Below are 57,671 nucleotides of genomic sequence, written 5' to 3' on the forward strand. Positions count from 1 at the left end.
TTGGCAATTCACCGCCCAGGACGACGAATATCTCGAACCGGCCCGTTATCAATATCGCGAGGCGTTTGTCCTGGTTGACGCAATGTATCGCGACGTGCCCGTCATGTGGTGCCCTTACATTTATGTCGATAACGACGCTGCGCTGGCGCGCGGCTGGACGCAGGGGTTTCCGAAGAAGATGGGCAGCATTTTCCAGACGCGCTCCTTTGCAGCATCAGGCCCCGCGGCGGCGCCCGTCACGTCCGGGAGCCGGTTTGGCGCCAGCCTCTCGGCGCACGGCCAGCGTCTTGCGGAAGCCTGTGTCACCTTGGACAAGCCGGTCGAAAACGGAATGTCGCTCCTCAGTCGACCCACGGTCTTGCTGCGATACTTCCCGAGATTGGCGGCCGGCTACCAGGACAAGCCTGCGGTCAACGAACTGGCGATGTCGATTACCGATCATCTCACCGTTGCCGGCGCATGGATCGGCACCGGCGAGCTCAATTTTGGGGAAGCGAGCGGTGAGGAGCTCCGTGCCCTCGCGCCGAACCGGATCGAATCGGGATTCCGTTACTCACTTTCCTATTCGGTCAGCGACTTGAAGATACTCGAGGACTAGGGCTCGTAAGCAAAGACTGCCGCCGTCACGGTGACGTGCACGGGCATTTGGTTCGCCAACAGTCTCGCGCGGGCGACGGGGAGATTTTCGAGCGATGGGTGGGGAGCCCTGGGTAAAGTTGCATCTGATTGCTTGCTTTTGGCGCCATCTGCCTGGCGATCTGATTGGGATTAAACGGTTTTCTTCCTCGATTGAGTGTTTGCCCAGAAAAAGAGTGTTTGCCCACTTTTAACTGTTCAGAACGTTACTTAACAAGCCAAAGGGGTTTCCTTGCTGCACTCTCTCGTCGATCCGCCGCGTCGGATGGATCGTCGAGGGAATGAGTATGGCAGCACTTCAAACCACCGCACCAGAATCTTCCTTCGCAGCCGACCGGCAGTTCAACCTGGTTGCGAACAGCCTGGCCAAGCTGCTTGAAACCGCAAGGCGGGAGTTGGAGCGGGATCGCGAGGTGGCCAGGGCGTCGCTCGTCACGGCATCGCACATCCTGCAAGCGGAGATTGAGCGTTGCTCGGGCGCCAGCGTCTGCACAAGGGGCGGTCTGGCGGCCTGGCAGATCCTTCGGGTACGCGCTTATATTGACGGAAATCTACACCGCACCATTCACATTCGCGATCTCAGTGTGGTCGCGCGTCGAAGCCCGGCGCACTTCTCCCGGAAATTCAAGCTGGCAGTTGGCGAGTCGCCACATGCCTATGTGGTGAGAAGGCGCCTGGAACGATCCTGCCACCTGATGATGACCAGTGCGGCATCCCTGAGTGAGATAGCCTTGAGCGTTGGATTTTCGGATCAAGCCCATCTGTGCCGTCTCTTCAGACAGGCCTTCGGGCAAAGCCCGGCCAATTGGCGTCGCGAGCGCGGAATTCCCGGTGAGCTCACCTCGAGAACCGACATGGACGAGAATATCCCATGAGCGGTCAGCAGGGGACAGTCCTCAGCTTCGGCCCCTTCGAACTGTCGATCGCAAACAGACTTCTGACGAATGACGCGAAAGTCGTGCCGCTCGGCGCGCGCGCCATGGATCTCCTCATCGTCCTGGTGGAGCAGGCAGGCAAGGTCGTCGGCAGGAGGACTCTGATCGAACGCGTTTGGCCGGAGAGGGGAGCGGAGCAAGTCAGCCTGCGCGTCCATATTTCGGCGCTGCGGAAGGCTCTCGATCAGAGCGACCCTGGCAGGCGGTACATCGCGAATATACCCGGGCGCGGGTACAGCTTCGTCGTACCAGTTACCTCACGCGCCTCAGAAAAGTCGGACAATCCCAAGCCGGCTCCGAGGCCTCGAGTGCCTGCGCGCTTGATGCGCATGCTCGGACGAGAACACGCCGTGGCCGAGATTCAGGCGAAGCTGGCCGAGCAGAAATTTGTCACGATCGTCGGGCCTGGCGGCGTCGGCAAGACCACGGTGGCGGTCGCGGTTGCCCATGAAATGGGCGCCGTTTTCGACGGCCAGGTTCTTTTCATCGACCTCAGTGCGCTCGGCGACGCTTCACTCGTCGCACCAGCCATTGCCACGTCACTCGGTATGTCGGTGCAAACAACCAATGTCGTACCTGCCTTGATTGATCGTTTGCAGGAAACGCCAGTGCTCATCGTTCTCGACTGTTGCGAGCATCTGATCAATGCAGCCTCGGCCGTCGCCGAGGAACTGATTCGCCGTGTTCCGACATTGCATTTGCTCGCGACTAGCCGGGAGGCCATGCGCGTCGAGGGTGAGCATGTCTACGAACTCGATGGGCTTGAATGCCCTCCCGAAGACAGCAACCTGTCAGCGCGCGATGCGCTGCAATACCCCTCTGTTCAGCTGCTGGTCGACCGTGTGCGGGCCGTGCGAAGTGACTTCGCGCTGACGGATGCAGATGCGCCGATTGCCGCGGAAATCTGCCGGCGGCTTGATGGCATTCCCTTGGCAGTCGAACTCGCGGCCTGCAGGGTCGACATATTTGGCCTTGGCAAGACCGCAAGCCTGCTCGACGAGCGACTGAACCTGTCATGGGTGGGGCGCAGAACCGCCCCGTCGAGGCACCAGACGTTAAACGCCACGTTGGAGTGGAGCTACGACCTGCTCGGCGAGGCAGAGAAGCGCATATTGAATCGGCTCAGCGCATTTGCTGGCGGATTTACGTTCGAAGCGGCGGTCGCCGTTGTCGCCGATGAGACGGTGGATGAAGCGAGTGTATCGGATTGCGTCTGGGAGCTTCGTTCGAAATCGATGATTGCTGCTCAGGGCCAGGAGGGCCGGCTGCGCTTGCTTGACCCCACCCGCGCCTTTGCCTTGCAACGACTGGCGAAGAGCGACGAGCAGGACCTTTTTCGCCGCCGTCACGCCCTGTATTTCACTGACCTGTTCAGGCAGGGCGCCGCGATGGACGTATCGGGCTGGTCCAAGGCGCTCGGGATCGAGGTCGATAATCTCAGAGCCGCCCTGAACTGGGCGTTTTCTGCTACGGGCGATGCGAAAATCGGCGTTGAACTCGCTGCGGCATCGGCAAGCGCCTGGATGGGCATGGCGCTTCTCACCGAATGCGTGCAATGGATGAGAAAGGCCATAAGCCATCTCGACGACATGAATTCGGGCACACGACAGGAGATGGTCCTTCAGTCGGCCCTGGCGAGTTGCGTGATGTTCACGGGGGGCATGACGGAAAACTCATACACGACGTGGGCCAAGGCGCTGCTCCTTGCCGAGGGGCTGAAGGATATCGACTATCAGCTGGACGCCCTGCTGGTGCTGTGGGCTCACGAATTGCGCGTTCCGCACTATGCGGAAGCGATCAGGCTGGCGGACCGCGGCGGCGAGGTTTCGGAAGGAACGGGTCGGATCGGCACCATCGCAACGGCCAATTATATGCGGGGCATAACGTACTACCATGTCGGCCGGATTGCGGAAGCTCAAGGCCTGCTGGAATTGTCCCTGCATCGTGATGATGAGGCTTCGCGGCAATTGCTGATCAAGCGGTTTGGCTATGATCGCAAGGTTGACAATTTGGCCGGTCTTGCGACCCTGGCGTGGTTGCGTGGCTCTCCGGATCAGGCCCGCAGGTTCAACCAGATGGCCGTCGCCGAGGCGCGCCAATCCAATCTGACCGTGAACCTTTGCGGGGCGCTGACCTTTGCAGGCTTCATCGCATATTTGACCAATCCGGATGACGGCGAAGCCGAGGCGCTCGTGGACGAACTGGCCACCCGTGCCGGGAAACACGCTCTGCACAACTATCAGGGTCTTGGTCTCGGCATGCAGGCCATCCACGAAATCAGGCGGGGAGGGCAGATCAACGCAGCCTCCGCAATGCTCTACTCGGGTCTCGAGAAGCTGTTCGCGGCACGCTACGGAATTTTCAACTGGATTTTGCAGGCAGAGTTTGCGATGTGCATGGCCCATGCGGGCCGGCCGAGAGAAGGGCTTGATGTCTTCGAGCGTGCGAAGATCGATCTCGACGAAAGCCGATGGTATGGTCCGGAACTGCACCGCATCAGGGGCGAACTCGCGCTGAGCAGCGGCGAGGGATTGGCGGCCGGCAGACAATACTTTCAGCGCGCGTTCGATCTCGCAAACAGGCAGGCAAGCCTGTCGTGGGCGCTGAGGGCCGCGACCAGCCTCGCCATTGCCGAAGATTCGGCCGGGCGAAAGGAGGCCGCGTGGCGGACCCTGCAAGCCACTTACGCCAAGTTTCGGGAAGATTTTGAGACCCGCGATCTACAGCTGGCCAAGCAGGTGCTGAACGGTTCACACCGGCGTGATGGCGCCGTCAATTCGATGCTGTGACAGGCTTGTTGCCAAAGGAGGTTTTGTCTAACACTTGATCGGTTGGCGTGCGTTTGCGCAAGACTGACGGCGAATGGTGCGATAACCAGATCGTCGACGGTCTTGACGGGATAATTGATGTCGGTCCAACCAATTGGCTCACCGAGTGCCGTCCGGCTCCTCTTCGGCCCATTCGAGCTGAATGTCGCCGAGCGCTCTCTCTGCAAGGCGAACCGGGTCATTCCACTGGGTGGCAGGGCCTACGACATCCTGATAGCCCTGCTCGAACACGCCGGCGAGATCGTCCCGAAGTCCGAACTGATCGCGAAGGCTTGGCCTGACGTAACGGTCGAGGAGGGCAGTCTTCGCGTCCATCTGTCGGCGCTGCGCAAGGCACTGGGCGACGGCCAGTTCGGCAGCAAGTACATCGCGAACATTCAGGGCCGCGGCTATAGCTTCATTGCGCCGATCACGCGACTTTCTGCGGACCGCGACAGGGGGAACGCGTCTTCGCGATTGTCCAACCTGCCGCCCGCACTGGGCCGCATGGTTGGTCGCAGCAAGGTCGTCGTCGAGATTCAGCGTCTGCTCCAGACGGAACAGCGCCTGATTACAATTTTAGGTACCGGAGGCATAGGCAAGACGACGGTTGCCCTGTCGGTCGGGCACGGCGCGCTGGCCGATTTCTCCGGGGCGGTATTCTTTGTCGACCTTTCAACAGCAAGCGACAACGAACAGGTCATCAGTGCTGTCGCTTCCGCGGTCGGGCTCGCCCCGCAATTGGTTGATCCAAGGGAGGCGTTGCTCAATTTTTTGCGCGCGCGCAGGGCGCTTGTCATTTTTGATAGTTGCGAGCACCTCATCGAGAGAACCGCGGAAATCGCCGACGAGATCTTCCGGAATGCCCCCGAAACCTACATACTCGCGACCAGCAGGGAGATCTTGCGCGTTCCTGGCGAACGCGTACTTCGTCTTTGTCCACTGGACTGCCCGCCAGAGCAGCCGCGGCCGACCGCGTCAGAGGTACTTGCCTATCCGGCGGCACGGTTGTTCGCCGAGCGCGTCAGTGCTCGCCGTGGCAGCTTTTCGCTCAGTGACGACGAAGCTCCCCTGGTTGCCGAGATTTGCCGCAAGCTCGACGGCATTGCGCTCGCCATCGAGCTCGCCGCCGGAAGAGCCGCGGTCTTCGGCGTCGGGAATACCGTGGCACGGCTGGGTTCGCGCCTCGATCTTCTGAAGTTCGGCCGCCGGACGGCGAATCCGCGGCATCAGACCCTCAAGGCTACGCTGGACTGGAGCCACGATCACCTGACCGAGGTCGAACGAATTGTGCTGCGACGTGTCGCCATCTTCATTGGGCACTTTTCGTTGGAAGCGGCGTGTGCGGTTGCAGAGCAGGGAGGAACTGACCGGTCCGAGATCGAGGGCGCGGTCGAAAGCCTTGTCAACAAATCGCTGATCGTGGCGTGGCCCAGCTACCGGCGGATGCTTTACCGATTGCTTGACACCACGCGCTCCTATGCCTGGGAGAAATTGGCGGAGAGCGGTGAACATCATTCCATGGCGGCGCGCCACGCCAGCCATCTGAGCCGATCGTTGCAAGACAACCGGGGCAATCTCTTCGATCTGGAGCCCGGACAATCTCTGGCAGACGCGACACAGCACAATCTTGGAGATATCCGTGCCGCGCTCGAATGGAGCTTTGGTCCCGATGGAAACGATGGCGCGGCCACGCGGATGGCCGCGGCCGCCTCGCAGTTGCTTCTGGCCAAGTCGCTTTTCGTGGAGTGCCGGGATTGGATGGAGAAGGCGATCGATCGGATTGCTGCGGACGGCGACCCGCGGGACCAGATCGAAATCCACGCTTCGCTCGCCTTGTCGCTGATGTTCACCGCCGGGAACAGTGAAAGGGTTCGCGATGCCTTCAATACGGCGTTGACGTTCGCGGAGCGGCGCGAGGATGCCTACCAGCAGCTGCGTCTTCTCAGCGGGCTGTCGATGTATCTTCATCGTACGATCGATGCGGCGGGCAGCCTTCAAGTTGCTCTACGCGCCGAGATTGTCGCGAACAAGACCGGAAATCCAGAAGATGCGGCGCTTGCGGATTCGATGCTGGGAGCAGCGTACTACATGCTTGCGGACCACGTCCGCGCGCCAAAATACCTCGAACGGGCCCTGCGCGGGGCGCCGGCTTCCCGACGGTTCAACGCAACTCAATATCTGTTTGATCTGCGTACCACGTCCCTGTTCAACCTGACCCGATCGAATTGGTTTGCCGGCAATCTCGATAGGGCCGTCGGTTGTGCTGAAAGAACCATCGAGGAAGCAGAGAGAGCCAACCATCCGATCGCTCTGTGTCGAGCCTTGATTCTGACGATGCCTCTCTATTTCTGGATCGAGGACTTGGGCCAGGTCGAACAGAACCTCTCTGCGCTCGAGTTCACCGCAGAGAAGTACTCGTTGGAGCCATTTCGCGCTGTGGCTGCGGGACTTAGGGGACGCTTTCTGGTCCGCGTCGGCCGGACGGAGGATGGCATGTGTCATCTGCGGGACAGCTTGGAAAAGCTACGAATCCTGCGCTACGACATGCTTGTAACGGATTTTGTCTCCGAACTAGCCGTCGGCCTGGCAAAACAAAATGAGCGTGCGGAAGCGCTGGCTCTCATTGATGGTTCGATCGCTACGCAGCTTGGATCGAAGCGGCCTCTTCACCTCCCGGCGCTGTTCCTGGCGAAAGGCCTGACCCTTGTGTGCGGGGAATCCCAGCAGCGTGATCTGGCTGTCGAGTGTTTCGAGGAGGCAATGACCCTGGCAGGGCAACAATCGGCGCTTTCGTTCGAACTGCGGGCAGGATTGGAGCTTGCGCGGATTTGGATGGGTCGGGGTCAAATCCGAACGGCCCATGAGCTCATTGGAGCCACCTACGGCCGGTTTACCGAGGGCTTCGAAACGCCGGATCTCGTGTTGGCGCGGCAAATCCTCGAGCAGACGAGCGTTCGTGCGCGGCAAGCCGGATGAAGGGCGCAAAAGCGTCACTGCGTGGTGACGATGCCCAGGGTCTGTGCGCGTGATACGGCCTGTGCGCGCTTCTCCACACCCAGCTTGGTGAAAACGCTCTTGAGGTGCGACTTCACGGTCTCAGGACCGATGTCGAGGCTTCGGGCGATTTCCTTGTTGGATAATCCGTCTGCGATCAGCGTGAGAATGTCAGTCTCGCGGCGGCTCAATGCGCCGATAATCCGCGCGCTTGAGCTCGGCGCCGAACGATCCTGTCGGGCTTGCTGTAGACCCGCCGCGAGCCGATCGACGTAGGGGATCATATCAGCTTTGACGTTTCCTCCCTCCCGGGTCGCCCGGAGAAGCTCCGAAATGACTGGCCCCTCGTCCAGCACGGTCTGATAAAGTCCGCCCGCCGCACACGCGGCAAGCACGCGGCGAAAGCGGCTCACCGCCTCCGCGGCCTTGCCCGCGCTGAGCTGAACTGCCGACTGGCGGATCGCAATGCAGATCAGGAACTGACGGTGCTCCATTGCTTCGGCTTCGTGCTGCAATTGTTGCAGGATTGAAATGGCCTCGTCCGGGCGAGCTTGCTGGCCCAGCAAATGAGCACGGGCCAACTTGTGGTACCACCCTATCTCCGACCAGGCGCTAGGCCTCGGCGCGCGGTATTTCCGTGCAAGGCGTTCCAGGCGATCGACGCATGCGGCGGCTTCATCCAGCCGGCCATCGTTCAGGTAGAGCCGCGCCTGCTCCGCGATCACGCCGGCCGAGAGCCTCCCCCAATCCCGCGCGACGCCCAGATTTTCAGCTCGCTCCAAAAGAGTGCGGGCCCGCTCGAAGTTCATCCGCGCAGCGGCGACCCGGGAGATCACGAAATAGGTGCTCCACACGCAGTCGAGCATTGTTCCCGAGTTGATCAGCGGGACGCGATCGATGACCCAGGCTTCCGCCTCATCGAGCAGGCCTTGCTCGTACTTAATTCGCGCGATCAGACTTGCAGGCAAGGCCGCTGCAATCGAATTCGGCCCGACATCCTGCTCGGCGATCCGAAAGCCCTCGCGGTAGTGCTCATCTGCCGCCGCGAGACGTATCTGCCGCTCTTCTGTAAGCCCGTTCAGGCAGTGGCGATACACCGAGGCAAATACGTTCCTGCGATCCTCCTCGACCGAATAGGGTATCCATGGCGTCGCATGGAATTGCTTGAGGTTGCCCGTCTTCATATGGCTGAAGCGAACGACGTTTGAGGCAACGTTCGCGGTCCAGGAATCGGATGACCGGTCCACACAATCCTGTGCGAGAGGCAGCGCGCTTTCGCTGTCATCCTTCAGCGCGATAGCAACAGAGCGGATCGCCTGGCATTCGCACAGCAGGTTGCCATCCGGCAGGGGCGTTGCAGAGATATCGCCTTCGATGTCGATTGCAAGCTTCAGGGCCTCATCAAAACGAAGCGCGAGCGCCAATCCCCAGGCGATCGCCAATCGGACCTCGCACTGACCTCGCATGAGCTCGTCGGGAAACTGGCGCTGCCATTCCAGCAAGGTGAAGAGATCGCCTCTCTTTATCAAAGCCATCGCGCAATTGTTGATCCAGCCGATCGCTCGGTCAGGAGCGCCGGCAGCAATCGCGTGCTGGACCGCCTCGGTCCATAATTCGTGGGAGGCATACCAAAGGGCAGCACGCCCGTGCAGTTCAGGAACTTCAATGCCGCGGTCCGCCTCCAGCCGCTGCCTCAGATATTCGGCAAGCAGCGTGTGATAGCGAAACCAGACGCCATCATTGTCGAGCGGCGTGAGCAGCATCTGGCGCTGGGCAAGCGATGCCAGGATTGCGCGGCTCGCACTCAATCCCGTTACGGCTTCGCAGAGAGGGCCGGAGAGCCGATCAAGCACGGCCGTTCGCAGCATGAAGTCGACCAGTTCGACCGGAAGCCCATCCAGCATCTCCGCCAGGTAGGCGGCAATTGGACGCTGCGAACCCGAGAGATTATGGACATACTCCCTCAGGCCGGACCCGGACTGTAAAGGCATGGACGAGATAATTCGAAGCGCTGCGGGCCACCCTTCGGTCTTGCGCTGCAACAGTTGGACGTCCGGGCGTTCCAGAACGCCAGGCTTGGAGCCGTCCAGAAACGCCTGTGTCTCCTGCATGTCGAACCGCAGGGCTTCGGCATCGATCTCGATCAGCTGGTTCTGGGCGCGCAAGGTCGCGAGCGGCAGGGGAGGTTCGGTGCGCGTCGTCAGCACCACATGACAGTGGGACGGTGCGTGCTTCAGAAAATATGCGACGGTCTGATGGATGCGAGAAGCGCTGACCCAGTGATAGTCCTCGAGAAACAAGTAAACGTCATCCTCGATCTCCGCCAGATCGTTGATCAGGCTCGAGAGGATCGCTGTCGGGTCGATCAAATTGTTCTCGAGGATCAGTCCGATCGCGCCGGCGCCGACGTCCGGACAGGCCTGGTGCAGGGCTTGAGCAATGTAGAATAGAAATCGCGTGGCCTCGTCGTCGTCTGAATCGATTGTCAGCCATCCAACGGCATTGCCACCCTGCTCGAGCGCCTCGGCCCAGGTGGCTGCCAGTGAGCTCTTGCCGAAGCCCGCCGGCGCCTTGATGACGCCAAGTCGCTTGGCCGGTAGCTCGGACAAGATGGTGAGCAGCCGGGGACGTTTAACCAGCCCGCCGAATCGTGCCGGCAAGATTTTGGTCGCAAGGAATGGCAGCTGTGCTCCGCCGGGCAAGTTGCCCGTTCCAGGTGTCGGATGGCTGGAGCGCGGTTGGATCAAGAGCTCCCCCCTATCCACGTCGGTCCTCCCCCATTCGGGGGATGCAAACAATGGTGAAAGTGTACGATCTCTGTCAGCGAGAGGGAAGCGCCGGGCATCGTCGGTTGTATGCAGTCCGTATGCCGGTCACCGCGTGCTGATTCCTTCAGGTCCGCGCGCGTGAAGCCGAAAGCAAGCTGATGTCTATCAAGAACGCACGCTTGGGTTTCGCGCGGATCATTGAATATCCAGAAAAGGCACCCTAACCCCGTGCCAAAAGCCATGGCTGACGATGATCTTCGTGGAAATCTGCTGTTTGGCCCCTTTGAGCTTTCGAGCAGGGAGAGGGTGCTTCGGCGCGACGGCGTGGCGCTGCCCCTCGGCAGCAGGGCCCTCGACATCCTGATCTACCTTGCCGAGCGTCCGGGTGAGGTGGTCGCAAAGCAGGAGTTGATCGACCACGTCTGGCCAGACGTGATCGTCGAAGAGGGGAGCATCCGCGTCCACGTGGCCGCGATCCGCAAGGCGCTTGGTGACGGCCAATTCGGCAACCGCTACATCGCAAACATCAAGGGACGGGGCTACTCGTTCGTCGGCATGGTGGTCCCCCTCGGAGGCGCCACTGAGGGCAGGAACGCCAGGTCTCCGTACCAAGGCACGCTTCCGGTGCGACCGATCACGATGATCGGGCGCGAGGCGTTCGTCAGGGAGGTCAGCGACAAGCTTCGAAATGACCGGTTCGTAACACTGCTCGGTCCCGGCGGCATCGGCAAGACGACCATTGCCTTGGCCGTCGGCCGCGCCGCAGCCGAAGCGTTTGGCAGCGAGATCTATTTCGTCGATCTGGAAAGCCTCGCCGATCCGCACCATGTTGCTCCGGCCGTCGCGACCACCCTGGGGCTTGCACTCAAAACGAAAGATCCCTGCCTTGAGTTGGTCGACCTCGTTCGGTCGCGCAAACTGCTCATCATACTCGATAGCTGCGAGCATGTGATCGAGGCGGTCGCCTCGCTTGCCGAACAACTCTACCAGCAAACCGAAGAGATTCATGTTCTGACCACGAGTCGAGAATTGTTGAAGGTCGAGGGTGAGCATTGCTGCCGGGTTCTTCCTCTTGATTTTCCGCCAGAAGGCTCAGAGCAAACGGCAAATGCAGTGCTGCGATATCCGGCAGCGCAACTGTTCGTACGGCGTGTCGCCACGAGAGCAGGCAGCGTCGTTCTCACCGACAAGGAGGCGCCATTCGTCGCGGAAATATGCCAAAAGCTGGATGGGATTCCGTTGGCAATCGAATTGGCGGCGGGTCAGGTGACCGCCCTTGGCCTCAAGAACACGGTTGACCTCCTGGTGTCCCGGCTGGAATTGCTGAAACTGAGCCATCGGACGGCAGTTGCCAGACATCGGACGCTCAAGGCGACGTTGGACTGGAGCTACGATCTGCTGTCCGACGCAGAGAGGATCGTCATTCGTCGCATCGCTCCTTTCGTCGGACATTTCACCCTGGATGGCGCGCGGTCTGTCACAGGTGAACTTGGCGTGGGAGCCGAGGAAATTTTCGACGCGGTCGCAGGTCTGGTCGAGAAGTCATTGATAGCAACTCGGATCGATGCCGCGCAGGCACAGTATCGGTTGCCGAACACGACCCGGGCGTACGCACTCGCGAAACTGGAGGAGCATGCCGAAGTCGACATGGTCTTCGGCCGGCATGCAGAATACCTCGCGGGACACCTCGAAACGCTGAGGGAGGATCTTTCAGCCCTGCCAGGCGCTGAAAGAGCTGCGGCCTATTCCGACCAATTGAGTAATGTCCGTGCGGCGCTCGAATGGAGCTTTGGGCCGCACGGCGATGCCGAGATGGCAACGAGACTGGCCGCCGCATCCGCGCAGGTGTTTCTGGAGCTGTCACTGCTGATCGAATGCCAGGCATGGGCAGAACGCGCGATGGCAAGCCTGGGAAATCCGCATCGGGACTCACGCCGCGCAATGGAAATATCTGCATCAATACCGCTGGCCTTGATGCATACGGAGCGTAACGATCAGCGCGTCCGGGCCGCTTTCGCGAACGCGCTGGAGATTGCGATCGAGCAGGGAGATCTCACCTACGAGCTGAGGATTCTAAGCGGACTTTTCATGTATTCGCACTGGACCATGGACATTAGCGGTGCGACCGACATCGCCGTCCGGAGCAAGAAACTGGCGTTGAGAACAGGGGACCACGACGACATGGCGCTGGCGGAGGCAATGTTGGCGGCCTCCGAACATCTGTTGGGAAATCACCTCGCCGCGCAACTGCATTGCGAATCGGGCCTCAGGCACCTGGCGTCCGGACCACGATCTCGAACGGAGCCGCATCTTTTTCATTATACGAGCTTCCTGCTCGTCGGCATGGCACGTTCTCTCCTGTACAGAGGCTTGCTTGACCAATCGCTGGACTATGCAAGGCGCGCCAGAGAGGAAGGCAAGAGGTCAGGCAACCCCGCCACGTTTTGCCGATCCCTGGCTTTGGTCGTTCCGGTGTTTCTGGCCATGGCGGACCTGAGGCAATCGGACCGGTACATCGGCGAACTGAGTGAGCTCTCCGTCGCTCATTCTCTGATGCCGTATCGCGCCATAGCGACAGGTCTGAAGGGTCAATGGTTGCTCCTTCAAGACAACCGCATCGAAGCGATCCAATTGCTGAAGCGAGCCCTGGAAGAGCTCCACGTCCAGCGTCACGAGATGCTGAACATGGATTTCACCTGCGATCTGGCCGCGGCTCTCGTTGACCTTGGTGAGCATGACGAAGCGCTGACCCTCACGGTGAATGCAATCGCGCAGCAGCAGCGCGCCGGCAAATTCTTGCACATGCCCGCCCTGTTCAGGATGAAAGGTCTCATCCTGGCGTCTCGATCTGCGGAGGATCATTTCGCCGCCGAAGAAAGCCTGCTGTCGGCAATCGACTGGGCCAAACGCCAATCCGCCACCCTGTTCGAACTGACGGCCGCGACGGACCTAGCCGGGCTGTTGCTGAAACAGGATCGCTTGCCCGAAGCTTACGAATATCTCAGCGCGAGTCTTGATCGAATGCCGGCTGGAATTTCATTTCCTGCTCGCAATCGCGCGGTGCAAATGCTCGGCGAACTCCAATCCGGAACCGAGGACGTCGGCTGAAAGGTGCGCCATCTGCCGGCCGTGCTCCGTCTGCGCAGGCGGGTTCAAGTCCTCGCATTCCGATCCAAGCCCCCACAGTGCAGTTGGGTGCAGGCTGTGGCAGGAACGGTCACAGCCAGGGTTGAATGTCATGGGCAAGCTGGTCGCGGATATCATTGTTGAAACCTTGCAAAGTGCGGGGGTCAAGCATTGTTATGGCGTCGTCGGCGACACCCTCAATCTGATCGCGCGCTCGCTCGAAAAAAGCCAGATCGAGTGGATATCGATGCGACACGAAGAGGCCGGGGCGTTCGCAGCCCAGGCGGAGGCACAGCTCGCCGATCGCTTGACCGCTGTCGCCGGCAGCTGCGGGCCCGGAAGCCTGCACTTCATCAATGGAATATTCGAGGCCAATCGCAACCGTGCGCCCGTCATCCTGATCGCAAGTCAGATCATCCGCGACGAATTGGGTTTCGATTTCATCCAGGAGGTCGATTTCAATCAGTCGCATTACACGGCGCTCGGCCGGTTGCTGCCGGCGACAAGCCACCAATCGCAGTGAGGCGGAGCGTTCACGCCGGGCTCATTCTGAGGCCGGCGGGGCGACCCATACATCGCTCTGCTGGATCCGGCGGATCAGCGCCAGCGGATCGAACTTGCGCGCGCCCGCGGGAATCTCGAACGCTTGCGCCGGCTGGGTTTCGTCGCGGATGTGGTCGGCGGTGATTATCGTGCCGTCCTCTGTCTTGATCTGCACCGGGAATCTGCGTTCGCGGTCGACCCAGCCGATAAAGCCTGAACTGGACAGTGTCGCGACGCGGTAAACGTCGGTCTTTCGTCCCGCGACCGTTTCCTCGCCATAGCGTTGGCAACTCCATGTCGTGAGGTCTGTCGGAGCGGATAGCTGCGTCATCACCAGCCATTCCCGGCAGGGGTTGTCCGGATCGACCGGAATAAACATCCGGGTCAGTGGGCTCGATCGCCTTGCATCCATGAAAACCTGCGCGCCCGGGCGGACGAAATAGGCCGCGGGGGTGGCGGTATCAATCAGGAAAAAGCCATCGGGGAACGCTGCTGCTTCAATTTTTGCTTTTCGTTCCGAGACACGCAGGATACCCAACGCGGTCGTCGTCTCTGCCTTCCTGGCAACGAGATCAGCGGAGAATTGCTGCGCTATGGCTGACGTCGGCGTGGCTGCCAGATTGGAGGCGATGAGCAGACAAACTGCCAGGATCCTGCCTTCTGATGACACCTTCTCGCTGGACGTCATTTACGTATCCTCGGTCGGTTCGTTGCAGACATGACAACGCCGACCGAACCATCGGTTCGATCGGCGCCGGCATTAGGTCGATCAATGCCTCGTCCCGGGCGAGAGCTCGATCACTCGGTGTAGGACAACGTGACCGCTTTGCTGAAGTCGAACGCGTCGAACATGTCAGAAAGTGCAGGGCTGTTGGTCGGGACGTACTCGTTGTTCTTCGAGTAGTTCGGGTTGGGCAGGTTGTCGCGGCTGCGGTTCGTGAGCGGCTGGAGAGCCCAGTTGCGTTCGATGAACTTCAGCAGCGAAACGTGGTCGGCGTAGCTGTGGTTGATCTTGCCGCCCGTCGAGTAGGGCGAAAGAATGAGGGTCGGAATGCGCGGTCCATCGCCGAAGAAGTCGATCGACTGCTGGTAGCCGGAGTCCCAGTAGCCGCCGGCCTCGTCCCAGGTAACAAAGACAGCGGTTTCAGCCTTCAGCTCCGGATTGTTATCCAGGGCGTTGAGCACGTTCAAGGTATAGGCCTCGAACAAATCAACCTTGGAGCTCTGCGGATGACCGTCGAGTAGGCCGTCGGGCTTGCCGAACGACACCGCAGGCAGCGTGTTGTTCTGGATCGCCGTGATCAGATCGGCCGTGTCCTTCATATGAGCCTGACGCACGGCGGGGTTGGCCATGATCGAGGTCGCATACTGGAACGGATTGCAGATCTGGCAGTAGGCAACACCGAGCGCGTGCGCCGGATCGGCAACCGCAGCGGCGGTGAGGTTCGGGTTCGACGGATTGGCGGCAACCGCGGCGTTCGAAAGGGCCACGGCGTCGTTAAACGCGCCACCATAGAACGCCCAGGAAATGTTCTTCTCCATGAGCGCATCGCCAATCGTGCGGACCGACGACGGCGGGACGTTGTTGCCACCCGACAGCGCTCCATTCGGGAGATAGCCCGGATTGACGTTGTTGAGCATGTAGTAGTGGTTGGGCTTGCAGTTCGGCTCAGCCGCGTACGGCAGATTGTTGAGATAGGTGACGATCGGCTTCACGCCGGGCTGGAACACATCCGAGCAGTTGCTCCAATTGCCATCGACGGTGTAGCGGTTAACCGAACCCGCGACCGGGTTCGGGTTGGCGATCAAAGTGGCCGGCGGCGTGGTCGGGTTGCCCTTGCCGTCGCTCCAGAAGGCCGCGTCGCCGGTACCGAGCATGAAGTGGTTCGCACCCGTGCCGCCGTGGAACGACTGGTGGAAGTTGTCGCTCAGGGTGAAGCGATCGGCGAGCATCTTCAGAATCGGAGCCTGCCCCTGCTGGGCATTATAGAAGCCCATCGAGTTGGCCATGCTCTTGTTGGACGCCGCGTAGGTCGCCATCACGAATGGGAACAGGTCGTTTAAACAACCCGAATTGTTCTTCTTCGTGGCGCTGGCGGAGCTGCAGTCTTCCTGCTGCCAGTCCTGATAGAAGCGATGTGTCGAGTCGCCAGTGTAGTCATCGTCACTGATCTGCTCACCCTGCAGGGGGAACGGCCCGTTCAGGCCACCGGCACCGGGAATGCGGGTATCAAGCACGCCGGTCGGCAAGCCGCTGAAGCCGGTCGTGAGGATATCGAGATCGGTCGGATCCATGTCCTTTTCGACACTGGCTTCGGCGATCGTCTTGAACGGAGCCCCGGTGTCGCTTTGCGCGGTCGGCGTGCCATTGGTGTTCGGCTGCGGCATCTGGTTGGTCGCGTTGTAGGGCGACTTCGAGACCGTCGCCGCACCGATATAGAAGGACGGCTGGCCCGCAACCGAGTACTGCTGCGCTTGCGCAAAGTTCGGTCCCGGCGTTCCGTCCTCGTTGACGATCCCCTTCGACAACAGGTTGGAGATCGTCTGCCCCTTGCCCTTCGGCTTGTAGATACCGAAGGTGTGATCCAGGCCACGGTTTTCACCGATCAGGATGATGACGTGCTTGATCGGCGAAGCAGTCTTCATCTTGCCTTGATCCTTGTCGCCATGGTTCTCGTGCTTCGCCCGATCGCCCTCTTCCTGCATGTGGCGATTGTGATGCGAACGCTTGTCCCAATCGCTACGACCGCCAGGATAGTGAGCGGCATATGCGGCCGTTGCGACGAGCACCGTTGACGCGATGCAGAGTGCGGTGCTGGTTCGCCAGTGCTTTTTGTAGTTGAAAATCATTTTCGACCTCAGGGTGTTTGCGGTTAGCAACACGCTCTGCTTAGTGAGACAATGTGACGCACGCTTTTCGTTAACGTGAAAGCGAAAGGAAATTTCGAAACGTTCAAAGAGTTTCTGCGGAGACATCCGCTGCAGGGGGGCGCAGCCACACGATTCAGAACTTCAACGAGCGATCAGAAGCCCTTGAGAGATTCAAGCCAACAAGTAGATCGCAAATGCGCTTCAGCGCAGCCTGATCAATGCGAAACGTGCTTTGATTGCATCACCTGGCGCAACGCGGCGTAATGCTGATCATGAACGTTTTGATTGAATAGCGACCAAGGCTCGGCGTTGGCCAGCAATGCGGGAATTGCGGCTGTCATCAGATAGCGATAATTCCTGAGCTCGGTGGCCGCATCAGCGTTACGTCCTGCAGCAACGGCCATTTCGATCCGCCGCAGCGTGAGAACGAGCTCCTTGAGACTGTTGCGCGCGAGTACCCGCTGCTGCTCGCCGCCTGATACGCTGGTGTTCTTCCTATCTGGATATTGCTCGGTCAACTCGCGCAACTCGCGGCCGATCGTATCGACCGCGAGTGCAACCGTGTCCTTGTCGCCAGCGGGAACGGCAATCGCAAGCACGGAAGAGAAGTCGTTGATTTCCTTCAGCGTTGCGCCGGCACCATCGCGCTCATAAGGCTGCGTACCATCGCCGATCGCCGTCAGGTACGCGACGAGATCCCCCTTGTCCTGGATCGAAAGGCCGAGTTGGAAGGTGCTGTCGAAATAATCAACGACCTGATTGAAGTCGTCGAAGCGGCCGTCGTGAAAATACGGCGCGTTGAAATCCGCATTGCGCAGGGTCGGAGTCTTGAACAGACCGCCGGAGCCGATGTCGTGCTGCCGATGATCGACGAATCCTGATGATGGAACATGGCAGCCCGCGCAGCTCAGCGCGGGATCGTGTGGGAATGGCTTGGAGAAGAGTACTTCGCCGCGGCGTTCCGATTCGCTGATCTTGCCGACCAGTCGTCCCGCAGGACCGAGGCTCGGATTGGGCAGGAAGTCGATGTCCTGAATATAGGCGACAATCGCATCGAGCGTTACCGGGGACGGCTCCGGTCCGGCGAACTCGTTGGTGATGACATTGTGAACGAAATCACGCAGCGAGGCGAACCGTCCATCGGCGCCATAGGGCGCAAGAGAGCGCGCGCCGCGCAAGCTCGGAATCCTGACGGGGTCGAACGCCAGATTATTCGCTTTCGGATTGAACAGCGGGCCGGTGGTATCGAACGTGCCGGGTCGGCTCGACATCTTCGGCATGAAGAATTTCGAATTGTTGGCTCCGTTCACATGGCAGGTGCCGCAATTCACTCCGGCCTGCCGCGCCACCGCGCCGAGCAGCCCCGGCGAATTGAAGGCGAGATCGCCCAGGTTCACCAGGTACGACTTGCTGCCGGTGCGCTCGGACTGGAACACTTCGCGCGGCTTGTCGAGGGCATCCTCGTTCAACTCAGTCGATATCGGCAACACGGTTTTGTCGCCGTCGACTGGGAAAGCTACCGCGCGTCCGAACAGTGCAAGGACCGCTAGCCCGACAAACAGTGCACCCAGACGCAGGTGAAACAATGTCATCGCGCCTGGGCCTCCAGCGTCGGCCGTTGCAGGCCGAGCTTGGTCGATGCACTCTGCAACGCCACGACCAGTTCCTCGCTGGTCCGGCGCAGATCCGCGATATTGACATGCGGTAGATCGGGCGTCGCGACGATGGCCTCGATCTGCTCGATCCGGTTCGCGACCATCTCGTCGAGTTTGCCGTCCACCGTATTGAGTGCGGCGGAGAAAATCGTGTGATACGCGAAATCGATACCGGCAACGTTGTTGCGCATATCGTCAAGCGAGGTGCCGCTGATACGCGACTCGCCGCCGTCCGCCTTGCTCTCTCCGACTTCGTAGGCGAGCCGCACCGTACCATCCAACAGGCTCTGGGGCGTGAGCTTGATGTCCCTGATCCTGCCGTGCAAGTCATTCAGATGCTCGACAAGGCCTGCCGCGTCGGCGGCGACATCAGTGTTGGCTGCGCCGAACAATTTCGCTTCGATCGCGTGAAACCCGCTGTCCGTGTTCGGCCAGGCGTCGATCTGCGCATCGAGTTCGGGGACGAAGCCTGCGGTGAACACTTCCGAACGCTCCCAGCCCGCGCGCGCGGAAAGCCAGGCCTTCTTTGCGCCGGGCAAATCCGCTGCTGCGGCGCGCTCCTGCAAGGCACACGCGCCTGCCAGCGCACTGGCGACTCCGTCGATCAGATACGGTCGATAACGTTCGGCTCCCTCTTCGAGAGCACCGGCATTCGCGGCACGCATCCCGGTCAACGACGCCAGGAGAAGGCACGTTGCCACTCGCATCTTGTGCATAATCTAACCCACTCATCCGCCAAGAAGGCTCATGGCGCGTAATGAGGCGAACTATTGTCGGTATCCTATGCGGATTTGTGACAGCCCGGACTTTTTGTCGCATCTTTTTCTGTCTCGACGTCGTCGACAATAACAAATCTCGCAAACTCATCGCGCCGATGCCGATCGATCGAAAATGGGCTGTTCAGCGTACGCAAGTTGTTGCAGACACATTGTCTGCACTCGTCACACCCATCCGATCGCAATGCATATCGAGCAAGAATCTCTTTATTTTTTCGGTTTTTATGGCGCGCTTTACATGCTGTGCTGCGCGGTGGCCCTAATCGATCTTCGCCATGGAGTCATTCCCGATTGGCTCAATCTTGCGATCGCGGCCCTGGGTCTCGAAAACGTTATCGTCACCGAAGGAGCGACTGCTGCCCTCGGCGCGATGGCGACGGCCGGTCTCGTCGGTGTCTTGTTCTGGCTATTGCAGCGTCTTTACTTCAGGTTGCGGCATGTGGATGGTTTGGGACTTGGCGACGTCAAATTTCTTGCCGCTGCCGCGATCTGGGTTGGCGCTGCTGGAGTTCCGACCTTGCTTCTGATCGCGGCGCTCGCGGCACTTGGTGTGGCGGGTGGCTTGCAGCTCGCGGGGCACGAGATGAGACGCCAGAGCTCAATCCCGTTCGGCCCCTTTCTTGCACTAGGGCTTCTCGTGACGTCTGCTCTTCAGAGTTGGCTGGGGCTGAACTAGCAGCGGCAAACGCTTCTAGTGCCGCGCGGCCATAGGCTTCTTGTCTGCGCTGATTGGAATGAGGCGAGTGCCGCCGCTGTCCTCGCTCCCGGGCCCCGGCAGCGTGAGCAGCGCCCCCTGCTCGTCCTTCTCCATCGTCACTTCGCGTCCGTTGATGGCCCGCAGTTTCCATCCTTGGAAATCATCGCCGAGTTTCAGCCGTAGCGCGGCTTTGGATGATTGATCGAGAAAGATCCCAAAGCTTTCATCGTCTCCCGCGATCGTGCCGACGAGCGACAGCGGGGGAAGCTCGATCTCGGCCTTACGCGGGGGCGACGGTGGCAGCGGCCTGCTGTCTGCCGGTTCCGCAACGACTGCGGGCGGAGGTCGCCGCGACGGTGAGAACACAGGACGATCGCGCGTGTTGGACAGCGTCTTGAGCGGGATGCCCCACAATGGATTTGCGCTGAGTGGCCTAGGCGCAGGCTCTGGCGACGGAGCCACCCGAACCGACGTCACCGGTTCAGAAGGCGGCGGCGATGCCAGCACTCGGCCGCCCAACCGGGTATCGTCGAGCAGCCCGGCGTCGAGTGCATCGGCGGAGCGGTCAGGTACTGCGGCCAATCCGGTATGAACCGAGACGACCCACAGCATGATGATCGCTAGAAGGCATCGCATCATTTGGCGCCCTGCCATTGTCCGGATACGCCCAGCAGAACGCGCAGCTTGCCCGGATCGGTCTCCTTGGTTGGCCCGTCAGAGACGGGTTGCACGACCAATTGGTCGATGAACAGGAACGGCATGCCGGCTTCGAGATCGTAAAGCACCCGCTGCAATTGCGCCTGCTCGATCTCGCAGCTAGCGACCATGCTGATGAAACCGGCCTTGGCTGGGACGCTGGGGACATCGAGCTGGGTCGACAGGACACTGCCGCCGGACTTGGCCACTGCGCCCGACACCCGCTGCAGTAAGGTGGCTCCTGCAACCGTGACTGTCGCTCCCTCGAGAAAGGCCGAGCCGATCGGCATGGCTGGCTGGCCGGGCGCTGTATTGGCCCTCGATCTGCCCTCCAACTGCGCGAGCATTGCGGTCGACGCCGCAACATCGCTTTGCCGCCCCACAAGCTCGGATAGCGAGACTATCACGATAAAAAGCAGCAACACGAAAAGTCCGAGATAGCTCGCCGTCGCGACCAGTGGCGAGGTGCTGACAACCAGCAACGACCGCGATGCTGCGCTCATGAGCCGGATCCGAAATAGGCGGTGATGTTGGCCTCAACGTGGAACCGCTCTGCCGATTCGTTCGCCGCGCGCGTCGTCGGCGCGAAGAAGGTGGCACGGGTGAATTGCGGCGACTGCTCCAGAAGCCGAATGAGAGATGGTGCATCCTGGGTCATTCCCACCACCTGCACTTTGGTTCCCTCGATGCGGAGTTCGGTCACATAAGTCGTGTCGGGCAGGACGCGCGAAAGGGCCTCCAGAAGCATGACGCTCGACGGCGTCGTCTGCTTGCGTTTGGCCAGCAGGCCGAGCCCGGATGAATCGCCATTGGCATCGAGGCGTAGCGCGGCGCGACGCTGCGAGATGCGGTGCTGCAAATCATCCAGCTCCGATTGCAGCCAGTCGCCGAGATAGATATTCATCAGCAGCGCCGCAGCGGCGGCGACTGCTGTCGAGGCGAGGCCAACGCGCAGGAGAAGCGAAACCTTTCGACCGGCAAGGGCACGCAGCCTTCGATCGAGCAGCGTCACGCGCAGCGGCGCGCCGTCACTGCCAACGGAGGGCACCGAGACCGCTACGGAGGCGCACGCGAGCGCCTTCGCCAACCCGATCAATGGGGCCACCGTGGCTGCGGAAGTGGCGCAGAACGCAACTTCGATGCGGTCATTGGCGGCGAGCTGCGGCGAACCCCAGCCAAAGACAGAGTTTGTGACGCTCCACGGCGTCAATCGGTCGACCTGTGCCCGGATCATGCCGTCGAGGAAATCGGCCGCCTGGCTGGGAAAATCGAGCAGACGGCTGACAACATGATCCGGCTGCAGCATCACCTCGATACGGCTTCCGTTCAAAGCTGCCTTCCAATCCGCCGGCAGCGGTGGCTGCGGCGCATCACAGTCGAGCCGGAACGAAAGCCGAGCCGGATCCGAACTGTCTTTCGGCGCCGCAAGGTAAGCGGTGAACGAGCCGTCGGCGTTCTGGTTGAGCGCGACGCTGCGCCGGCGCACAAACCTGCCTGCAAGGTCATCAACGGCGGTCGCAACTGCGTTGATCCATTGCTCAAACCATCGCTTTGCCTCGGCAAGTATCGCCATCAACTCCTCCCTCGAAGCAGGACCGCATTGCGTGGCTCGACATCGTCTTGCCAGGACAACACGCGATAGGGTTCGACCTTGTCACCGAGTGCGATCACTGCCTCGGACGTGGTACGGCGGCCGTTGCGAAATCGGATCGAAATCGCAATCCGATAACAGGAACTTTGCGCCGTCGATGCCGCGCTTTGCGGATTCTGCGTTCCAGCGCCGGCGCCCGGCGAAGCCGAACGCGCTCCAAATCCGCTCTGCTCGTTCCCCGATGCTCTGTCCAGGGTTGCCACGACTTCCGGCGAGGCGATGGCCGGATCGACGTCGGGCGTGCCGTTGAACACCGTGACGAAGGGCAGGGCGCGATCAACCAGGGCAGCAGGAACGCCCGCGACCAGCGCCAGCTCATTGACGTGAGTGAACAGACCTTGCCTGGGCGAATAGCCGAGCGCGTTGTAACGGGCTGCTTCCACGTTTTCGGCGCCAGGCGTGGGCCGGGTTCGCCAGCCGATGATCCGATCGGCATATTCGGCGGCTGCGTCCTTGCGGGCGCCGAGCACGGCGAAGAGGCCGACCAGCATCTCCTTCGACGCGTAGTTCAGGTCAAGGCGGCCGGCCTCCGACGTGAACGTCACGTCGACGCTGGCCTCATTAAGGCCGAAATGAAACGCGCCACGGGGCGGTCTCGCCTTCTCGTCGGTCAACGTCAACCGATAGGCGGCGAGCTCAAGTCCGGCCGACACTAGCGCCTCGGTCTGCAAGGACATGTCGTTGGCGGCTAGCGCCCGCGCCGACGCGGCGAGATAGGCCGAGAAGATGATCGCCAGCGACGACAACGCCAAAAGGATCCACAGCACTGCGACGATGACGAAGCCGCGATTGGCCGGAGATCGGTCGATGTTGCCCGTCGCGTCCATCAGGTTTTGCCTTGTTGCGGGACGCCGTCGGAATTGCGCTTGTCGCTGCAATTGCCGTCCGGCTTAGTGCAGTCGCTCGGAATCTGGACATGGACCGGCGCGATGGTCGAGACCGACAAGACACGCTGGCTCGCTGCGTCACGCACCGTCAGGCGGATCATCGTCGGCAACCTATCGGCATCCTTCCACGCGCTCTTCCATATCCTGTCAGTACCGGCATAAGCAAAGGACAGGCGATACGGCGCGCGCAGCAGCACGACGGGGCTGCCGAGATGCACCTGTTCGGTCAGCGACAGCCCGTCGGCGAGCGGCGTGAAGCGCGTCTGCGTGCGAACGGTAATGAATTCGCCGCGATCCCTTCTTTCGTCGAGGCGCACCACGTCGAGCCCGCGCTCCGCATTCGGTCCCACGGACGTTCGTACGAACATCACGGACAGTTCGGATCCATCGAATAGCGGCCGGCGGGTGTCGCGATTGACGGCGACGAACTCCGCCGCGGCGAGATCGGCGCCGATCCGCTCCAGCGCAATCCCGATCAGCTCGTTGCGCTGGATCCTGTCCAAGCCTCTGTTCCAACTCGGCAACCATTGCGCCGTGATGCTGGCGAGTGCCGACAGCAGCAGCCCCATCAGAACCAGTGCGACGATGGTCTCGATCAACGTGAAGCCGCGCTCGCGCGTTCGCTGGTCTGTCCTTGCCGGGGTCATTCCGAAGGCCTCGGCGTCAGACGCACGGTGCGGATATCGGACAGGGCTCCGCCCGGAGATTCGACGCGAATTCTGACCAGCTCGGGGGCCCAGGGCACGTTGCCGTCGGGAACCGTCCAGTCACCGTCGAGCGGACTGACGTCGATGGTCCAGCGATAGCCTTCCGCCTGTCCCGTCGACGTGCCCGACCGCAATTGCGCGCGCGACGGAATGCCGATCGTCATCAAGGTGCGCGTCGCCTGCATCAGTGCGACGTGCTGCTCCAGGGTCCGGACGCCGCGCGTCTTGCCGCCCATGACAGCGCCGATCGCGCCGATCGAGACAGCCACCAGCGCGAGCGCGACCAGCACCTCGATGATCGTGAAGCCCGCTTCGGCGTAGCTAGTTGGCGGCGATGTCGCGAGCAATGATTTCAACCCTTCCAGTCAGCCAGTTGACGCGGACCTCATACCCCGCATCGAGCCGCGTCAGCGCGATGGAGCCGCCGCAGGAACCGCCATTGGCGAAGAAACGGATGGTCGATAGCGCGGCCTGGCGCTGGCAGCTCTGCGGCAGGATGGCATCGAACCGAACGTCGTCGGGAATTCGCACCGTCGTGCGCGAGGACCCCGAGTGGACCACGCGGCTCGCCGCGTCGACCAGCGTTGCAACGCTGGTGCTGCGCTCAATGGCGGCGTTTCGATCTGCCTTCAGAAGCGTCGCAGTCTGCAACGCATAGGCCTGTAACCGTGATCGCGATGTCTGCTGCGGAATGAACGGAAGCAGCACGGCGGCCATGAGCGCGACGATGACGAGCACGCACACCATCTCGAGCAGGGTGAAGCCGCGCTGCGTGGCGTCAGTCATTCCCGTCATTCATCCCTGGCGGCGGTCGTCTTCTCGAGCGAAATGTCGGCCGAGGTGCCGCTGCCGCCCTCCTGTCCGTCGGCGCCGTAGGAGACGATGTCGTAAGGCCCGTGCTCGCCGGGCGCGTGATAGACGTAGGCGTGATTCCAGGGATCGTTCGGGACGTTGCCACCCTTCAGATACGGGCCATTCCAGGCCGCGACCCCCGGCGTGCGCCGGACCAACGCGGCAAGTCCCTCCGCCGTGGACGGGAACCGGCCGGCATCGAGATAGAACAGGTCGAGCGCGCTTGAGAAGCTCTGGAGCTGAATGCGCGCCGTCTTGACCTTGGATTCGCTGAGATAGTTGAGAACACGCGGCCCGATCAGCCCCATGATGAGGCCGATGATCGCAATCACCACCAGCATCTCGACGAGCGTGAAGCCCTCTTCCCCCGGATGCCTGGACCTTCGCGACCGCACGCGGCCGCGTTTCACCTGCGTGGAAAATGCGCCAATGATGGTGTTGCGCAATATCATGATCGATGATCCCTGCTCTAACCGACAAGCTGCGTGACCGAGAGCAGCGCTGTCATCACCGATACGATCAGTCCACCGACGACGGTGCTGATGGTGATGATCGCCAGTGGCCCGACGATGCCGACGACGCGGTCCAGGCTGCGCTGCAATTTTGCTTCGTAGAATTCTGCGACCCGCCCGGCCAACACTGGAAGCTGCCCGGTCTCTTCACCGAGCCGCAGCATGCGGACCGCCATGGGCGGCAGGCTGTCCGCCACGGCGAGCGCCTCCGATAGCTTTCCGCCGTGACGGACGCGGTCGGCGGCAGCGGTCCAGTTCGCCTCGCTTCCCGTCACCGCCATGATGTCGACGAGAATGCGCAGCGCGGCGGTGAGGTTGACGCCGCTGCCGAGCAGGACACCCAGATTACGGCAGAACAGACTGGCGCGATAAAACTGGAAGGCGCCGCGAATGCCCGGAACCCGCGCGACGGTGCTGATCAGTGCGGCACGCACGCGCGCCTGCCGCAGCAACCACCATGCAAGGGCGATCGCCGCCGCTGCAATTAAGCTCGCGGCCGTGGCGTTGGCACGGAGGAAATCCGACAGCGCGATGAAGCTGGCGAGCGCCGTGTCCGACTTGCCGCCGAAATCACCGAGCACGCTGGAAAACTGCGGCAGCACGAACAGGAGGAAAAACAGCATCACACCGGACGCCGCGACCAGCACGAACGCAGGGTACTGCATCGCATCGGTCAGCTTCCGCCGCATCAGTTCGGCGCGGGCGCGCTCGGCCCCCAGCATCTCCAGCACCGCATCGAGAGTGCCGGAGATTTCGCCAACGCGGACTAGCGCGACGTACATCGGCTGAAACAGGGCCGGATGATCGGCCACTGCATCGGCAAAGCTCTCGCCCGTGAGCAGGGCAGCGCGAATCTTGGCGACCACCGGACGCATCCGCCCGACATCGGCGTCGCCAGAGAGAAGCTCCAGCGCATCGTCAAGGCGCGCGCCGGCCTTGAGCAGCAGCGCGAGATCGTGCGTGAACGTAGTGACTTCGGCAGAGCTCGGCCCGCCGAACAGGCTGCGGCCTCCCGTGGCGGCGGACGCGCGTTTGTCCTCGGTGGTTTCGATCGGCAGGAGCTTGAGATACTCGATCCGACGCGCGACTTCGGCCGCGGTCGGAGCGGAGATCGTGCCGTTCACGATCTCGCCGGCTTGGGTCAGGGCTCGGTAGCGAAAATTCGGCACGGTGTCACCGGACGGTCGCAACGCGGAGGATTTCGGTGGGCGAGGTCGATCCGACGCGGCACTTGGCGACCCCGTCGTCGAGCATCGTGGTCATGCCCTCGCGGATCGCCATTGCGTCGATCTTCAACCCGTCGGTTCGCTCTCCAATCAGTTCGCGCAGTTCACTGGAAAATTCGAGCAGCTCGAATATGCCGAGGCGACCGCGATAGCCGGTTCCGCTACAGCGCTCGCAACCGCAAGGCTCCTGAATGGTCTCGCCGGCGCGGAACCCGAGCGCGGCGAGCCTCGGATCCTCGGTGAAGTCGGCCGTTGCAAGCGGTCGCGCCACCTTGCATCGCTCGCACAATTGGCGGACGAGACGCTGCGCGACCACGCCGCGCAACACCGAACGGAGCAGATAGCCCTCGACGCCGAGGTCAAGCAGTCGCGGCACTGCGGCTGACGCCGTCTCGGTGTGCAGCGTCGTCAGCACCAAATGTCCAGTTAACGCCGCATGCACCGCGACATGCGCGGTCTCGGAATCGCGGATTTCGCCGACCATGATGACGTCAGGGTCCTGACGAACGAAAGACCGAAGGGCAGTGGCGAAGGTCAGACCGATCGCTGGCTTGATCTGAGACTGGTTGACGCCGGGAATCTCGTATTCGACCGGATCCTCGATCGTGAGAATCTTGCGGCTGGGCTCGTTGAGGATCGACAGGATCGTCGCGAGCGTCGTGGTCTTGCCGCTGCCGGTCGGCCCTGTGATCACAATCATGCCATGCGGCAGCTTCAAGAGCCGCCGCAGCTTGCCTTCGTCAGGCACCGAGAAGCCAAGCTTTTCAACGATCAGCAGGCCACGATCCTTCGGAAGGATACGGATGACGGCGGATTCGCCGTGCTGTGTTGGCATGATCGCGACGCGGATATCGATCTCGGCGCGCCCGGCCCGCAGTCTCGCCGCACCGTCCTGCGGCAAGCGGCGCTCGGCAATATTGAGATTGGCAATGATCTTGATACGGGAGACCACCGCCTGAGGCAGCACGCCCGACAACGCCGCGACCGGCCGCAGCAGACCGTCGATCCGCAGGCGGACCGTGAGTCCGCCGGCAAACGGCTCGATATGGATATCGCTGGCACGAAGTTCGACCGCTTTCTCGATCAGATCGTTGACCGCGCGCACCACCGGAGCGCCGCTCGCAAGATCGCGCAGGCTCTCGATATCGTCTTCGCGCGGCAGTGCCGTCGCGGTTTCGACGGCCTGGGGCTCCTCGGCGCTGAAACTCTTGTTCAGCACGATGGCGACATCTTCCGATGACGCCACCTTCATCGTGATGCCGGCACCGAGCACGATCTGCGCCGCCCTCTGAGTTGCCTGGTCGGTCGGGTCGACGACAGCGAGCGTCGTTGTTCCATCGGCTGCCCTGCACGGATAGACCATGGTTTCGCGCAGGAAGCGCGGCGAGAACGATCCGACCAGCGGCTCAGCCGCCGTCATCTCCTGGAGCGTGATGCGGCCGAGCGCAAAGAAACGCGCGGCCGCCTCGGAAAATTCGGTCGGCGAGAGGCTGGTGACCTCCCACAGCTTCAAATGGCGATGGTCGGCGCCCTGTCCGGTGCGGTCGGCCGGCCCATCGATCGGCGTAAGCTGGTTGTTCTGACGGAGATAATCCACGAACCGAGCGGGCAGATCGTTGGCCATTCTGTTGTCCCGCCACACTATCTTGGATCAGCGCGCCGTAGCGTTCGGCTTCCCTCAACTGTATGGTTATCGATCCGAAGTGTGACAGCCGTGCGAAGTCACATCTTCTGTCTTGCTCAACATCGCGGATACGGGCAACACGGCGCGGCTGCTTCACGAAGTTCTGGTGCGATGCGAAGTTCAGGTCGCGAACGACAATCATGTAACTAATTTATTTCTGTCATGTTCGCTCGCTAAGAGTCCGCCAAGGCAGAACAGATCGTCGAAAGCAATCGAACAGCAGCCAGAGCGAAGGGCCTTCATGCAACGCGTAGGCACAATGGGCCGCCGCCCGATTCGTGGCGGCTTTGGAGCCGTGTTTGTTTTGTCATCGCTAGTGTTGTTGGTGTCCTGCAACTCCGCGACGGTCGGCGACGCAGGCGTCGACGCGGCGCAGCTGGACGTTTCAGACAAGGTGCGTTCGCTGGATCTGTTGCCGCGCCAGCCCCAGCCGGTGAACGCTTTGGCGGCAACGACCGGTAGCCAGGGCGGCGGCAACGTCCGCGCGGCGATGTATGAGGGAAGCGAAGTAACGGCCGTGGCGGACGATCGGCTGATGCCCACGCCGAACGGCAATGGTTTCGATCTGAATTTCGAAAACACGCCCGTGGCGACCGTCGCCAAGGTCGTGCTCGGCGATATCCTGCATGTCGGATACACAATCGACCCGCGCGTGCAGGGTACGGTGAGCCTGGTATCGGTTCGCCCGGTGCCGAAATCGGACATGGTCTTCGTGCTTGAAAATGCACTCCGCCTCAGCGGTGTCGTGCTGCTGCATGACACGACGGGCTATCGCCTGACGCCGCTCGGCGACGCGGTCGGTGGCGGCCGCCTCGACGCAGCCGCGGCCAATCCCGAGCCCGGGTTTGGTATCTCGGTCGTTCCCTTGCAATATGTATCGGCACAGACCCTGCTGAAGTTGACCGACAGCTTTGCCACGCGGGCCGGTGCGATCCGCGCCGACACGACGCGAAATCTGCTTTTGATCCAGGGCACCGGCGCGGAGCGCCGCACCGCCGTCGACACCGTGCTAAGCTTCGATGTGGACTGGATGCGTGGTCAATCCGTCGGCATCTTCCCGGTATCGAGCGGCTCGCCCGCGCCGGTCATAGCCGAGCTGGAGAAGATCGTCGATTCCGGCGAGAATGGCCTCAGCCAGAATGTCATCAAGTTCATGCCGATCACCCGCCTCAACGCGGTGATGGTGGTGACCAAGAAGCCGGAGATGCTGCGCACGGCCGCGACGTGGATCAAGCGTCTCGACCGCAACGACACCGCGCGAACCACGGTCCATGTCTACCGCGTCAAGTACGGCGATGCGCGCCAGATCGCGCGGGTTCTGACCGACATGTTCCTCGGCGGATCGTCCGGCAACCTGCTTGACAGTGCCGACAGCCAGGTCGCGCCGGGCTCCGGAGCCGTGGCGACATCGAGCGTAGCTGACCGTCTGTCGCTCAACGGCAATTCAAGCTCGAACATAGGTGGCTTTGCATCTCGCGGCAATTCGGCGGCGGGCGCGATGGGCCAGGGCATTGGCGCCGGTGGACAAGCGAACAATCCCAATCAGAGCCAGGGCAACAATGCCGCGCTCGACAGTGGACGCGGCTCCGGCACTGGCAACGGCCAGCCTGCGATGCAGGACGTGCGGATCACGCCCGATGCCGTGAACAACAATCTCCTGATCTATGCCGACCAGGCCAACTACCGCATCATCGAGGCCACGCTGCTCCAGATCGACGAACCGCAGCTCCAGGTTGCCATCGACGCGACGATCGCCGAGGTTACGCTGAACAACACTCTGTCCTATGGCGTGCAGACCTATCTCACCAGCAGGAACCTCGGCCTGAAGCCGAACACCGGTTCGATCCTCAATACTCAGGCCACCACTGCTCCCGCAACCGTCACGGACGCAACGACCGGTGCCGCCTCTGTCGCAGGCTCGGTCACCAATGCCTTCATCAACCGGGCCTTTCCGGGCTTCAATTTCCTGATCGGTTCCGAAACGCAGCCGAGCCTAATCCTGGATGCGCTGCACGCCGTCACCAGCGTCAAGGTGCTCTCCAATCCTTCGCTCGTCGTGATCAACAACCAGGTCGCGACCTTGCAGGTCGGCGACGTCGTTCCGGTGTCGACCGGCAGCGCGACGGTACTGACCACGAGCAACACGGTGGTAAACACGATCGACTATCGAAACACCGGCATCATCCTGAAGGTCTCGCCGCGCGTCAGCGTGAACGGCACGGTGCGGCTCGATATCGAGCAGGAGATCAGCAATGTGTCCGCGACCAGCGCGAACAGCCTGACGCCGACGGTGTCGGAGCGGCGCGTCAAGAGCCAGATCGCGGTCGTCAACGGTCAGACCGTGCTGCTGGCCGGCCTGATCAGCGAGCAGCAGAGCGGCTCCCGCAACGCGCTTCCCGTGCTGGACCAAATCCCCGGCCTTGGCGATGCCTTCGGGCATCAGAGCAACGCCACCCAGCGCACAGAGCTGATCATCTTTATCCGCCCGCAGATCATTCGTGACGGTTCCGACGCCCACGTCGTCGCCGAGGAGCTTCGATCTAGATTGCGCGGCAGCATCGCCACGACATCGACCAATGCGCCGATCACCACCAGCTTCCACTGAGCCGTACCGGACGGCGATCCGCGCGCTTGCGCCGCGGACGCCCCTCTGCGTCTTGCTTGCTTTTGCGCTTTTTGCGGCGACGACGTCCATCGCGAGCGCCGATAGTGTCTCGCGTGGATCCGCCGCCTTCCATCACGGCGATTATGCCCGCGCGGCTCGGGAGCTCTCGCCGCCGGCCGAACGCGGCAACGCGAGAGCCCTCGGCCTTCTCGGCTTCATGTACGAGCATGGCTTCGGCGTCCCACAAGCTTATGACGCCGCCGCCGATCTCTACTTTCGCGGGGCCGAGCAGGGAGACCCGTTCGCGCAAGCCATGCTCGGCCTGATGTATGACAGGGGGCACGGCGTTCCCGGGGACTTCGTGCTCGCCTACAAATGGCTCAACCTGGCGGCGGGCCGCGCAGGCGGGCGACAGCGAGAGGTCTATCTCAGGTTCCGGGACGCGGTCGCATCAAAGCTCTCCCGCAACGAGATCGTCGCCGGCCAGCAGCTTGCATTGAGATGGGTACCCGGGCGCCCCGTGCCGGAGCCACGCCCGACCGGCAGGTAGCGATTCAGCGCGAGGCGTCAACCTTTTCGATTCTCCTCGAACCTGGGCGCATTCCTTGATGTCAGCGCTGGTGCCCTCCAACACAGGCCTTCGGGAGCCTAAAAGCGGAGCCGCTGGGGCCCACTGAACCGGCTCACGCGGAGGATTGGATGAGATATCGTAGGTTTGGTTGGTGTGGGGAAAGACGGTAGCGCTCTCCCGCTACCACAGATTGGGTAGCTACCAATCCCCGAAATTCTCTCGTGATAATGAAACAGGCCGCATTCCGCCGCGGCGGCGCGAGCTGTGTCGCTCACATCGGACACGGTCTTGAAGATGGCTCGTCACGCCTACGTTTCCCGCCGGGACGGTAGAAACCTGTTTAGAGTGCGCTTGCCGGCTTGCCTGAAGCCGGGATCCAAGCCAGCGTTTCGGATAAGCCTACGGACGTCGGGACCAGAGGGTCGCCGTTCGCCGGGCAGCCCGAATTGCGAGCTGGATGATGAACGTCAAGGCGGCGAAGGAGGCGCTACAGGCATTGTGGTCGCGCCTGCAGGTCCTGGCGATCGAGTCCGTCCGCGACGAAGCCGATTTCGTGGAGCGCCGAGCGTTTCAGGACACGGCCTTTCTTGCCCAATCGGCCGTGCGCGGCCTGTCGCTGGGTACCGGGCGGGATGATCTGCGCGGTCGTGGCCGCATGCGAGGGAGCGGCTGCAAGGGCAGCGGTCCCAGCCGCCAACGCGCATAAGTTGACAAGGGCGGTGCGCCGTGGACTATCGAGCGGCATTCAGTATCTCCTCATATTGCTTGCTGGTGAATCGATCGAGCATTGCTCGAAAGGTCCGCCTTACTCCCTATGAGGTAGGAGCGCCACGACAGCACACCAACGCAGTTTTCAGATCGATTCGATCACAAGACCTGATGAATACTCCGCGATTGGCGTTGCCGTCGCTTATTCCGCAGGCGCCGGATGGACGTCGCGTGACGCCGCTTGATGCCGTCGCGCGCCGAACAGCCAATTCTGCAACCGGTCGAGGTAGAGGTAGATGATTGGCGTGGTGTAGAGCGTGAGCACCTGAGACAATGCGAGACCGCCGACGATTGCGTAGCCCAATGGCTGACGGATCTCCGATCCGACACCAGTGCCGACCATCATCGGTACGGCGCCGAGGAGCGCGGCCATCGTCGTCATCAGGATCGGACGAAAGCGCTTGATGCAGGCCTGGTAGATCGACTGCTCCGGTGTAAGGCCCTCAGTTTGCTCGGCCTGGATCGCGAAGTCGACAAGCATGATGCCGTTCTTCTTGACGATGCCGATGAGCAGAACGATCCCGACCACCGCGATCACACTCAGGTCGAAATGAGCGGCCATCAGCAGCAAAAGCGCGCCGACGCCCGCCGAGGGGAGCGTCGAGATGATCGTGATGGGATGGATCGTGCTTTCATAGAGCACACCGAGGATGAGGTAGATCACGAACAGCGACGCGCCGATCAGGACCGGCGTGCTCTTCAACGAGGCACCGAACGCCTGGGCGTTGCCCTGGAAGCTCGTCTGCAGTGACAGCGGCGGATGCAGCTCCTTCGCGATCGACTGTATGCCGCTCACCGCCTGACCGATTGCGGCTCCGGGCGCCAGATTGAACGAGATCGTCACGGAGGGGAATTGTCCCTGGTGGTTCACGACGAGCGGCGCGACCTTCACCACCGAATCGACCAGCGTCGACAGCGGTACCTGCTGGCCGCTCGACGATTTGACGTAAATGTTGTTGAGCGCTTCCGGTCCATACTGGAACTTCGGGTTGACCTCCAGGATCACGTGATATTGCTGCAGTGTGGTATACATCGTCGAGACGATCCGCTGTCCGAATGCGTCGTCGAGCGTGTTGTCGATCGTGTACGGAAGGATGCCATAGGACGAGGCGACCTCGCGCTTGATCGCGATGTCGAGCAGCGGTCCGGCATTGAGTTGGTCGGTCGTCACGTCCGCGACGGTGGGCAGGGTCTTGATCTTGTCGAGGAACAGGCCCGTCCAATGGCTGAGCTCGCCCTGATCGGCATCGTTCATGGTGTACTGGAACTGGGTCTTGTTCAGGCGCGCGCCGACGGTGATGTCCTGCGCGGGCTGCATGTAGAGGGTAATGCCCTGGATCTTGGCAAGAGTGGCGTGAAGTCGTGCGATCACCTTGTCGATCGGGTCGCGCTGGTCGGCAGACTTGAGCTGGATGAATACGCGGCCGTCGTTAACGGTGTAGGTGCCGCCGCCGGCGCCGACCGCCGAGCCCACCGATGCAACGGCAGGATCCCGCACGATCGCGTCAAGCATTGCTTGCTGACGCTCGGCCATCGCCTGGAACGAGATGTCCTGCGCGGCTTCCGACTGGCCCAGGATCAGGCCGGTATCCTGCTGAGGAAAGAAGCCCTTGGGAATGATGACGTAGAGACAGCCGGTCAACGCGATGGTGCCGATCATGACCATCAAGGTGGTGAAGCGATGCCGGAGCACGACCTTCAGTCCCGCTTCGTAGGCGTTGAGAAGCAGATCGAAGCCGCGCTCGGACCAGCAGTAGAGGCGCCCGTGCTCGTGACTCTCGGGCTTGAGCAGATACGCGCACATCATCGGCGTCAGGGTGCGGGAGATCACCAGGGAGAGCACCAGCGCGACGCTCACGGTGATCGCGAATTCGCGGAATAGAAGGCCGACATAGCCGCTCATCAGGAAAAGCGGAATGAAGACGGCGATCAAGGAGAACGTGATAGCCATCACCGTGAAGCCGATCTCGCCGGATCCCTTCATAGCGGCGTCGTATGGAGACAGGCCTTCCTCGATATGTCGCGTGATGTTCTCGATCTCGACGACCGCGTCGTCGACGACGAATCCGACGGCGATCGACAGCGCCATCAGCGAGAGATTGTCCAGGCTATAGCCCATTTCGTAGAGGATCGCGAAAGTGCCGATCAGCGAGAGTGGCACCGTGACGGCTGGAATGATGGTTGCCCAGAAGCTACGAAGGAATATGAAGATCACCATCACGACGAGAGCAATCGTCAGGAGCAGCGTGAACTGCACGTCCGCAACCGAGGCGCGGATCGTCTGGGTGCGATCCGAAACGACGTTGATCTTGATATCGGCAGGGATCGACGCCTGGAGGGTCGGCATCATCGCTCTGATGCGCTGCACCGTCTCGATGACATTGGCCCCAGGCTGACGCTGCACGGCAAGAATGATGGCGCGCCTGTTGTTGTACCAGCCTGCTATCAGATCGTTTTCTCCCGCGCTGATGGCGCGTCCGATGTCGCGAATCCTGACCGGCGATCCGTTGCGATAGGCAATGACCAGATCAGCATATTGATCCGGGTGGAACAGTTGATCGTTGGTGTTGAGCGTATAGGTCTGGCGCGGGCTATTGAGCGTTCCCTTGGCCAAATCGATGTTGGCCTGGCCAAGAACGGTACGAACATCCTCCAGGTTGATGCCGCGTGCGGCCAGTGCCTGCGGATCGACCTGGACGCGCACAGAGGCCTTCTGCTGGCCGCCGATGCCGACAAGGCCCACGCCCTGAATCTGCGAGATCTTCTGCAGCAGGATGTTCTCGGCAAACGCATCGACGGTCGTGAGCGGCAGACTGTCCGAGGTAAGACCCAGCACGAGGATCGGCGTATCGGCCGGATTGACCTTCCGGATCGTCGGCGGATAGGGCATGCCGGTGGGCAGATACGGACTTGCCGCGTTGATGGCCGACAGCGTATCGCTGACTGCGCCGTCAATCTGGCGGTTCAAGTCGAATTGCAGCGTGACTTGGGTGTAGCCGAGCGCGCTCGCCGAGGTCATCTGCGTGAGCCCGGGGATTTCCCCGAATTGAAGCTCGAGGGGAGAAGCGACCGAAGAGGCCATCGTCTGCGGGTCCGCGCCCGGCAGCTGGGCGGTAACCGTCAGCGTTGGATAGTTGACATTCGGCAGTGCAGCCACCGGCAGCAACGGATACGCGACAAGTCCGGCAGCCAACAATCCGATCATCAACAGCGCGGTCGCGATCGGTCGGCGGATGAAGGGTGCGGAGATGTTCATGGGATAGGTGCCTGCAATGCGTCTTGAGCGGCGGCTTCCTCTGCAGCCTTGCCGTGTAATGGAACGACGTGTGTTCCCGGCCGCAGCTTGTATTGTCCATCGACCACGACCTGCTCATCGGCTTTCAGACCGGAATCAATCAGCGCCTGACCGTCGCTGACCTGCGCGACCTTGATCTGGCGGAGAGAGACCGTGTTGTCCGGATTGATGACGTAAGCATATGGCCCGTTCGGTCCTTGCTGGACAACGGCGGCGGGAACGGTCAGGCCGTTCTGCCGCGTATCGAGCAGCAGTCGTGCATTGACGAGCTCGCCGGGCCAGAGGCTGTTCTGCTTGTTGGGAAAGTTCGCCTTGAGCTGGATCGAGCCAGTGGTCTGCAGGATCTCATTATTGACAAGCCCGAGCTGTCCGTCGCCAAGCCGAATCGTATTGTCCTGGTTGTAGGCCAGAACGGAGAGAGGCGTTTTCGTTTTCCGCTGCTGTTGCTGGATCTGCGGAAGAACGGTCTCAGGCAGAGTAAAGATCAGCGAGATCGGGTCCAGCTGGGTCACGACACAGAGGCCATTCGTGCTTGACGGGCTAATGATGTTGCCCACGTCGATCTGGCGAATGCCAACCACCCCGTTGATTGGAGACGTAAGCCGCGTGAAACTGAGCTGTACTTTCGCAGCATCGATCAGGGCCTGGTCGGCCTTGATCGCCGCCTGCAGCTGGCTGACCTGCGCATTTTGCGTTTCAATCAATTGCGGCGTGGCCCAGCCTTTGTCGCCGAGCTGGTTGTAACGGGCTTGATTGGCCCGCGCATTTGCGAGTTGCGCCTGATCGCGCTCCAGGTTGGCGGTATATTGATCGATCAAGGCCTGGTAGGGCCGCGGATCGATCTGTGCGAGCAGATCGCCAGCATGGACCTGCTGGCCCTCGGTAAAGTTGATACTGATGATCTGCCCCTGGATCTGCGCTCGCACGATATCCGTGTTGTAGGCAATCACTGTGCCGACGCCGGTCAGATAGATCGGTACGTCGTGCTGGGTTACGGTACCGGCGACGATCGGAACAGGTGGCACCGGAGCCGGTGCAGCGGCGGCCTTCTGCAAGGGGTCGAGATGCGCAAAGTGCAGCAGGCCGGCGCTCGCGATGACCGCGGCCGACACGGCGGCCGAGATGACAATCTTCATTTTCATGGATGTTGCTCCGGAAGGAAGAAGCTCAGCAGCCGCCCGTGGATGCGGATGCGAAGGATGAGCATCCAGGTGTCGCGATCGAAGCGGGCGCTGTAGTGGGGGCGGTTACAGTCGGCACTGTCGGCAAGGTCGGCGCGATGTTGCCTGTCACGAGCGGCGCTGCCAGCGTGGGAAGGAGTGCCGCAGAGCTGACACCGAGGCTGCCAATCTCCGTTGAGTCGAGCGGAATGCCGGTCTTGGGACTGCCGCCGAGCGTTGTCGGGGCCGTCGAACTCGGGCTCGAGGATGCGGCGATACTGCTCGAGCCGGAGCCGCACATGCCGGACATACCGGCGGTATCGAGGGTGCCCGATGTGGTCGACATCCCGGAGCTTTGCGTCATTCCCGACATCGACGAGGTCGCCGCTATCCCTGACGACATGTCTATCGATGCTGCTGTATTCCCGTCCGCGCTGCCGGCGGTCGCTGTTGATCCGGCCATCGCCATTCCGCCGCCGTCATAGGTCGACGTCGAGCCGTACGTTCCGCTCGGCGAGAGACCGAGGGTTGAGCATCCGGTGCCGGTGGACGGAATGGCGATGCTGCCGGTGACTATAGCGGCCGGGCTGATGCCTGACGAAGGAAGTTCGGTTGCACCAAGACCGATCCCCAGGGGCGAAATCGGCGCCCCCGTGCTGCTGCCGAGCGGGGAAGTCGTTCCCACCGTCGGAGTCGGGAGCGCCATTCCTGTCACCTGTGCAAGCGCTCCACCGCCAGCGAGGAAGGCAAGGCAGGCGGCGGCGATCAAGCGATATCTCACGGGCGTGCTCCATTGTAGAGAAGCGGTGCACTGAACCTGACAATCGCTAGACGGATGCCCTTGCGGTTTTGCACGAAATTCGCGTGACGTCGATCTCCGACAGCGGCAATCCCAAAGGGAACAAAGAGAAGGACCCGCCGAGGCGGGTCGATTCGTCCTTCAAGTGCGGCGCAGATCAATGGCGTTTAACAAACGCTCAGGCCTGTGTCGGCAAATGGGTGAGAATCTTGTCGAGTGTGATCGGATAATTCCTGATCCTTGCGCCGCAGGCATTGTAGATCGCGTTGGCGATTGCAGCTCCAGCACCACAGATCCCGAGCTCGCCGATTCCCTTGCTCTTCAGTGGATTGGAGCGCTCGTCCAGCTCCGGAAGGGTCGAACACGAGGTCCTCATGCAGGGCTGCACCTACGCCGAACACCATTCCGCCAACAGGAGTGCGGTGGTGCCGGTCTCGATGACCGTACGGCGCGTGACCTCTACGGCTGGAAAAGTGGCGTGTTTATCTTCCGTGTCTGTTCCGTGTTTGCAGGGCAAATCAAAGATGTCGGGGTTAGGCCGCCTCGCTCATGACCAGAGCCCGTCCGGCAGATTGACGACGATCGGCACAGGCGTGCTGCGCACCACGACCCATCGGAAAGGAAGGAGCTGGGAGGGATTGATCTCCATATGCGGAAGAAACGCGGGAACATGAATGAAGTCGCCGGCCTTCGCGCGTGCGGAGAACTCGCCCCTGTCGCCCCAGCGAACTTCGCACCGGCCCGACAGGACGAATGCGATCGTGTCCTGTTCGCCGTGATGGTGGATGCCGGTTCGTGCGCCTGGCTCGACCTCGAAGAGGCCGCCCCAAATGGTCGAACTGATGCCCAGGGTTGGTCCGATCGCGGCGAAACGCTGGGAGCCCGATGTTTGGGCCGTCGTCGCGTCGAAGCGGTCCCGGCTCACGATTTGGATGGCGGATCGCGTGTCCATCATGCCGCCTCCCGATCCGGAGGCGCCATGAATTCGGGACCGATGGGATCCTTGATCGTCTCCTGAAGAATTCGATCGATTTCGGCCATGGCTTCAGCATCAATCCGCCACCCGAGCACGCCGGCGATCGGCGAGAGCTGCTCGGCGCGCCGAGCCCCCCATAGCGCGATGTTCCGCTCGCCGCGATCGAGCACCCAGCGTACTGCCAATTGGACCACTCGCCGGTCGAAGCGTTCCCGCGCGAACTGGTCGAGCCGCCCAACGGCGTCAAGATAGTGCTGAAAGCGTGGCGACCGGAATTTAGGGTCGCTCTTGCGCAGGTCGTCGCCGGTGAATTGGCTCGATGCGGACATGCTGCCGGACAAGAGACCGCGGCACAGCGAACCGTAGGCTAGGAGCGCGATCTTCTTCTCCTGGCAATAGGGGAGAACGTCCTGCTCGATGGCACGTTCGAACAGATTGTAGGGTGGCTGCGCCGTATGAAGTGGCGCGACCTTGCGGAATTCATCCATCTGTGCCGGACTGAAATTGCTGACGCCAACTGCCCGAATTTTCCCATCGCGATGCAGCGCGCCGATGGCTTCGGCGGTTTCCGCAATCGGTACGCGCGGATCAGGCCAGTGCACCTGGTAGAGATCGATGACATCCGTCCGAAGCCGCTTCAGCGAATTCTCGACCTCTTCGACAATGCGTGCCTTGCTTGCGTTGCGGAATGGCTTGCCGTCCTTCCAGTCGAGTCCGGCCTTTGTGGCGATGACCGCCTTCCAGCGGCGGTCGCCGGCGAGGGCTGCTCCGACGATTTCCTCCGAACGACCGAATCCATAGACGGGCGCGGTGTCGATGAGATTGATTCCGCTATCGAGTGCTTCCTGAATCGTCTTGACGGCATCGCTTTCGTCGGTCCCGCCCCACATCCAGCCGCCGATCGCCCACGTCCCCAGTGCGATGCGGGATACGCGAATGGATGTGCCGGGAATGTCGATGAATTCCATGTTCTTCTTCGGGACGGCGTTCATTGCTAGCTCCTTTAGTCTGCGCCCGCTTGCATGAGACGACGCTCGGGATGGCCGCGCGAGCTGATGTCGATGCTTCGCTGTGTTCCGTGCCCCTCTCTGGATATCGAGAGCTGCAGCGGCGCATTGGCGGCGCTGAATGGACAAACCAGCCAATCCTGAGGTATGGCCGCTGGCGACAGGGCGCCAGTAAATTGGATTTCAGAGCCGTCACTTTGAATTGAGGCTTCTGATTGGGGCTCGGTCCGGATTGCACAGGCCATCCAGACCGAACGTAAGGGCTACAGTCTAGCTGCAGCTCAGTGGCAGCGGCTGATCGGGATGCAGGACATACCAGTCGTAGCAGTCAGAATCGCCATAATAGTAGCCGTAGCCCGGCCGGTATCGGCCGTGTTGGTGCATGGCGTGGTCGTGGATGCCCATGCCATACGGATGGGAATGATCGCCTAGGCCGAAGTGATCGCCACCGACTCGTGTCATGTCGCCACGCATCGCCATGCCGCCGACATGAACGCCTCCGCCGAAGCCGCCCACATGCGCACCGCCGCTAAGGCCGCCAAGATGAGCACCGCCACCGATGCCGCCGATGTGCGCGCCTCCACCAAATCCACCCATATGCCCGCCACCGCCGAAACCTCCGCCGTGACCGCCACCACCTCCGCCGCCGCCCCGCGCATCGGCCGCGCCGACGGCCAGCACGAAGGTGAGCGCGGCCGTGGCCAGGATCATCAATACCCGTTTCATCGGAACACTCCTTCTACTTGATGCTTCGCAGATCAACGCAGGATCCGGGTGTGGCTGCGTGACGAGCTTTCGCGATAATGGAAAGAGTAGGCAGGCTTGATGTCCGCACCATTCAATTCGCCTTCACAAAAGTTGGAATGCTGCTTGATCCGCAAGTTTGAGGATGCCGCGAATGGGAGACGCTTGATCGATGTTCGCGTCCGGAGGACCGGCCAAGAAAAAAGCGGGCCGGAACAGAGTCCAGCCCGCTCTTCAGGCCGGTGGTCGACGGTACCCGCGCGCGCAAAAAATGCGAGCCGAATAGCGGAGCCAGCCGAAGCAGAGGGTACGGCGATCAGAACGCGCCGGTGCCCGGTTCGCAGGGAACGTTGTTGCCGGTCCACGGCGCGGTCGCAAAGGCGCCGACGCGCGGCGCCGGAACGCAGGCACGCTCAGCCGAGTAGATCGACGCGGCCGGCACAGCGGCATTGGCTTCCACGGCGGTCCGCCGGGCGAGGCTGCCGCTTTCGCGCGCCATGGCGGGCGTAGCGAGCATTGCCACCGCGATCAGTCCAGTCGAAAGCAGTTTGAGATTCGTCATTGAGGTTCTCCATTGAAAACAGCAGGCCGGATGAACGAGTGGCCCGTCCGAGCAGGTGGGATGGATCACGGATCAGCCAAAGGCACGAAACATTCACAATCCATCAATGGAGCGTTACTCAAGGCTGGAAGAAGCGAGACTGCGTCAACGCCTTCACTGGCACTTCAGGAATGCGTCGCTCTCCCTTGGAGATTCGAATCGCGGCGCGAGAGAAGCCCGCATCAGCGCAGATGGAGTGGAATGCAAGATGAGCAAGCCGGATATCCGCGCGATGGGGGCTGCTCCCCCACGTCGGACACCTCTTTGCAGGCGATGCGGACGCGCTGCGCGGGGGCTATAGGCCCGCTTCCTCTGAAGCCACCATTCCGAGTGCGGTCCAGTCGAGTTCGCCGTGGCCGCGAGCGATGCCCGTGATTAGCCTGTCGCGGACGACACCGACGGATGGCATCGGGGCGCCGGCCATTTCTGCCTCGGCGAGCGCCAGGCGGACGTCTTTGAGCGCCAGCGGCATCGTCAGCCCTGGCTTGTAGCTGCCGGCAACGAGTCGGCTGCCATAGTTCTTGTGGACACGGCTGTCGAACATCGTGCCAGTCATGATGTCCACGAATTGCTGAGGGTCCTGTCCACGCTTCCGCAGCACGGTCACGATCTCACCGAGAACTTCGAGGGTCGTCGCCGTCATCATGTTGCCGAGCAGCTTGATCAGATTGGCCTGCGCGGGATCCTTCCCAATAACGAAAGTCTGCCCGAGCGAATCCGTCACCGGCCGGCAACGATCACAGGATACCGGGGCACCTGCCACGATGACGGAGAGCTGGCGCGCTCTCGCCGCATCGGGGTTACCGAACACGGGGGCAGCGACATAGCCTTGACCGCGACGCTCGTGCTCGAGCAGGAGCGCGGCCGAGGCCCCGGTGCTGATGGTGCTCATCGACAGATGGATCACGCCGGGTCGTAACGATTCCGAGATTCCGAACTGTCCAAAGAAAACATTCCGCACGGCAGCGTCGTCGGGCAGCATGGTGATGATGATGTCGCTGTCGAACAAGTCCGGCCGACGGGTTGTAGCCACAACGCCGAGCGCCTGGAGGTCGTTGATGCGCTCCGGCCGGCGCACATAGGCGCACAGCTCGCGACCATCGGCCGCGAGATTGGCCGCCATGGCTGTCCCCATCAGGCCAAGCCCGATGAATCCGATTTTGGGTGACATCCACCGATCAACCTGCGGATTGCCATTCGTAGCCCGTTCATCGACATCGTCCAGCATGGCGGCTCGTTCTCTCGATAGCGTATCGTGGAACGTAGGGAGACGGTCAGGGAATGTCGTCTAAAATCGATTTCATTGTTGGGAGAAGCACGGTCGGACCTGCCTGGTGCGGCTTGAGCGCGGCCGCGCACGGTTCGCCTCGGATCCCCTAAGCTCTTTAAACTGCTATTTAATGGCACCGCCTTGGAGGAGGGACTATGTCTCTCGTTGACGGTCCTGCCGCGCTTTGCCAAGGCGGCGTGACCCGGAGCGGGCGGCGCTACGCCGAATCGGTGGGGTAGCGTGGTCCGGCTCGTTCAACGCGGCGATCGGGGCGGTGGCCTATGACTTTGCCAATGCGCGAGCATATGATTTCCCACCGGCTGGCTGGGCAATTTGGCACACCTGAGATCGAACTGATGATGAAGGTTCTTCTGATCGAAGACGACGGCGGAACGGCTGAGGAGATCGTGGCCGAGCTGAGCGAGCTAGGGTTTGAGGTCGAATGGGCGTCAAACGGAATTGACGGCCTCGACAAGGCCCGAGCGTTGCACCCCGACGTCCTGATCGTCGATCGCATGCTGCCCGGCATGGACGGCCTTACAATCATCGAGGCGTTGCGCAAGGAGCAGGTTGGCACCCCGGTGCTGGTGCTGAGCGCGCTCGGCGCCGTCGACGATCGGGTGCGGGGCCTGCGAAGCGGCGGAGACGATTACCTGACGAAGCCATTCGCCGTCGTGGAGCTCGTAGCAAGAATAGAAGCCTTGCTTCGTCGTCCCGCGGACAGTCGGGGAACGACGTTGCGAGTCGGTCCTCTCGAGCTCGATCTTATCGAGCGTACCGCCCGGCGTGGCGAACGGGAGATCGATCTGTTGCCACGCGAATTCCGCCTCCTCGAATACATGATGCGGCGAAGTGATCAGTTGTTGACTCGCGCGATGTTGCTAGAAGAAGTCTGGAACTACAAATTCGTCCCGGCCACGACCAATCTGGTCGACGTGCATATGGGCCGCCTGCGGCACAAGGTCGACGGCCCCGGGGAACCCCAGATGATTCACAATGTCCGGGGCTCCGGGTTCATTCTGCGGGCGCAGCAATAGGCGCGCCAGCGCCGTAGTCCGGCGATCGGATGAAGTACGGACAACAACCGGCCAGATTGATGCGCCAGCTCCAGCTTATACGCTCGAATACCTTCCGGTGGGCTACGGCGGTGGCCGTTGTATTCGCCATCTTCATGATCGTGCTGTTCGGCTTCATTTACTGGAAGATCGACGGCTATCTGATCACGCGTTCCGATCGCATGATCGCTCAACAACTCAATTTCATGGCGACCCTGCCGCGCGACCGACGCGCTGATGCAATCTCAGACCATCTCGGCCAGGATTCCCGTGGCGTCCAGTATGCGGGATTGTTCGATCCTTCCGGCAACCGGCTTGCCGGCAATCTCCAGGGCCTGCCGCAAGGCTTCAGGGTCGATGGGGGGGCTCAAGCCGCGAGGGTTTCGCGAGTTGATCAATCGCCGGGGGGCGATCCGCTGATACGGGCGGTCGGCCGGCGTCTGGAAAACGGCGACGTCCTCATATTGGGACGGAATGTCGACGAGACCCGCGAGATATCAAGCGTCGTGGGACAAGCCCTCGCGCTCGGACTGCTGCCGACGCTGTGTCTTTGCCTGTTGACCGGAGCCTGGTTGAGCGTGCGCGCCCAAAGGCGTGTCGAGGAGGTCAATCAGCGGGTGCAGCGCATCATTGCCGGTGACCTCCGGGAGCGCCTTCCACATCGAAATGTCGACGATCCGCTCTCCAGACTGGCCATCATCGTGAACGGCATGCTCGATGAAATGGAAACGATGATCAACGCGCTGGCCGGCGTTGGCAACGATATTGCGCACGATCTACGAACCCCGCTGACACGCGCCCGCTTGTCCCTGGAACGCGGGCGCACGCACGCCACCAGCCTGGAGCAACTTCAGATGGTCGCGGACAAGGCGATTGGAGGCATCGACCAGTCACTCTCGATCGTCACCGCGCTCCTGCGCTTGACGGAGATAGAGAACAGCCGGCGTTCGGCCGGGTTCGGCAATGTTGCGCTCGACGAGATCTTGCATGAAGTCTGTGACGTCTACGAACCGATCGCCGAGGACAAGAGCATCGAGCTTGGTGTGGATATCGACCGCAAGCTGCACGTTTGGGGCGACCGGGATCTTTTGTTCGAGGCTGTGGCGAATCTCGTCGACAACGCCATCAAGTTCACGCCGGCTGGCGGGAAGGTCGGTCTGGACCTATTGCGGGGTGACAAGGAAACCATCGTGTGCGTGACCGATACCGGGCCGGGCATCGGCGAGAGGGAGCGTGAAGCCGTGCTGCGACGGTTTTATCGCTCCGACAAGATGCGCAACACGCCTGGTGTCGGGCTCGGCCTTAGCCTGGCGGCGGCCATCGTCAAGCTGCATGGCTTCCGGCTGGTTGTCCATTCCGGCTCCGGAGGCCAGATCGAGATCGCTTGCCCTGACAAGGCGAATGGGCCAAATCTGTCGCAGATATGACGGTTGCGCGGGCAGATGCGGCGCTACCGTCCAGCCTTGCCGAAAATCAGGTCTGATTGGGACGCGCCGGTCGGCCGGCCAATCACGATCGTGCCGTGATTCAGCGCCTGGTGACACGAATTGCAGGCCTCGCTGAGCTCGTCATAGGCCTTGCCAAAATCGGCGTCATCTCGCCGATCGATCGCACCCTTCAGGTCCTCGAGCGGTTGCTTGGTGACGGACTCGATCATGTCGGGAAGTGAGCTGTTCTGCTCGATAGGATGCGCGCGTCCGAGCCGGCCAAACGCCCCGCGGAGATTGCCCAGTTCGTAAGCAGCAAAATCCCAGTCGCCGGCCTCCTTGGCACGCCATATCCGCTCGTGCCTGGGTTGAATCGTGCCGATCATCATGTCGCTGATGCTCGGCACATACGTCGTCGATTGAGCGGCGGAGTCGCCGCCTGTTGCCCCGGCAAGAGCACCGGGCAAGCTGACAAGAACGGCTGTTAGCAGGAACACAATAGAAGCCGACGGCACGCCAAGCGCCAGCGAGCTGTTCGATATGGCAGAAAATGGACCGAGGTTCATGGCGGCTGTTCCGAACGGGTAGGCCGACCAAGTGAGTTTGGGGGAAACTCACTCTCCCTGCCTGCCTTTTAGCGTTAGCCTTTCATATCGTCGTCGCTCGCCGATTACTCTTTCGAATTCGCACGGAGAAGAACGATTCGATGACTTCAGGTTAATAGGCGGCGATCACATCCAGTTCATCCGTGACGGCGTATCTTGCGCCGGCCCACATGACTTGTAAGACCTTATTACCAAGGCCGTTCACACCGTAGGCCGTGTTGTTGATGTTCGTGTTGTTGAACGTTTGGCAGCCCTGGCAACGAAAGTTCCCCGCGATATCTGTGAACGCGGTCTGCGGCTCGCTGGGCGCCACATAGCGAATGTATTCGTAACCCGCATACAGCTTCAGCGGCACGGTCATGTATTTTGCTATGTTCTCGCCATAACCACCGAACTGCCAGAGCGCCGCTGCTCGGACGTGGTCCAAGAAGTTGATCCAATATTTTAGCGAGGTTGTGTGTCCAGCCGCTTGCTCGTCGTGATTGATCGATGCCAGGCGATGATGCGTCGGTCGAACTCCAGGATTTGGGCCTTCAACGTCCGCAATTGACTGCCGAGAGCAGCAAGACATGCGCGGGCCGCCTCCGGGAGCCGGCGGTCAGCTGTATCGGCGACGACTTCCAGCAATTGCTCGACACCCCGGCGCCCCGACCGGGGCGACAATCCCGAACTCGGCAAGATAGGTGCGGATTGAATTGATGACGGCAGTCTGCTGGCGGATGAAGAGATGGCGCGCGCGATAAAGCATCAGACGGCTCTGTTGCTAGACCGTCTTGGTCGGCACGAATCGCATGTTGGGTCTCGTGGCCGCCTCGCAAATCGCCTCCGCGTCCGTGGTGTCGTTCTTCTGCCGCTTGGGGTAGGGCTTCACATAGGCCGGAGGCATCAACCGCACCGTACGCCCCAACGCCTGCAGTTCGCGGGACCACTAGTGGGATGACGCGCAAGCCTCGATCCCACCAGGCACGGGCGGCAACTTCCCACCAGGGGCGAGGCGGGCCTGTTCCGAGGCCGTCTCGACCACACGTCGGTTCGGTCGCTACGAGGCTGGCTTGGGTGTAGCTGAGGCACCAGCCGATGAGACGCGCCACACCGCGTTGCCGACGTCGTCGGCAATCAGCAGTCCGCCACTGCGATCCACGGCGAGGCCGACAGGCCGGCCGTGGGTGTGGTTGTTCGCATCGAGGAAGCCAGTGACGACGTCCTGCGCTGGGCCGGAAGGTTTGCCATCCCTGAAGGGGACGAAGACCACCTTGTAGCCGTTGAGGGGTGTTCGATCCCAGCTGCCGTGCTCTCCGACGAAGGCGCCGCTCTGATAGTTCGCAGGAAGATTGTGGCCGGAGGACATGGCAAATCCCAGGGGAGCCACGTGGGAGCTGAGCGCGTAGTCCGGCACGATCGCTTTGGCGACCAGATCGGGCCGTTGCGGCTGAACGCGCGGATCGAGATGCTGACCATAATAGCTGTACGGCCAGCCGTAAAACCCGCCATCCTGCACTGAGGTGAGATAGTCCGGCACCAGGTCGGGTCCGATCTCGTCGCGTTCGTTGGCAATCGCCCACAGCTTGCCGGTCATCGGCTCCCACTGTAGCCCCGTCGGATTGCGCATGCCGCTGGCGAAGATGCGGTGAGCACCGGTGGCGCGATCAACCTCCCAGATGGCGGCGCGCTCGTACTCGGCTTGGAGCCCGTTTTCTGCGATATTGCTGTTCGACCCGACGCCGACATAAAGCTTGGATCCGTCTGGGCTCGCCAGGAGGCTCTTCGTCCAATGGTGATCGATCGGGCCGCCCGGCAGATCGGTCAGCTTGGTACCTTTGGCGGTGATGCTGGTCTGCCCGTCCTGATACGGATAGCGCATGATCGCGTCCGTATTTGCGACGTAGAGATCGTGACCAACCAGCGCTACGCCGAACGGAGAATTGAGGTGATCCAGAAACACCGACCGTACGTCGGGAATGCCATCGCCATTGGTGTCGCGGAGCAATGTGATTCGGTTGGCGTCCTTCGCCTTGGCGCCGGCGAACGACTGCACCACGCCGGTGATCAGATCCTTGGGACGGAAAATCGGCGCCTTTGGACCGTTGCTCTCGACGACGAGCACGTCGCCGTTCGGCAAAACGTAAACCGACCGCGGGTGCTGCAGCCCTGTGGCAAGCGCATGGACCTGCATTCCCTGCGGTACCTTGGGTGTCTCGGATTCCCACCCCACCGGTGTCGCAATCCGGATCGGTGGCAGCAGATATTGATGTAGCGGGGGCAGCACGGGATTTGCGCCGATCTGCAGTTTCGGATCACCTCCAGTATCGTTACAGCCGGCCAGACCCAATCCGGCGACAGCGGCCATGATGGCAGCAACCCGCGGCAAGCTCGTCTTGATTTCGGTCATGCCTTTGCTCCGATGCGATAGCGATAGGTCAACGTCCAGCCGGGGGAGATCGCGAAAAGCAGAACAACGAGGACAACACCCGAGAGGGTTAGCCCCGTGGGAACGACCGCGGTATAGCCGTCCCGGCTATGGACAAGGACATTGAGGATGGACAGCACGACCGCGGCAGCGTAGGCAAATGCGCGGATCCATGCCGGTCTTTGGTTTCGAAAGAGATCGACCATCGTAGCCAGCGCGACGAGCGCGGCCATGACCAGTCCTCCCGCGATCAGCCAGACGGAAAACCGGTACCACATCACTTCGGCGGTCCTCCAATAGGCCAGGTCGGTCGCGAATGCCGCCGCAAAGTAAGCGATCGGGAATGGCACCAGAATCTGATGAATGGGTCGACTGAGTGAACCGGCCCCTCGTCGGCTGCCGAGACCGGCAATTTCCGGCTTAGTCATGCTCGTACGCTCCCTGCATTGAGTTGGCTGTCATCAAGTCGAGCATCGCGATTCACGCGGCGCTATCGGCCTGGTTGGGCTTGCCTCCGATATCGTCGTCGACCATCGAATGATCTTTCGAATTCGCACGCAGCGGCTCGAATCGATTGCCCGGAAGCACTGTCGTGCGATCAAGAAAATGCGATCGCGGCACAGAAAACATCTGTCGGGAGGCAAGGCTATCTGAGCGGGCACGGTAACTGGAAAGGCGCAGCAATGATCGGCGATGGTCCGCTTCAGCAGCGTGCGAAGCTTCTCTGGTGCGGCGGAAATCCCACGCTTTCATCGAGATATGTGGCCGAGGAGAGGGCGATAGCGCTCACCTTTGGCGGATCTACCAACGCCGTGATGATGGCCACGCCGGCCGATCTCGAGGATTTCGGAGTCGGCTTTGCCTTGACGGAAGGGATCATCGACCAGGCCGACGAGATCGCCAGCATCGAGATCGTGGAGAGCAGCCTCGGGATCGAGGTTCAAATGTGGCTGGACCGATGCCGGGCGGACGAACTCTCGGCGCGCCGCCGGGCCATGGTCGGTCCGGTCGGCTGCGGATTATGCGGCATCGAAAGCCTGGAGCAGGCCTGTCCCGCGCCACGGCATGTATCGAGCGCGGCGACCTTTCGCGCGCGCGACCTGTTGAACGCCATGAGTGCGCTCGCTCCCCTGCAGGAGCTCAATCAGAAGACGCGGGGCGTACACGCCGCGGCTTTCTGGCAACCGCACAAGGGCATAGGTCTGGTGCGGGAAGACGTCGGCCGTCACAACGCACTCGACAAGCTCGCCGGTGCGCTCGTGCGGGAAAACACGGCGCGGGCAGGCGGCGCGATTCTTCTGACAAGCCGCGTGTCGGTCGAGATGGTGCAGAAAACCGCGCGGATCGGCGCTCCTGTCCTCGTCGCAGTCTCGGCACCGACCTCTCTCGCAGTTGAGACAGCCGATCAGGCGGGCATCACGTTGATCGCGGTCGCCCGTTCAGACGGATATGAGATCTTTACCCATCCCGATCGCCTGATCTTTTCCGACTTCCCGACTGTCGCGGCCTGAAAGGCCGCTCGCGCCCACGGGATCGCGCCGCCGTCTGGACCGGCTCCCGCGTGCAAATGCGCAAAATCCATTCGCTGCGGAAAAGGCCGCGGTGAAGCGGCTCCTACCTGCATCAAGGCGGGATCAACGCGAGGCCCGTGAGGGGAAGAGGATAGTTCACATGGATGCAACGGCACTTCTGCTGTCGCGGATACAGTTCGGCTTCACCATCTCATTTCACATCATATTCCCGGCCTTCACGATCGGTCTTGCGGCCTGGCTGACCGTCCTCGAAGCAATGCACATGCGAACGGGCCGTCACGTCTATCAAGCGCTGTTCGAATTCTGGCTCAAGATCTTCGGCGTCGCCTTCGGCATGGGCGTCGTCTCGGGCGTCGTCATGGGATTCCAGTTCGGAACCAACTGGAGCGTCCTGGCGAAGATGTCCGGGCCTATCCAGGGTCCGCTTCTCTCCTACGAGACCTTCACGGCGTTCATGTTGGAAGCCAGCTTCTTCGGCGTCCTCGTGTTCGGACGCAAGCGAGTGCCGCCAGGGTTCTATCTGTTCTCCACTGCGATGGTGTCGCTCGGAACCACGTTGTCCGCCTTCTGGATCATGGCCAACAACAGCTGGATGCAGGTGCCGGTCGGCTACCTCCTCCAGAACGGCTACTTCGTGCCGGACGATTGGACGAAGATCATCTTCAATTCGGTCGTATGGTCGCGCTTTCCGCACATGCTGCTGGCGGCCTATCTCACGGGGGCATTCTGCGTTGCCGCGACCGGTGCATGGTACGTGCTGAGTGGCGACAATTATGCCGAGTCCAGGGTGATGCTGCGGATGGGATTGTTCCTCGCAGCGCTCCTGATCCCCGCGCAGCTCGTGTTCGGCCATCTGGTCGGCGACTACGTTCACGACTACCAGCCGGCAAAGTTCGCAGCCATCGAGGGCCGCTGGCATGACGAGCAGCCTACGAGCGAAGTGCTGATCGGGCTGCCCGATCCGGCGACTGAAAGCAACAAATACGAGATCAAGGTGCCGATTCTCGGAAGCATCATCGCCAGCTCGAGCCTGACCTCGAAAGAAGTGGGCTTGGCCGATTTCGCGCCGCAGGATTGCCCGCCGGTGCTGATACCGTTCGTGACGTTCCGCATCATGGTCGGCTGCGGGCTGATCATGCTCGCGATCGCGTGGTTCGGATCCTATCTGAGCATCAAGCGACGCCTGCGCCGGAACCGCCTCATGCTCTGGGCAATCTTTCTCAATTTTCCGCTTCCGTTCATCGCCATTCTCACGGGCTGGTATGTTGCCGAGGTCGGACGACAGCCCTGGGCGATCTACGGATTGCTGCGGACGGTGGACGCCGTGACGCCGTTCCTGACGGCGCCGGCGGCCATGACCTCGCTCCTGCTGTTCGGCGCGGTTTATCTCTTCATCTTCTCGTTCGGCACATTCTACATCTATCGGCTCTTGCGCACCGGTCCGACGCGCCTCGTCGTCGAGCCGCCGCACGGCGCCTCTCCAAACCGTCCGATGTCGCTCGCCGACTCGGAACTCATTCAGAGCGCAGGAGAATAGAGATGGTCTTGTTCTGGGTTGCTCTTCTTGCCATCAGCATATCGATCTATCTGCTGCTCGACGGATTCGATCTCGGGGTCGGCATGTTGTTCGCTCTCGCCGGCAGCGAGGCGGATCGCGACACGATGCTCGACACTGTCGCGCCGGTCTGGGACGGCAATGAGACCTGGCTCGTCGTTGCCGGCGTGATCCTGTGGGGCGCCTTTCCTCTCGTCTATGCCACGCTGCTGTCGGCCTTCTATCTGCCGGTCATCATCATGCTGCTTGGGCTGATCCTGCGCGGCGTTGCCTTCGAGTTTCGCCACAGGGCGGCGCGGAAGTTTCGCTGGATCTGGGACGTGAGCTTCGTGGGCGGGTCGTTCGCCGCGAGCTTCATGCAAGGCGTGACGGTCGGAGCCCTGGTGCAGGGCCTGAAGTTCGCCAACGGGGCCTATGTCGGCGGCGTTTTGGGCTGGCTGAGCCCGTTCTCGCTGTTGTGCGGCATCGGGCTGTGTCTGGGCTACGCTCTTCTGGGCGCCAGCTGGCTGGTGCAAAAGTGCGAGTCGGGCGTCCGTGATACGGCTCGTCGCCAGATACCGGGGCTGGCGCTCGCCGTCCTGGCGTTCCTGATCATCGTCTTCGCGCACGCCCTGATCGAGAACCTTCCGATCATGCATCGCTGGCTCGACAGGCCCTATCTGTTTGCATTTCCAGCCGTCGGCGCCGTGGCCGCGGTCGTGCTGGCCAGCAGCATCCTCCATCACAACGATCGCTGGCCGTTCGTTGCCGTCGCCGTCATCTTCATCGCGGCGTTTGGAACGCTGGCACTGTCCTTCTGGCCTTACATGATCCCGTTTGCCATCACGGTCGACGAGGCGGCCGCGCCTCACGCCAGTCTCGCCTTCATGTTCTGGGGCGAGGGCCTCTTCGTCTTCCCCTTGATGGTGCTGTATGTCGCGATCGGCTATCGGGTGTTCAGAGGCAAGGTGGGGACGACGCCCGGTCACTAGGACCCTTGGGTCTTATCCGCGGAAGCGCTCGCGATACTCGCTGGGACCGGTACCAATGCGTCTCAGAAAGGCTCGGCGCATCACGTCGGGATTTGCAAAGCCGCAGCTCGATGCGACGCGTTGCAACGGCCTGTCGGTATCCTCGAGCAGACGTCGTGCCGAATCCACCCGCGCCATCTCGACGAAGTCGGCCGGCGTCATTCCAGCCTCCTCCTGGAAGACGCGGGTAAAATTGCGCACGCTCATCGCGACTCGCGAGGCAAGCGTCTTCACCGTGAGATCGAGGGGCAAATGATCGAGGATCCAGCGCTGGATCGCCTGGATGCGCCCTTCGGTCGCGACCTGCGCGGCAAGATGGGCGCTGAATTGCGACTGGCCGCCGGGGCGCTTCAAGAAGACGACCAGGCGACGCGCAACGGAGAGCGCAACATCGCGCCCGTGGTCGTCCTCAATCAGCTTCAGTGCGAGGTCGATTCCGGCCGTGACGCCGGCCGAGGTCCATAGCGCACCATCCTGCACGAAGATATGATCCGGCACGACGTTGGCGGCCGGAAATCTCTCCGCCAGTTCAGCGGCATGCTGCCAATGCGTCGTCACGTTGAAACCGTCGAGCAATCCGGCGGCGCCGAGAAAGAAGGCGCCGGTGCAGACGGAGCCGTGGCGGCGGCTGCGCGGCGCGTGCCGTCGTAGCCAGGCATGGAGAGGCGAATCCGTGTAAGCGCGGGCGTAGTCGGGAGTGCCGGCGACCAGCAGCGTATCGATCGGTTGCTCGTCTTCAAAGATCGAGCCGTGGGTCAAAATCGACATCGCTCCAGCCGTCACGGCTCGATCCGGGCCGATCGACAACAGGCGCACATCGTAGTTGCATCTGTCGGGAGCCTGCCGATTGGCTTCCAGAAAGGCATCCAGAGGACCGGAAATGTCCAGCGATTGCGCGTTCGGCGGCACAATAATCGCGATTGGCGTGCCAGTCATCTCGTTCTCCCCCATCGCAAGGCTTGGGCGTCCCACAGGTCGCCCTAGCCAGTTGCGTCAGACCCAGCCGCTCAATTCACGGCGTACAACTGCCTCGATCACGCGCATTCCATCGTCGCTGTCGTTCAGGCAATCGACGCGAGCGAATGCTTCGCCGCCTTCGCCGAAGAAGTATCTCGCGTTTTCCCCCCCCCGATTTCCTCGATCGTCTCCAGACAATCGGCCGAGAAACCGGGAGTTATGACTGCGATTCGCCTGGCGCCCTTCGCCGCAAGCGCTTTTATGGTCTCGTCCGTATACGGTTTCAACCATTCCGCACGACCGAAGCGCGACTGGAACGTGACGATCAGGCGTTCCTGCGGTAGCCCCAAGCGTGTCCGAAGGAGGTCCGCGGTCCTGTGGCAATGGGCATAGTATGGATCGCCCGCGATATGAGTACTGAGCGGCATGCCGTGGAAGGATGCGACGATGACGTCCGGTTCGAAACCGGAGTTGAGGAGCGGCAACCCGCAGTGCCGGCTGATTTCGCATGGATGCGAGCATCTCGAAGAGCTTGTCGCATGCCGTCGCGCTCGTGGCGGCCGAATATTGCGGATAGAGCGGGACGAAGAGGATGCGCTCGCATCCCCTGACCGCGAGCCGCTCGGTGGCGGCTTTCAGGGATGGGTTTCCGTAACGCATCCCCCAGTCGACGATGACGTTGGATTTCGAGTCGCCAAGAAGACCGTCACGGATAGATTGTTGCAGCTTCACTGCCTGCGACCTCGTGATGGTTTTGAGCGGACTCTCGTTCCGGTCGCGGTTCCAGATCGTTGCGTAATCCTCTCCCTTTCGTCGTGCTCGCGTCGTCAGAATCAGGGCATTCAAAATGAAGAGCCAGAGTAGTCTGGGCGCTTCAATCACCCTTCGATCGGACAAGAACTCGGCGAGATATCGCCTGACCGATCAATAGTCCGTGCCGTCCGGAGTGCCGAGATTGCTCAGGAGCACGCCGATTTTCGGAGATGTCGTTCTTTCGCGGATTTCGGATTGCGGCGGTGCCATGTCAGTCTCTTCACAGGGTGAACTCTCGGTCAGCCAGGACCTGAGGCGAAGACGAAATCGGTTTTGCGGTGTTTCGGGCTGCACTCAGCCAGCGCCAACTGTGAGGCCGCCAGACGATTCCGAATGTTGATATTTCCTCGCGAAGGGCAGGCCGAGCTCCCGCCAGATCCAGACCATTGCGTCGGCCAGCTCCTCGATGAGCCGACTATCGTGTCCCGGGGTCGGTGTGATTCGCAGCCGTTCAGTGCCTCGGGGCACCGTCGGGTAGTTGATCGGCTGAATGTAGATGCCGCATCGATGGAGCAGGAGCTCGCTCGCCCATCTGCACAACTCGGGATCGCCCACCATCACGGGGACGATGTGTGTATCGGTGGGCACTACAGGCAATCCGGACCTGCGCAAAGCCGCTTTTGTCGCTGCGACTGCCTGTCGGTGCCGGGCGCGCTCGCAGTCCGATGCCTTGAGGTGAGCTATCGAGGCTTTGGCCGCCGCAGCAATCGCAGGCGGAAGCGCAGTCGTGAAGATAAATCCCGGCGCATGGGACCGCACCGCGTCGATGACCGCGCCGTGCCCCGCAATATAACCGCCGAGCGTGCCGAAGGCCTTGGCGAGCGTCCCTTCGATGATGTCAACCCGATCCATGACGCCGTCCCGTTCGGCGATGCCGGCACCGCGCGGCCCGTACATCCCGACCGCGTGCACCTCATCGAGATACGTCAGCGCGCCGTAGCGATCCGCGAGCTCGCAGATCTCCTTGATCGGCGCGACGTCTCCGTCCATGGAGTAGACGCTCTCAAAGACGATCAATTTCGGGCGGTTTTCTGCAGCACGCGAGAGTAGTTGCTCCAGATGATTAAGATCGTTGTGACGCCAGATCTGCTTGGCGCAGCCGGCCGAGCGTACCCCTTCGATCATGGAATTGTGATTGAGTGCATCCGACAGGATGAGGCAGTCCGGGAGGAGCTTGGCAATTGTGGCGATGCCGGTTTGGTTCGAGACATAGCCCGACGTGAAGACGAGGGCGGCCTGTTTGCCGTGCAAGTCCGCAATCTCGGCCTCCAGCTCGACGAGTGTACAGTTTGTCCCCGAGATGTTGCGCGTACCGCCTGCACCCGCTCCCATGCTGCGCGCGGTGGTGCACATGGCTTCGATGACTTTCGGATGCTGACCCATGCTGAGGTAGTCGTTCGAGCACCAGACGACGACATCTCGCATGCCGTCCGGGCCATTCCAAACGGCATGGGGAAACTGCCCCGCTTTCCGCTTCAGGTCGACGAACACACGATACCGCTGTTCGCGCTTGAGAGCGCTGATGGCGTGCTCGAAACTGCCGATATAGTCGAACATGATCGAAATCCTCATGAGAGCAGCCCAACCAGCGCGCCCCACGGCGCGGACCGGTGTCGCTTCCCAGCGCCCGCGCCGATTGGCGCGGGCGCCCCGTTCAGCGGTCTCACCGCCTTCTGACGATGGCTAGAGCTTGCCCTCGGCGAACCTGGCCAGCGCGTCGGCAACTCCCTTGCCGTAGGCCGGGTCCGCCTTGGCGCAGTTGGCCACGTGGCGTTCCTGGATGTGCTTTGCTGCCTGACCCACCTGGCGCGCGGTGTTGTCGAACAGTGTCTGCTTTTGCGCAGGGGTCATCTTCCGGAACAGATTGCCCGGTTGCTGCCAGTGATCGTCGTCCACCCGGTGATCCCAGTGCGCGGCGGCGCCAGTGATCTCGAGAGGCGGCTCGTTCAAATGGGGACGGTCCGTCCATTCGCCGCGGCTGTTGGGCCAGTAGGTCGGCGTCCGGCCGAGATTGCCGTCGGTCCGCATGGCACCGTCGCGGTGATAGCTATGGAACGGGCATTTCGGCGCGTTGACCGGAATGTGGTGATGGTTGACACCGAGCCGGTAGCGCTGCGCGTCACCATAGGAGAACAAGCGCGTCTGGAGCATCTTGTCCGGCGAGTAGCCGATACCCGGCACGATATTGGCGGGCGAGAACGCTGCCTGCTCGACTTCGGCGAAGACGTTTTCGGGGTTCCGATTGAGCTCAAAATAGCCCACCTCGATGAGCGGATAGTCGGCCTTCGGCCAGACCTTGGTGAGATCGAACGGATTGAAGGCAAATTTCGTCGCCTGCTCGTCCGTCATCACCTGGATGCATAAGGTCCAGCGCGGAAACTCGCCTCGCTCGATGTTGCCGAAGAGGTCGCGCTGGTGGCTTTCGCGATCCTGGCCGACAAGCGACTGTGCCTCTGCGTCGGTCAGGTTCTGGATGCCCTGCTGGGTACGGAAGTGGAATTTCACCCAGACGCGCTCATTATTGGCGTTGAGCAGGCTGTAGGTGTGACTACCGAAGCCGTGCATGTGACGGTAGCTCCTGGGGATGCCGCGCTCGCTCATGACGACGGTGACCTGGTGCAGAGCCTCGGGAAGCAGCGTCCAGAAATCCCAGTTGTTGTCAGCGCTCCGCATGCCCGTATAGGGATCGCGCTTGATGGCGTGGTTCAAATCAGGAAAGCGCAACGGATCGCGAAAGAAGAAGACCGGCGTGTTGTTGCCGACCATGTCCCAGTTGCCTTCTTCGGTATAGAATTTGAGCGAGAACCCGCGAATGTCGCGCTCGGCGTCCGCCGCGCCGCGCTCGCCGGCGACCGTCGAGAATCGCGCGAACATCGGCGTCTGCTTGCCGATTTGGGAGAAGATCCCGGCCTTGGTGTAGCGAGTGATGTCGTGGGTGACCGTGAATGTGCCGTGGGCGCCGGAACCCTTGGCGTGCATTCGCCGCTCGGGAATGACTTCCCGGTCGAAATGCGCGAGCTTCTCGATCAGCCACACGTCCTGCAGCAGCGCCGGCCCGCGCGGTCCGGCGGTCTGTATGTTGACATTGTCCGTGACCGGCGCGCCGGACGCGTGGGTCAGAAACGGTCTTCCAGCCTTGTCGCTCATTGGGTTTTCCTGTGATCGGTGTTGGGCGAAGACTTGTCACCCAACCTTCAATGGATGAGTGACAAGAGTGCTTTCGAATTGAGAGGCAGGACCTCGCAATCCAGCTTGATGGGCCAGCGCGTCCGAAGGCCCTGCTTGCGAAGCGAAGGCGCCGTCAGCCTTGCCGTTTTGCGCGTTCGTGGAAGATCGAGCCGATGAAATCGAGACTCGTCCGCGCTGCAAGCAGCGACGTGATTCCCGATGGATCGTAGGGTGGCGAGACCTCGACGAAGTCGGCGCCGACCACCTCAAAGCGCCATGCGATCTCCTGGAGAAGATCCTTGGCTTCGTAATAGGTGAACCCGCCGTGGCTGATGGTTGCGGTCCCCGGCGCGATCGACGGATCGAAGCTGTCGATATCGATCGAGACGTAGACCCGCTCGCCATCCGGGATGTGGGAGAGAGCCGCAGCCGCGCCGATCGAGCGGAACTTGCGCAATGAAACGACGTGCGTGCCGTAGGCCTTTGCCGCCTCGTAGTCCTTCTTGCTCACGGAGGCCATGTTGTGCGGGCCGAGCGTCGTGATGCCCTTCACATGCGCCATCTCCGAGGCACGACGCATCGGGCTGCCATGCCCCCAGCTGATGCCGTTGCGTTCGTCGATGAAGTCGAAATGCGCGTCGAGATGGATGATGTGGATCGGCTTCTCGTTCGAGTACGCCGCAACCGTCGCCATGGTGATGGCGTGGTCGCCGCCCAGGATGTACGGCATCGTCTTGGCGTCGAGCAGCGCCCGAACCGCCAGCTCGGCGTTGGCCAGGCTACGCTTCGTATCGGCGTAGATGACGTCGCTGTCGCCGGCGTCGACGATCTTGACTTCTTCGGCGCTGAGATAGGTGACCTCGTCCTCGAAATCGAAGACGCCTTCCGGGCCAAAGCCGTGGAACATGGACACCTCGCGGATCGCGCGCGGCCCGAAGCGTGTGCCGACGCGGTAGCTCGAGGCCGTATCGATCGGGACGCCCAAGACGGCGACATCGGCGCCATCGAGCTTGTCCCAGTTGGTGCAGGCGGGCTGGCCCGCAAAGGTGACCAAGCCCACGAAGGGCAGATCCATTCGCTCCGGCATGTTCCGGCTCTTGGATTGCGTTGTCATTGCAGCGATCCTTTTCGAGATTGGGCAAATAGGCGCGAACAATCGTTGTTTTCAGCAGATTTCGCCGGTGACGCCTTCGCGCTCATAGGCGCGGCGGACCGCAGGCAGGGCGCCAACCATGTCGAGCAGCCGCGCGATGCTCGGCCGCGAGCGGGGTGGAGTCGACATCGGGCGGGCCCAGCGGGAGAGCATCACGAGATAGAAGT

51 protein-coding genes and 1 pseudogene (2 of these 52 only partly in view) are annotated in these 57,671 nt (G+C 61.6%); 17 read left to right on the top strand and 35 right to left on the bottom strand.

Translation table 11 applies throughout. From position 1 onward, the window contains the following. The 4 genes from ABIB73_RS08525 to ABIB73_RS08540 form a co-directional block, all read left to right on the top strand. On the top strand, positions 1-598 hold the 3' portion of the coding sequence (locus tag ABIB73_RS08525) for an acetoacetate decarboxylase family protein (protein ID WP_354222998.1). It extends 194 nt beyond the left edge of the window; only the last 598 of its 792 coding nucleotides appear in the window; its start codon lies beyond the left edge, outside the window; the stop codon is at positions 596-598. Positions 599-923: 325 nt separating this feature from the next. Next, positions 924-1,511 carry a helix-turn-helix domain-containing protein gene (locus ABIB73_RS08530; RefSeq protein ID WP_354223000.1) on the top strand — a complete coding sequence of 196 codons (588 nt, stop codon included), beginning with the start codon at positions 924-926 and terminating at the stop codon, positions 1,509-1,511. Further along, a complete protein-coding gene (locus ABIB73_RS08535) occupies positions 1,508-4,360 on the top strand; it encodes an ATP-binding protein (protein WP_354223002.1) in 2,853 nt (950 codons plus the stop codon). The genes ABIB73_RS08530 and ABIB73_RS08535 overlap by 4 nt, the downstream gene beginning before the upstream one ends. Before the next feature lie 117 nt (positions 4,361-4,477). Next, the gene (locus ABIB73_RS08540) at positions 4,478-7,357 is read left to right on the top strand and encodes an ATP-binding protein (protein ID WP_354223003.1); all 2,880 of its coding nucleotides are present in this window, start codon (positions 4,478-4,480) and stop codon (positions 7,355-7,357) included. A gap of 14 nt (positions 7,358-7,371) precedes the next feature. Here the strand turns inward: ABIB73_RS08540 and ABIB73_RS08545 are convergent, their stop codons facing one another. Then, on the bottom strand, positions 7,372-10,122 hold the full coding sequence (locus tag ABIB73_RS08545) for a winged helix-turn-helix domain-containing protein (RefSeq protein ID WP_354223004.1): 2,751 nt from the start codon (positions 10,120-10,122) through the stop codon (positions 7,372-7,374). Positions 10,123-10,383: 261 nt separating this feature from the next. Here ABIB73_RS08545 and ABIB73_RS08550 point away from each other — a divergent pair, with 261 nt between their 5' ends. Together ABIB73_RS08550 and ABIB73_RS08555 are read left to right on the top strand one after the other, a co-directional pair. Further along, entirely contained in the window at positions 10,384-13,251 is a 2,868-nt protein-coding gene (locus tag ABIB73_RS08550; RefSeq protein WP_354223006.1) for an ATP-binding protein, read from the top strand. 130 nt (positions 13,252-13,381) lie between these two features. Next, on the top strand, positions 13,382-13,792 hold the full coding sequence (locus tag ABIB73_RS08555) for a thiamine pyrophosphate-binding protein (RefSeq protein ID WP_354223008.1): 411 nt from the start codon (positions 13,382-13,384) through the stop codon (positions 13,790-13,792). A gap of 21 nt (positions 13,793-13,813) precedes the next feature. Here ABIB73_RS08555 and ABIB73_RS08560 read toward each other — a convergent pair whose 3' ends face one another. From ABIB73_RS08560 to ABIB73_RS08570, 3 genes are all read right to left on the bottom strand, one after another. Further along, complete coding sequence (locus ABIB73_RS08560; protein ID WP_354223010.1) at positions 13,814-14,500, bottom strand: hypothetical protein; 687 nt, start codon at positions 14,498-14,500, stop codon at positions 13,814-13,816. 110 nt (positions 14,501-14,610) lie between these two features. Beyond that, entirely contained in the window at positions 14,611-16,662 is a 2,052-nt protein-coding gene (locus ABIB73_RS08565; RefSeq protein ID WP_354223012.1) for a phospholipase C, read from the bottom strand. Between the two features lie 236 nt (positions 16,663-16,898). Beyond that, entirely contained in the window at positions 16,899-17,861 is a 963-nt protein-coding gene (locus tag ABIB73_RS08570; protein WP_354223014.1) for a cytochrome c peroxidase, read from the bottom strand. Positions 17,862-17,993: 132 nt separating this feature from the next. On the opposite strand from ABIB73_RS08570, the gene ABIB73_RS08575 reads away from it, so the two are divergent. Beyond that, positions 17,994-18,233 (top strand): hypothetical protein, encoded by a 240-nt coding sequence (locus tag ABIB73_RS08575; RefSeq protein WP_354223016.1) that lies wholly within the window; start codon positions 17,994-17,996, stop codon positions 18,231-18,233. Between the two features lie 38 nt (positions 18,234-18,271). Here ABIB73_RS08575 and ABIB73_RS08580 read toward each other — a convergent pair whose 3' ends face one another. Then, positions 18,272-19,003 carry an EfeM/EfeO family lipoprotein gene (locus ABIB73_RS08580; protein ID WP_354223018.1) on the bottom strand — a complete coding sequence of 244 codons (732 nt, stop codon included), beginning with the start codon at positions 19,001-19,003 and terminating at the stop codon, positions 18,272-18,274. Between the two features lie 295 nt (positions 19,004-19,298). On the opposite strand from ABIB73_RS08580, the gene ABIB73_RS08585 reads away from it, so the two are divergent. Beyond that, positions 19,299-19,790 (top strand): prepilin peptidase, encoded by a 492-nt coding sequence (locus ABIB73_RS08585; RefSeq protein ID WP_354223020.1) that lies wholly within the window; start codon positions 19,299-19,301, stop codon positions 19,788-19,790. A gap of 15 nt (positions 19,791-19,805) precedes the next feature. Here ABIB73_RS08585 and ABIB73_RS08590 read toward each other — a convergent pair whose 3' ends face one another. From ABIB73_RS08590 to ABIB73_RS08635, 10 genes are read right to left on the bottom strand one after another with little or no spacing between them, the layout of a single operon-like run. Continuing rightward, complete coding sequence (locus ABIB73_RS08590) at positions 19,806-20,423, bottom strand: hypothetical protein (RefSeq protein WP_354223022.1); 618 nt, start codon at positions 20,421-20,423, stop codon at positions 19,806-19,808. Positions 20,424-20,446: 23 nt separating this feature from the next. Next, positions 20,447-21,010, bottom strand: coding sequence for a type II secretion system protein GspM (gene gspM / locus ABIB73_RS08595; RefSeq protein ID WP_354223024.1), 564 nt, complete (start codon positions 21,008-21,010; stop codon positions 20,447-20,449). Beyond that, positions 21,007-22,080, bottom strand: a complete 1,074-nt coding sequence (locus ABIB73_RS08600) for a PilN domain-containing protein (RefSeq protein WP_354223026.1) — start codon at positions 22,078-22,080, stop codon at positions 21,007-21,009. Before ABIB73_RS08600 ends, gspM begins: the two co-directional genes overlap by 4 nt. Then, positions 22,080-22,985, bottom strand: coding sequence for a type II secretion system minor pseudopilin (locus ABIB73_RS08605; RefSeq protein WP_354223028.1), 906 nt, complete (start codon positions 22,983-22,985; stop codon positions 22,080-22,082). The genes ABIB73_RS08600 and ABIB73_RS08605 overlap by 1 nt, the downstream gene beginning before the upstream one ends. Continuing rightward, positions 22,985-23,692: a PulJ/GspJ family protein gene (locus ABIB73_RS08610; RefSeq protein WP_354223030.1), complete on the bottom strand. Its 708-nt coding sequence runs from the start codon at positions 23,690-23,692 to the stop codon at positions 22,985-22,987. The genes ABIB73_RS08605 and ABIB73_RS08610 overlap by 1 nt, the downstream gene beginning before the upstream one ends. Then, positions 23,689-24,099 carry a prepilin-type N-terminal cleavage/methylation domain-containing protein gene (locus tag ABIB73_RS08615; protein WP_354223032.1) on the bottom strand — a complete coding sequence of 137 codons (411 nt, stop codon included), beginning with the start codon at positions 24,097-24,099 and terminating at the stop codon, positions 23,689-23,691. Before ABIB73_RS08615 ends, ABIB73_RS08610 begins: the two co-directional genes overlap by 4 nt. Continuing rightward, the gene (locus ABIB73_RS08620; RefSeq protein WP_354223034.1) at positions 24,074-24,538 is read right to left on the bottom strand and encodes a prepilin-type N-terminal cleavage/methylation domain-containing protein; all 465 of its coding nucleotides are present in this window, start codon (positions 24,536-24,538) and stop codon (positions 24,074-24,076) included. Before ABIB73_RS08620 ends, ABIB73_RS08615 begins: the two co-directional genes overlap by 26 nt. Positions 24,539-24,543: 5 nt before the next feature. Continuing rightward, positions 24,544-25,056: a type II secretion system major pseudopilin GspG gene (gspG, locus tag ABIB73_RS08625; RefSeq protein ID WP_354223036.1), complete on the bottom strand. Its 513-nt coding sequence runs from the start codon at positions 25,054-25,056 to the stop codon at positions 24,544-24,546. Between the two features lie 17 nt (positions 25,057-25,073). Continuing rightward, on the bottom strand, positions 25,074-26,285 hold the full coding sequence (locus tag ABIB73_RS08630; RefSeq protein ID WP_354223038.1) for a type II secretion system F family protein: 1,212 nt from the start codon (positions 26,283-26,285) through the stop codon (positions 25,074-25,076). Positions 26,286-26,289: 4 nt separating this feature from the next. Then, on the bottom strand, positions 26,290-27,966 hold the full coding sequence (locus ABIB73_RS08635; protein WP_354223040.1) for a GspE/PulE family protein: 1,677 nt from the start codon (positions 27,964-27,966) through the stop codon (positions 26,290-26,292). Between the two features lie 319 nt (positions 27,967-28,285). Between ABIB73_RS08635 and gspD the strand changes: the two genes are divergently transcribed. From gspD to ABIB73_RS08650, 3 genes are all read left to right on the top strand, one after another. Beyond that, complete coding sequence (gene gspD / locus ABIB73_RS08640) at positions 28,286-30,631, top strand: type II secretion system secretin GspD (protein WP_354224237.1); 2,346 nt, start codon at positions 28,286-28,288, stop codon at positions 30,629-30,631. A gap of 52 nt (positions 30,632-30,683) precedes the next feature. After that, positions 30,684-31,181 carry a tetratricopeptide repeat protein gene (locus tag ABIB73_RS08645; RefSeq protein WP_354223042.1) on the top strand — a complete coding sequence of 166 codons (498 nt, stop codon included), beginning with the start codon at positions 30,684-30,686 and terminating at the stop codon, positions 31,179-31,181. Positions 31,182-31,659: 478 nt separating this feature from the next. Further along, positions 31,660-31,908 carry a hypothetical protein gene (locus tag ABIB73_RS08650; RefSeq protein WP_354223044.1) on the top strand — a complete coding sequence of 83 codons (249 nt, stop codon included), beginning with the start codon at positions 31,660-31,662 and terminating at the stop codon, positions 31,906-31,908. Positions 31,909-32,112: 204 nt separating this feature from the next. On the opposite strand, the gene ABIB73_RS08655 is transcribed toward ABIB73_RS08650, so the two are convergent. Together ABIB73_RS08655 and ABIB73_RS08660 are read right to left on the bottom strand one after the other, a co-directional pair. Next, complete coding sequence (locus ABIB73_RS08655) at positions 32,113-35,226, bottom strand: efflux RND transporter permease subunit (protein WP_354223046.1); 3,114 nt, start codon at positions 35,224-35,226, stop codon at positions 32,113-32,115. Beyond that, positions 35,223-36,407 carry an efflux RND transporter periplasmic adaptor subunit gene (locus ABIB73_RS08660; protein ID WP_354223048.1) on the bottom strand — a complete coding sequence of 395 codons (1,185 nt, stop codon included), beginning with the start codon at positions 36,405-36,407 and terminating at the stop codon, positions 35,223-35,225. The genes ABIB73_RS08655 and ABIB73_RS08660 overlap by 4 nt, the downstream gene beginning before the upstream one ends. Before the next feature lie 38 nt (positions 36,408-36,445). Here ABIB73_RS08660 and ABIB73_RS08665 point away from each other — a divergent pair, with 38 nt between their 5' ends. Next, positions 36,446-36,910, top strand: coding sequence for a hypothetical protein (locus ABIB73_RS08665; RefSeq protein WP_354223050.1), 465 nt, complete (start codon positions 36,446-36,448; stop codon positions 36,908-36,910). A gap of 492 nt (positions 36,911-37,402) precedes the next feature. On the opposite strand, the gene ABIB73_RS08670 is transcribed toward ABIB73_RS08665, so the two are convergent. From ABIB73_RS08670 to ABIB73_RS08695, 6 genes are all read right to left on the bottom strand, one after another. Next, entirely contained in the window at positions 37,403-37,600 is a 198-nt protein-coding gene (locus tag ABIB73_RS08670; RefSeq protein ID WP_502918425.1) for a hypothetical protein, read from the bottom strand. A 171-nt stretch (positions 37,601-37,771) separates the two neighbouring features. Further along, complete coding sequence (locus tag ABIB73_RS08675; RefSeq protein ID WP_354223052.1) at positions 37,772-38,179, bottom strand: cupin domain-containing protein; 408 nt, start codon at positions 38,177-38,179, stop codon at positions 37,772-37,774. Beyond that, positions 38,176-39,336: an aldo/keto reductase gene (locus tag ABIB73_RS08680; RefSeq protein ID WP_354223054.1), complete on the bottom strand. Its 1,161-nt coding sequence runs from the start codon at positions 39,334-39,336 to the stop codon at positions 38,176-38,178. Before ABIB73_RS08680 ends, ABIB73_RS08675 begins: the two co-directional genes overlap by 4 nt. 141 nt (positions 39,337-39,477) lie before the next feature. Continuing rightward, on the bottom strand, positions 39,478-39,933 hold the full coding sequence (locus ABIB73_RS08685) for a hypothetical protein (protein WP_354223056.1): 456 nt from the start codon (positions 39,931-39,933) through the stop codon (positions 39,478-39,480). A 334-nt stretch (positions 39,934-40,267) separates the two neighbouring features. Beyond that, positions 40,268-40,513, bottom strand: coding sequence for a hypothetical protein (locus ABIB73_RS08690; RefSeq protein WP_354223058.1), 246 nt, complete (start codon positions 40,511-40,513; stop codon positions 40,268-40,270). Positions 40,514-40,847: 334 nt separating this feature from the next. Beyond that, positions 40,848-41,780: an NAD(P)-dependent oxidoreductase gene (locus tag ABIB73_RS08695; protein WP_354223060.1), complete on the bottom strand. Its 933-nt coding sequence runs from the start codon at positions 41,778-41,780 to the stop codon at positions 40,848-40,850. 398 nt (positions 41,781-42,178) lie between these two features. On the opposite strand from ABIB73_RS08695, the gene ABIB73_RS08700 reads away from it, so the two are divergent. Both ABIB73_RS08700 and ABIB73_RS08705 read left to right on the top strand, forming a co-directional pair. Then, positions 42,179-42,859 (top strand): response regulator transcription factor, encoded by a 681-nt coding sequence (locus tag ABIB73_RS08700; protein ID WP_354224239.1) that lies wholly within the window; start codon positions 42,179-42,181, stop codon positions 42,857-42,859. Positions 42,860-42,918: 59 nt separating this feature from the next. Beyond that, complete coding sequence (locus tag ABIB73_RS08705) at positions 42,919-44,304, top strand: sensor histidine kinase (RefSeq protein WP_502918417.1); 1,386 nt, start codon at positions 42,919-42,921, stop codon at positions 44,302-44,304. 23 nt (positions 44,305-44,327) lie between these two features. Here the strand turns inward: ABIB73_RS08705 and ABIB73_RS08710 are convergent, their stop codons facing one another. From ABIB73_RS08710 to ABIB73_RS08735, 6 genes are all read right to left on the bottom strand, one after another. After that, positions 44,328-44,870 (bottom strand): cytochrome family protein, encoded by a 543-nt coding sequence (locus ABIB73_RS08710; protein WP_354223064.1) that lies wholly within the window; start codon positions 44,868-44,870, stop codon positions 44,328-44,330. A gap of 151 nt (positions 44,871-45,021) precedes the next feature. Further along, the gene (locus ABIB73_RS08715; protein WP_354223066.1) at positions 45,022-45,336 is read right to left on the bottom strand and encodes a hypothetical protein; all 315 of its coding nucleotides are present in this window, start codon (positions 45,334-45,336) and stop codon (positions 45,022-45,024) included. A 336-nt stretch (positions 45,337-45,672) separates the two neighbouring features. Further along, complete coding sequence (locus ABIB73_RS37575; protein ID WP_502918406.1) at positions 45,673-45,795, bottom strand: hypothetical protein; 123 nt, start codon at positions 45,793-45,795, stop codon at positions 45,673-45,675. Positions 45,796-45,948: 153 nt separating this feature from the next. Then, positions 45,949-47,256, bottom strand: a complete 1,308-nt coding sequence (locus ABIB73_RS08725) for a PQQ-dependent sugar dehydrogenase (protein WP_354223068.1) — start codon at positions 47,254-47,256, stop codon at positions 45,949-45,951. Between the two features lie 38 nt (positions 47,257-47,294). Continuing rightward, on the bottom strand, positions 47,295-47,744 hold the full coding sequence (locus ABIB73_RS08730) for a DUF2231 domain-containing protein (RefSeq protein WP_354223070.1): 450 nt from the start codon (positions 47,742-47,744) through the stop codon (positions 47,295-47,297). 52 nt (positions 47,745-47,796) lie between these two features. Further along, entirely contained in the window at positions 47,797-48,069 is a 273-nt protein-coding gene (locus ABIB73_RS08735) for a hypothetical protein (protein WP_354224291.1), read from the bottom strand. Here ABIB73_RS08735 and fdhD point away from each other — a divergent pair. The 3 genes from fdhD to cydB all read left to right on the top strand — a co-directional run bounded on the left by fdhD (position 48,000) and on the right by cydB (position 51,374). Continuing rightward, positions 48,000-48,827, top strand: coding sequence for a formate dehydrogenase accessory sulfurtransferase FdhD (fdhD, locus tag ABIB73_RS08740; protein ID WP_354224241.1), 828 nt, complete (start codon positions 48,000-48,002; stop codon positions 48,825-48,827). The genes ABIB73_RS08735 and fdhD overlap by 70 nt on opposite strands. Positions 48,828-48,987: 160 nt before the next feature. Beyond that, positions 48,988-50,385, top strand: coding sequence for a cytochrome ubiquinol oxidase subunit I (locus ABIB73_RS08745; RefSeq protein WP_354223072.1), 1,398 nt, complete (start codon positions 48,988-48,990; stop codon positions 50,383-50,385). Positions 50,386-50,387: 2 nt separating this feature from the next. Further along, positions 50,388-51,374: a cytochrome d ubiquinol oxidase subunit II gene (gene cydB / locus ABIB73_RS08750; protein ID WP_354223074.1), complete on the top strand. Its 987-nt coding sequence runs from the start codon at positions 50,388-50,390 to the stop codon at positions 51,372-51,374. A 12-nt stretch (positions 51,375-51,386) separates the two neighbouring features. Here cydB and ABIB73_RS08755 read toward each other — a convergent pair whose 3' ends face one another. From ABIB73_RS08755 to ABIB73_RS08780, 6 genes and pseudogenes are all read right to left on the bottom strand, one after another. Continuing rightward, positions 51,387-52,349: a GlxA family transcriptional regulator gene (locus tag ABIB73_RS08755; RefSeq protein ID WP_354223076.1), complete on the bottom strand. Its 963-nt coding sequence runs from the start codon at positions 52,347-52,349 to the stop codon at positions 51,387-51,389. A 57-nt stretch (positions 52,350-52,406) separates the two neighbouring features. After that, positions 52,407-53,393: pseudogene (locus ABIB73_RS08760) on the bottom strand (ferrochelatase). Positions 53,394-53,477: 84 nt separating this feature from the next. Further along, positions 53,478-54,740 carry a 5-aminolevulinate synthase gene (gene hemA / locus ABIB73_RS08765; protein WP_354223078.1) on the bottom strand — a complete coding sequence of 421 codons (1,263 nt, stop codon included), beginning with the start codon at positions 54,738-54,740 and terminating at the stop codon, positions 53,478-53,480. A gap of 126 nt (positions 54,741-54,866) precedes the next feature. Beyond that, complete coding sequence (locus tag ABIB73_RS08770) at positions 54,867-56,330, bottom strand: catalase (protein ID WP_354223080.1); 1,464 nt, start codon at positions 56,328-56,330, stop codon at positions 54,867-54,869. Between the two features lie 154 nt (positions 56,331-56,484). Continuing rightward, entirely contained in the window at positions 56,485-57,465 is a 981-nt protein-coding gene (locus tag ABIB73_RS08775) for an agmatinase (protein ID WP_354223082.1), read from the bottom strand. Between the two features lie 51 nt (positions 57,466-57,516). Then, on the bottom strand, positions 57,517-57,671 hold the 3' end of the coding sequence (locus ABIB73_RS08780; protein WP_354223084.1) for a glutathione S-transferase family protein. Its footprint extends 676 nt past the window's final position; 155 of the gene's 831 nt are visible here — the last part of the coding sequence; its start codon lies off the right edge, out of view; its stop codon occupies positions 57,517-57,519.

The sequence above is a fragment of the Bradyrhizobium sp. F1.4.3 genome, from assembly GCF_040548375.1.
In the GTDB taxonomy this organism is placed as follows: domain Bacteria; phylum Pseudomonadota; class Alphaproteobacteria; order Rhizobiales; family Xanthobacteraceae; genus Bradyrhizobium.

Excerpts from the sequence above, each read along its gene's own strand:
- hemA (WP_354223078.1), bottom strand. The coding sequence starts at position 54,740 with ATGTTCGACTATATCGGCAGTTTCGAGCACGCCATCAGCGCTCTCAAG.
- ABIB73_RS08745 (WP_354223072.1), top strand. The coding sequence starts at position 48,988 with ATGGATGCAACGGCACTTCTGCTGTCGCGGATACAGTTCGGCTTCACC.
- ABIB73_RS08565 (WP_354223012.1), bottom strand. The coding sequence starts at position 16,662 with ATGATTTTCAACTACAAAAAGCACTGGCGAACCAGCACCGCACTCTGC.
- ABIB73_RS08635 (WP_354223040.1), bottom strand. The coding sequence starts at position 27,966 with ATGGCCAACGATCTGCCCGCTCGGTTCGTGGATTATCTCCGTCAGAAC.
- ABIB73_RS08685 (WP_354223056.1), bottom strand. The coding sequence starts at position 39,933 with ATGAAACGGGTATTGATGATCCTGGCCACGGCCGCGCTCACCTTCGTG.
- ABIB73_RS08730 (WP_354223070.1), bottom strand. The coding sequence starts at position 47,744 with ATGACTAAGCCGGAAATTGCCGGTCTCGGCAGCCGACGAGGGGCCGGT.
- ABIB73_RS08550 (WP_354223006.1), top strand. The coding sequence starts at position 10,384 with ATGGCTGACGATGATCTTCGTGGAAATCTGCTGTTTGGCCCCTTTGAG.
- ABIB73_RS08650 (WP_354223044.1), top strand. The coding sequence starts at position 31,660 with ATGATGAACGTCAAGGCGGCGAAGGAGGCGCTACAGGCATTGTGGTCG.
- gspD (WP_354224237.1), top strand. The coding sequence starts at position 28,286 with ATGGGCCGCCGCCCGATTCGTGGCGGCTTTGGAGCCGTGTTTGTTTTG.
- ABIB73_RS08660 (WP_354223048.1), bottom strand. The coding sequence starts at position 36,407 with ATGAAAATGAAGATTGTCATCTCGGCCGCCGTGTCGGCCGCGGTCATC.
- ABIB73_RS37575 (WP_502918406.1), bottom strand. The coding sequence starts at position 45,795 with ATGCCTCCGGCCTATGTGAAGCCCTACCCCAAGCGGCAGAAGAACGAC.
- ABIB73_RS08535 (WP_354223002.1), top strand. The coding sequence starts at position 1,508 with ATGAGCGGTCAGCAGGGGACAGTCCTCAGCTTCGGCCCCTTCGAACTG.
- ABIB73_RS08605 (WP_354223028.1), bottom strand. The coding sequence starts at position 22,985 with ATGGACGCGACGGGCAACATCGACCGATCTCCGGCCAATCGCGGCTTC.
- ABIB73_RS08575 (WP_354223016.1), top strand. The coding sequence starts at position 17,994 with ATGGCAGGTGCCGCAATTCACTCCGGCCTGCCGCGCCACCGCGCCGAG.
- ABIB73_RS08555 (WP_354223008.1), top strand. The coding sequence starts at position 13,382 with ATGGGCAAGCTGGTCGCGGATATCATTGTTGAAACCTTGCAAAGTGCG.
- ABIB73_RS08580 (WP_354223018.1), bottom strand. The coding sequence starts at position 19,003 with ATGCGTGCCGCGAATGCCGGTGCTCTCGAAGAGGGAGCCGAACGTTAT.
- ABIB73_RS08700 (WP_354224239.1), top strand. The coding sequence starts at position 42,179 with ATGATGAAGGTTCTTCTGATCGAAGACGACGGCGGAACGGCTGAGGAG.
- ABIB73_RS08710 (WP_354223064.1), bottom strand. The coding sequence starts at position 44,870 with ATGAACCTCGGTCCATTTTCTGCCATATCGAACAGCTCGCTGGCGCTT.
- ABIB73_RS08675 (WP_354223052.1), bottom strand. The coding sequence starts at position 38,179 with ATGATGGACACGCGATCCGCCATCCAAATCGTGAGCCGGGACCGCTTC.
- ABIB73_RS08725 (WP_354223068.1), bottom strand. The coding sequence starts at position 47,256 with ATGGCCGCTGTCGCCGGATTGGGTCTGGCCGGCTGTAACGATACTGGA.
- ABIB73_RS08540 (WP_354223003.1), top strand. The coding sequence starts at position 4,478 with ATGTCGGTCCAACCAATTGGCTCACCGAGTGCCGTCCGGCTCCTCTTC.
- ABIB73_RS08590 (WP_354223022.1), bottom strand. The coding sequence starts at position 20,423 with ATGCTGTGGGTCGTCTCGGTTCATACCGGATTGGCCGCAGTACCTGAC.
- ABIB73_RS08705 (WP_502918417.1), top strand. The coding sequence starts at position 42,919 with ATGCGCCAGCTCCAGCTTATACGCTCGAATACCTTCCGGTGGGCTACG.
- gspM (WP_354223024.1), bottom strand. The coding sequence starts at position 21,010 with ATGAGCGCAGCATCGCGGTCGTTGCTGGTTGTCAGCACCTCGCCACTG.
- gspG (WP_354223036.1), bottom strand. The coding sequence starts at position 25,056 with ATGATATTGCGCAACACCATCATTGGCGCATTTTCCACGCAGGTGAAA.
- ABIB73_RS08735 (WP_354224291.1), bottom strand. The coding sequence starts at position 48,069 with ATGAAAGCGTGGGATTTCCGCCGCACCAGAGAAGCTTCGCACGCTGCT.
- ABIB73_RS08670 (WP_502918425.1), bottom strand. The coding sequence starts at position 37,600 with ATGAGGACCTCGTGTTCGACCCTTCCGGAGCTGGACGAGCGCTCCAAT.
- ABIB73_RS08530 (WP_354223000.1), top strand. The coding sequence starts at position 924 with ATGGCAGCACTTCAAACCACCGCACCAGAATCTTCCTTCGCAGCCGAC.
- ABIB73_RS08755 (WP_354223076.1), bottom strand. The coding sequence starts at position 52,349 with ATGACTGGCACGCCAATCGCGATTATTGTGCCGCCGAACGCGCAATCG.
- ABIB73_RS08770 (WP_354223080.1), bottom strand. The coding sequence starts at position 56,330 with ATGAGCGACAAGGCTGGAAGACCGTTTCTGACCCACGCGTCCGGCGCG.
- ABIB73_RS08610 (WP_354223030.1), bottom strand. The coding sequence starts at position 23,692 with ATGACCCCGGCAAGGACAGACCAGCGAACGCGCGAGCGCGGCTTCACG.
- ABIB73_RS08620 (WP_354223034.1), bottom strand. The coding sequence starts at position 24,538 with ATGACTGACGCCACGCAGCGCGGCTTCACCCTGCTCGAGATGGTGTGC.
- ABIB73_RS08560 (WP_354223010.1), bottom strand. The coding sequence starts at position 14,500 with ATGACGTCCAGCGAGAAGGTGTCATCAGAAGGCAGGATCCTGGCAGTT.
- ABIB73_RS08775 (WP_354223082.1), bottom strand. The coding sequence starts at position 57,465 with ATGACAACGCAATCCAAGAGCCGGAACATGCCGGAGCGAATGGATCTG.
- ABIB73_RS08695 (WP_354223060.1), bottom strand. The coding sequence starts at position 41,780 with ATGCTGGACGATGTCGATGAACGGGCTACGAATGGCAATCCGCAGGTT.
- ABIB73_RS08600 (WP_354223026.1), bottom strand. The coding sequence starts at position 22,080 with ATGGCGATACTTGCCGAGGCAAAGCGATGGTTTGAGCAATGGATCAAC.
- ABIB73_RS08585 (WP_354223020.1), top strand. The coding sequence starts at position 19,299 with ATGCATATCGAGCAAGAATCTCTTTATTTTTTCGGTTTTTATGGCGCG.
- ABIB73_RS08690 (WP_354223058.1), bottom strand. The coding sequence starts at position 40,513 with ATGACGAATCTCAAACTGCTTTCGACTGGACTGATCGCGGTGGCAATG.
- cydB (WP_354223074.1), top strand. The coding sequence starts at position 50,388 with ATGGTCTTGTTCTGGGTTGCTCTTCTTGCCATCAGCATATCGATCTAT.
- ABIB73_RS08655 (WP_354223046.1), bottom strand. The coding sequence starts at position 35,226 with ATGAACATCTCCGCACCCTTCATCCGCCGACCGATCGCGACCGCGCTG.
- fdhD (WP_354224241.1), top strand. The coding sequence starts at position 48,000 with ATGATCGGCGATGGTCCGCTTCAGCAGCGTGCGAAGCTTCTCTGGTGC.